General features: G+C 73.0%; 45 protein-coding genes (1 of these 45 running past the window's edge). 30 read left to right on the forward strand and 15 right to left on the reverse strand.

Annotated features, from left to right (window positions below; genetic code table 11):
• The 3 genes from thrS to ACTMTB_RS21655 form a co-directional block, all read left to right on the forward strand.
• Window positions 1-1267, forward strand: partial view of a threonine--tRNA ligase gene (gene thrS, locus ACTMTB_RS21645; protein WP_441148086.1) — the 3' portion only. It extends 740 nt beyond the left edge of the window; the window shows 1267 of its 2007 coding nt (coding positions 741-2007); its start codon lies off the left edge, out of view; the stop codon is at window positions 1265-1267.
• A gap of 224 nt (window positions 1268-1491) precedes the next feature.
• Window positions 1492-2004: an HIT family protein gene (locus ACTMTB_RS21650; protein WP_441148136.1), complete on the forward strand. Its 513-nt coding sequence runs from the start codon at window positions 1492-1494 to the stop codon at window positions 2002-2004.
• 50 nt (window positions 2005-2054) lie between these two features.
• Window positions 2055-2687, forward strand: coding sequence for a CG0192-related protein (locus ACTMTB_RS21655; RefSeq protein ID WP_441148087.1), 633 nt, complete (start codon window positions 2055-2057; stop codon window positions 2685-2687).
• Between the two features lie 227 nt (window positions 2688-2914).
• Here the strand turns inward: ACTMTB_RS21655 and ACTMTB_RS21660 are convergent, their stop codons facing one another.
• Window positions 2915-3424, reverse strand: a complete 510-nt coding sequence (locus ACTMTB_RS21660; protein WP_441148088.1) for a hypothetical protein — start codon at window positions 3422-3424, stop codon at window positions 2915-2917.
• Between the two features lie 67 nt (window positions 3425-3491).
• Here ACTMTB_RS21660 and ACTMTB_RS21665 point away from each other — a divergent pair, with 67 nt between their 5' ends.
• Window positions 3492-4550, forward strand: a complete 1059-nt coding sequence (locus ACTMTB_RS21665; RefSeq protein ID WP_441148089.1) for an aldo/keto reductase — start codon at window positions 3492-3494, stop codon at window positions 4548-4550.
• A 113-nt stretch (window positions 4551-4663) separates the two neighbouring features.
• Here the strand turns inward: ACTMTB_RS21665 and ACTMTB_RS21670 are convergent, their stop codons facing one another.
• Window positions 4664-6826 (reverse strand): elongation factor G-like protein EF-G2, encoded by a 2163-nt coding sequence (locus ACTMTB_RS21670; protein ID WP_441148090.1) that lies wholly within the window; start codon window positions 6824-6826, stop codon window positions 4664-4666.
• Between the two features lie 252 nt (window positions 6827-7078).
• On the opposite strand from ACTMTB_RS21670, the gene pgsA reads away from it, so the two are divergent.
• From pgsA to pdxT, 6 genes are all read left to right on the forward strand, one after another.
• Window positions 7079-7699 (forward strand): phosphatidylinositol phosphate synthase, encoded by a 621-nt coding sequence (gene pgsA / locus ACTMTB_RS21675; protein WP_441148091.1) that lies wholly within the window; start codon window positions 7079-7081, stop codon window positions 7697-7699.
• Window positions 7696-8634 (forward strand): phosphatidylinositol mannoside acyltransferase, encoded by a 939-nt coding sequence (locus tag ACTMTB_RS21680; RefSeq protein ID WP_441148092.1) that lies wholly within the window; start codon window positions 7696-7698, stop codon window positions 8632-8634. Before pgsA ends, ACTMTB_RS21680 begins: the two co-directional genes overlap by 4 nt.
• 16 nt (window positions 8635-8650) lie before the next feature.
• Window positions 8651-9820, forward strand: a complete 1170-nt coding sequence (locus ACTMTB_RS21685; protein ID WP_441148093.1) for a glycosyltransferase family 4 protein — start codon at window positions 8651-8653, stop codon at window positions 9818-9820.
• A gap of 17 nt (window positions 9821-9837) precedes the next feature.
• Window positions 9838-10332, forward strand: coding sequence for a hypothetical protein (locus tag ACTMTB_RS21690; RefSeq protein ID WP_211364372.1), 495 nt, complete (start codon window positions 9838-9840; stop codon window positions 10330-10332).
• A 185-nt stretch (window positions 10333-10517) separates the two neighbouring features.
• Entirely contained in the window at window positions 10518-11435 is a 918-nt protein-coding gene (gene pdxS, locus ACTMTB_RS21695; RefSeq protein WP_441148094.1) for a pyridoxal 5'-phosphate synthase lyase subunit PdxS, read from the forward strand.
• Between the two features lie 88 nt (window positions 11436-11523).
• A complete protein-coding gene (gene pdxT / locus ACTMTB_RS21700; RefSeq protein ID WP_154938222.1) occupies window positions 11524-12132 on the forward strand; it encodes a pyridoxal 5'-phosphate synthase glutaminase subunit PdxT in 609 nt (202 codons plus the stop codon).
• A 57-nt stretch (window positions 12133-12189) separates the two neighbouring features.
• Here the strand turns inward: pdxT and ACTMTB_RS21705 are convergent, their stop codons facing one another.
• Window positions 12190-13041, reverse strand: a complete 852-nt coding sequence (locus ACTMTB_RS21705) for a helix-turn-helix transcriptional regulator (protein WP_441148095.1) — start codon at window positions 13039-13041, stop codon at window positions 12190-12192.
• Window positions 13042-13145: 104 nt separating this feature from the next.
• Between ACTMTB_RS21705 and ACTMTB_RS21710 the strand changes: the two genes are divergently transcribed.
• The 5 genes from ACTMTB_RS21710 (at window position 13146) to ACTMTB_RS21730 (ending at window position 16558) form a co-directional block, all read left to right on the forward strand.
• On the forward strand, window positions 13146-13805 hold the full coding sequence (locus ACTMTB_RS21710) for an NADPH-dependent FMN reductase (protein WP_441148096.1): 660 nt from the start codon (window positions 13146-13148) through the stop codon (window positions 13803-13805).
• A complete protein-coding gene (locus ACTMTB_RS21715) occupies window positions 13802-14104 on the forward strand; it encodes a hypothetical protein (RefSeq protein ID WP_441148097.1) in 303 nt (100 codons plus the stop codon). The genes ACTMTB_RS21710 and ACTMTB_RS21715 overlap by 4 nt, the downstream gene beginning before the upstream one ends.
• Window positions 14105-14336: 232 nt before the next feature.
• A complete protein-coding gene (locus ACTMTB_RS21720) occupies window positions 14337-15089 on the forward strand; it encodes a YebC/PmpR family DNA-binding transcriptional regulator (RefSeq protein WP_154938218.1) in 753 nt (250 codons plus the stop codon).
• Between the two features lie 5 nt (window positions 15090-15094).
• Window positions 15095-15709, forward strand: coding sequence for a DUF402 domain-containing protein (locus tag ACTMTB_RS21725; RefSeq protein ID WP_441148098.1), 615 nt, complete (start codon window positions 15095-15097; stop codon window positions 15707-15709).
• Window positions 15710-15997: 288 nt separating this feature from the next.
• Entirely contained in the window at window positions 15998-16558 is a 561-nt protein-coding gene (locus tag ACTMTB_RS21730) for a GNAT family N-acetyltransferase (protein ID WP_377611391.1), read from the forward strand.
• Window positions 16559-16561: 3 nt separating this feature from the next.
• Here ACTMTB_RS21730 and ACTMTB_RS21735 read toward each other — a convergent pair whose 3' ends face one another.
• Entirely contained in the window at window positions 16562-16828 is a 267-nt protein-coding gene (locus tag ACTMTB_RS21735; protein WP_441148099.1) for a hypothetical protein, read from the reverse strand.
• A 344-nt stretch (window positions 16829-17172) separates the two neighbouring features.
• On the opposite strand from ACTMTB_RS21735, the gene ACTMTB_RS21740 reads away from it, so the two are divergent.
• Complete coding sequence (locus ACTMTB_RS21740) at window positions 17173-17976, forward strand: helix-turn-helix domain-containing protein (RefSeq protein WP_441148100.1); 804 nt, start codon at window positions 17173-17175, stop codon at window positions 17974-17976.
• Window positions 17967-18179 carry a DUF397 domain-containing protein gene (locus ACTMTB_RS21745; RefSeq protein WP_441148101.1) on the forward strand — a complete coding sequence of 71 codons (213 nt, stop codon included), beginning with the start codon at window positions 17967-17969 and terminating at the stop codon, window positions 18177-18179. The genes ACTMTB_RS21740 and ACTMTB_RS21745 overlap by 10 nt, the downstream gene beginning before the upstream one ends.
• 62 nt (window positions 18180-18241) lie before the next feature.
• Here the strand turns inward: ACTMTB_RS21745 and ACTMTB_RS21750 are convergent, their stop codons facing one another.
• The 3 genes from ACTMTB_RS21750 to ACTMTB_RS21760 form a co-directional block, all read right to left on the reverse strand.
• A complete protein-coding gene (locus ACTMTB_RS21750; protein ID WP_441148102.1) occupies window positions 18242-19192 on the reverse strand; it encodes a permease prefix domain 1-containing protein in 951 nt (316 codons plus the stop codon).
• Window positions 19192-19530 (reverse strand): PadR family transcriptional regulator, encoded by a 339-nt coding sequence (locus tag ACTMTB_RS21755; protein ID WP_441148103.1) that lies wholly within the window; start codon window positions 19528-19530, stop codon window positions 19192-19194. Before ACTMTB_RS21755 ends, ACTMTB_RS21750 begins: the two co-directional genes overlap by 1 nt.
• Before the next feature lie 126 nt (window positions 19531-19656).
• The gene (locus tag ACTMTB_RS21760) at window positions 19657-20349 is read right to left on the reverse strand and encodes a hypothetical protein (protein ID WP_441148104.1); all 693 of its coding nucleotides are present in this window, start codon (window positions 20347-20349) and stop codon (window positions 19657-19659) included.
• Between the two features lie 182 nt (window positions 20350-20531).
• Between ACTMTB_RS21760 and ACTMTB_RS21765 the strand changes: the two genes are divergently transcribed.
• A complete protein-coding gene (locus tag ACTMTB_RS21765) occupies window positions 20532-21947 on the forward strand; it encodes a serine/threonine-protein kinase (RefSeq protein WP_441148105.1) in 1416 nt (471 codons plus the stop codon).
• Here ACTMTB_RS21765 and ACTMTB_RS21770 read toward each other — a convergent pair.
• Complete coding sequence (locus ACTMTB_RS21770) at window positions 21944-22507, reverse strand: hypothetical protein (protein WP_441148106.1); 564 nt, start codon at window positions 22505-22507, stop codon at window positions 21944-21946. The two genes, ACTMTB_RS21765 and ACTMTB_RS21770, sit on opposite strands and share 4 nt — an antisense overlap.
• The gene (locus ACTMTB_RS21775) at window positions 22500-23039 is read right to left on the reverse strand and encodes an RNA polymerase sigma factor (protein WP_441148107.1); all 540 of its coding nucleotides are present in this window, start codon (window positions 23037-23039) and stop codon (window positions 22500-22502) included. The genes ACTMTB_RS21770 and ACTMTB_RS21775 overlap by 8 nt, the downstream gene beginning before the upstream one ends.
• A gap of 242 nt (window positions 23040-23281) precedes the next feature.
• Here ACTMTB_RS21775 and dnaE point away from each other — a divergent pair, with 242 nt between their 5' ends.
• Entirely contained in the window at window positions 23282-26815 is a 3534-nt protein-coding gene (gene dnaE / locus ACTMTB_RS21780; RefSeq protein ID WP_441148108.1) for a DNA polymerase III subunit alpha, read from the forward strand.
• A gap of 84 nt (window positions 26816-26899) precedes the next feature.
• Here the strand turns inward: dnaE and ACTMTB_RS21785 are convergent, their stop codons facing one another.
• The gene (locus tag ACTMTB_RS21785) at window positions 26900-27610 is read right to left on the reverse strand and encodes a response regulator (protein ID WP_441148109.1); all 711 of its coding nucleotides are present in this window, start codon (window positions 27608-27610) and stop codon (window positions 26900-26902) included.
• Window positions 27607-29193 carry a sensor histidine kinase gene (locus ACTMTB_RS21790; protein ID WP_441148110.1) on the reverse strand — a complete coding sequence of 529 codons (1587 nt, stop codon included), beginning with the start codon at window positions 29191-29193 and terminating at the stop codon, window positions 27607-27609. Before ACTMTB_RS21790 ends, ACTMTB_RS21785 begins: the two co-directional genes overlap by 4 nt.
• 114 nt (window positions 29194-29307) lie before the next feature.
• Between ACTMTB_RS21790 and ACTMTB_RS21795 the strand changes: the two genes are divergently transcribed.
• On the forward strand, window positions 29308-30699 hold the full coding sequence (locus ACTMTB_RS21795) for a cation:dicarboxylate symporter family transporter (RefSeq protein WP_441148111.1): 1392 nt from the start codon (window positions 29308-29310) through the stop codon (window positions 30697-30699).
• Window positions 30700-30829: 130 nt separating this feature from the next.
• Here the strand turns inward: ACTMTB_RS21795 and ACTMTB_RS21800 are convergent, their stop codons facing one another.
• From ACTMTB_RS21800 to ACTMTB_RS21810, 3 genes are read right to left on the reverse strand one after another with little or no spacing between them, the layout of a single operon-like run.
• Window positions 30830-31273 (reverse strand): SRPBCC family protein, encoded by a 444-nt coding sequence (locus ACTMTB_RS21800; protein ID WP_210777267.1) that lies wholly within the window; start codon window positions 31271-31273, stop codon window positions 30830-30832.
• 48 nt (window positions 31274-31321) lie between these two features.
• Complete coding sequence (locus ACTMTB_RS21805) at window positions 31322-31675, reverse strand: ArsR/SmtB family transcription factor (protein ID WP_441148112.1); 354 nt, start codon at window positions 31673-31675, stop codon at window positions 31322-31324.
• A complete protein-coding gene (locus ACTMTB_RS21810; protein ID WP_441148113.1) occupies window positions 31672-32124 on the reverse strand; it encodes an SRPBCC family protein in 453 nt (150 codons plus the stop codon). Before ACTMTB_RS21810 ends, ACTMTB_RS21805 begins: the two co-directional genes overlap by 4 nt.
• A 412-nt stretch (window positions 32125-32536) precedes the next feature.
• Between ACTMTB_RS21810 and ACTMTB_RS21815 the strand changes: the two genes are divergently transcribed.
• Both ACTMTB_RS21815 and ACTMTB_RS21820 read left to right on the forward strand, forming a co-directional pair.
• Window positions 32537-33979 (forward strand): FAD-dependent oxidoreductase, encoded by a 1443-nt coding sequence (locus tag ACTMTB_RS21815; RefSeq protein ID WP_441148114.1) that lies wholly within the window; start codon window positions 32537-32539, stop codon window positions 33977-33979.
• Window positions 33980-34076: 97 nt separating this feature from the next.
• Window positions 34077-35114: an aminotransferase class V-fold PLP-dependent enzyme gene (locus ACTMTB_RS21820; RefSeq protein WP_441148115.1), complete on the forward strand. Its 1038-nt coding sequence runs from the start codon at window positions 34077-34079 to the stop codon at window positions 35112-35114.
• A gap of 164 nt (window positions 35115-35278) precedes the next feature.
• Here ACTMTB_RS21820 and ACTMTB_RS21825 read toward each other — a convergent pair whose 3' ends face one another.
• Entirely contained in the window at window positions 35279-36451 is a 1173-nt protein-coding gene (locus tag ACTMTB_RS21825; RefSeq protein WP_441148116.1) for an acyl-CoA dehydrogenase family protein, read from the reverse strand.
• A gap of 84 nt (window positions 36452-36535) precedes the next feature.
• Here ACTMTB_RS21825 and ACTMTB_RS21830 point away from each other — a divergent pair, with 84 nt between their 5' ends.
• The 8 genes from ACTMTB_RS21830 (at window position 36536) to ACTMTB_RS21865 (ending at window position 44697) form a co-directional block, all read left to right on the forward strand.
• Window positions 36536-37189, forward strand: a complete 654-nt coding sequence (locus tag ACTMTB_RS21830; RefSeq protein ID WP_441148117.1) for a TetR/AcrR family transcriptional regulator — start codon at window positions 36536-36538, stop codon at window positions 37187-37189.
• Window positions 37190-37233: 44 nt separating this feature from the next.
• The gene (locus tag ACTMTB_RS21835; RefSeq protein WP_441148118.1) at window positions 37234-38676 is read left to right on the forward strand and encodes an aldehyde dehydrogenase family protein; all 1443 of its coding nucleotides are present in this window, start codon (window positions 37234-37236) and stop codon (window positions 38674-38676) included.
• Window positions 38673-39749, forward strand: coding sequence for a zinc-binding dehydrogenase (locus tag ACTMTB_RS21840; protein WP_441148119.1), 1077 nt, complete (start codon window positions 38673-38675; stop codon window positions 39747-39749). Before ACTMTB_RS21835 ends, ACTMTB_RS21840 begins: the two co-directional genes overlap by 4 nt.
• A 314-nt stretch (window positions 39750-40063) precedes the next feature.
• Complete coding sequence (locus tag ACTMTB_RS21845) at window positions 40064-40825, forward strand: ABC transporter ATP-binding protein (protein WP_210777259.1); 762 nt, start codon at window positions 40064-40066, stop codon at window positions 40823-40825.
• Window positions 40812-41504 (forward strand): ABC transporter ATP-binding protein, encoded by a 693-nt coding sequence (locus ACTMTB_RS21850; RefSeq protein WP_441148120.1) that lies wholly within the window; start codon window positions 40812-40814, stop codon window positions 41502-41504. Before ACTMTB_RS21845 ends, ACTMTB_RS21850 begins: the two co-directional genes overlap by 14 nt.
• A 51-nt stretch (window positions 41505-41555) precedes the next feature.
• Window positions 41556-42806, forward strand: coding sequence for an ABC transporter substrate-binding protein (locus ACTMTB_RS21855; protein WP_441148121.1), 1251 nt, complete (start codon window positions 41556-41558; stop codon window positions 42804-42806).
• Entirely contained in the window at window positions 42803-43684 is an 882-nt protein-coding gene (locus tag ACTMTB_RS21860; protein ID WP_154938178.1) for a branched-chain amino acid ABC transporter permease, read from the forward strand. The genes ACTMTB_RS21855 and ACTMTB_RS21860 overlap by 4 nt, the downstream gene beginning before the upstream one ends.
• Entirely contained in the window at window positions 43681-44697 is a 1017-nt protein-coding gene (locus ACTMTB_RS21865) for a branched-chain amino acid ABC transporter permease (RefSeq protein WP_350797972.1), read from the forward strand. The genes ACTMTB_RS21860 and ACTMTB_RS21865 overlap by 4 nt, the downstream gene beginning before the upstream one ends.
• Window positions 44698-44989: the final 292 nt, after the last annotated feature.

Here is a 44989-nt window from a genome sequence, read left to right on the forward strand (position 1 = left end):
CGAGCTGAAGGCGTACCTGAAGCTGCTGGAGGAGGCCGCCCGGCGCGACCACCGCAAGCTCGGCGCGGACCTCGACCTGTTCAGCTTCCCCGACGAGGTCGGCTCGGGTCTGGCGGTCTTCCACCCCAAGGGCGGCATCATCCGCCGGGAGATGGAGAACTACTCGCGCCGCCGGCACGAGGCGGCCGGGTACGAGTTCGTCAACACGCCGCACATCACCAAGGCGCACCTGTTCGAGACCTCCGGGCACCTGCCCTACTACGCCGAGACGATGTTCCCGCCCATGCAGCTGGAGGGCGCGGACTACTACCTCAAGGCGATGAACTGCCCGATGCACAACCTGATCTTCCGGGCGCGCGGGCGGTCCTACCGGGAGCTGCCGCTGCGGCTGTTCGAGTTCGGCACGGTCTACCGGTACGAGAAGTCCGGCGTGGTGCACGGCCTGACCCGGGTACGCGGCCTCACCCAGGACGACTCGCACATCTACTGCACCCGTGAGCAGATGCCCGGTGAGCTGTCCACCCTGCTGTCGTTCGTGCTGGACCTGCTGCGCGACTACGGCCTGGACGACTTCTACCTGGAGTTGTCCACCCGCGACGACTCGCCCAAGTTCATCGGGTCGGACGAGGACTGGGCGGAGGCGACCGAGGCGCTGCGCACCGCCGCCGAGTCCTCCGGGCTGGACCTGGTGCCCGACCCGGGCGGCGCGGCCTTCTACGGCCCGAAGATCTCGGTGCAGGCCAAGGACGCCATCGGCCGGACCTGGCAGATGTCCACCATCCAGGTCGACTTCAACCAGCCGGAGCGCTTCGGCCTGGAGTACCAGGCGGCGGACGGCAGCCGGCAGCGGCCGGTGATGATCCACCGGGCCCTCTTCGGCTCGATCGAGCGCTTCTTCGGCGTGCTCACCGAGCACTACGCGGGCGCGTTCCCGGCCTGGCTGGCCCCGGTGCAGGTGGTCGGCATCCCGATCCGTGAGGACCACACCGACTACCTGCACGGCTTCGTCGCGGCGCTGCGCGCCGAGGGGATCCGCGCCCAGGTGGACGCGGGTGACGACCGGATGCAGAAGAAGATCCGCACCGCCCAGCAGCAGAAGATCCCGTTCATGGTGATCGCCGGCGACGACGACGTGGCCGCCGGCACGGTCTCCTTCCGCTACCGGGACGGCTCGCAGCGCAACGGCGTGCCGATGGCCGAGGCGGTCACCCACGTGCTGGACGTCGTGAGCTCCCGCTCCAACTCCGGCCCGTCCGTCAAGAGCTGACCCGCCGGCCCCACCGCAAGATCCACGCACTTTCCGAGAAAGAGTGGCTGTTCCTCGCCGGATGGCCACCCTTTCTCGGAAAGTGCGCGCGAGGGGGAGCGCGGGCCGGGGTCGGGTGGGGCGGTGGGGACGGGTGGGATCCGGTGCGGTGACCGTAGGATCGGCGTGTGACTGGGGCGGCGCGGCACTCTGACGACGGCACGGACATCACCGGCGACACCGGCCTGACGGACGGGCTGGAGCGGCTCTGGACGCCGCACCGGATGACCTACATCTCCGGCGAGGACCGTCCCGAGGGCGGCTACGACAAGCCCACCGGCTGCCCGTTCTGCCTGGCCCCCGGCCTGCCCGAGGGGGAGAGCCTGGTCGTGGCGCGCGGGGAGCACGTCTTCGCGGTGCTCAACCTCTATCCGTACAACCCGGGGCACCTGCTGGTCTGCCCGTACCGGCACGTCGCCGACTACACCGACCTGGACCCGGCGGAGACCATCGAGCTGGGCGTGTACACCCAGACCGCGATGCGGGTGGTCCGCACGGTCAGCAACGCGCACGGGTTCAACCTCGGCATGAACCAGGGCGGCGTCGCCGGCGCCGGCATCGCCGCCCACCTGCACCAGCACGTGGTGCCGCGCTGGGGCGGTGACGCGAACTTCATGCCGGTGATCGGCCGGACGAAGGTCCTGCCGCAGCTGCTGGCCGACACCCGCGACCTGTTCGCCAAGGCCTGGCCGGCCTGACCCCCGCGCCGAGCCGGCTCGCGCGGCCGGCCGGGCATACGATCTTGTGCATGGCCCTGCTGCACCGCGCCACGCTGCGCCCCACGAAGCTGGAACTGCTCACCGAATGGCTGCCCGGCCAAGGCTGGTACGACGGACCCGCCGGCGTCGAGGTGGTGCGCGTCGCGGGCTACCGGTTCGACGACCCGGCCGGGGAGGTCGGCATCGAGACCCTGCTCGTCCGGGCCGGTGACGGGCCGGTCCACCAGGTCCCGCTCACCTACCGGGGCGCGCCGCTCGACGGCGCCGACGACCGACTGGTCGGCACCACGGCGCACTCGGTGCTCGGCCGGCGCTGGGTCTACGACGCCTGCGGCGACCCGGTCTACGCCGCCGCGCTGGCCGCCGCGATCCTCACCGGATCCGGCCAGGCCCAGGAGTACGTCGAGGTCGACGGCGGGCAGGAGCGGCGGGCGCCGACGATGGCCATCGACAGCAGCGGGGCCGACGACGCCGGGCTGCCCGAGGTGGGTACGCCCCGCCGGGTGGTGGACGCCGACCCGACGCTGATCGTCACCGACACCGTCGAGCTGGCGGTCGTCCGCCGGCTCGACCGCGGCACCTCGCCGGCCGGTGCCGTGCTGACCGGCAGCTGGGAGGGCCAGCCGACCCCGTTGCCGCTCGCCTCCGCGATCCGGCGCTGACGGCCGCCGCGCGTCTCCGCGTTCGGGCGCCGGCGGCCGCCGCGCGTCTCCGCGTTCGGGCGCCGGCGGCCGCCGCTCGTCTCCGCGTTCGGGCGCCGGCGGCCGCCGCGCGTCTCCGCGCTCCGGCGCTGACGGCTGGCTCCTGTCCGCCCCAGCGCTGACGGCCGCCGGCCGCGCGCCGGGCCGTACCGCCATCGGGTGCGCGGCGGATGGCGGGTGTCGCGGGGTCAGCGCCGGTCGGCGGTGCCCTCCCCGGCGTCCGCGGAGATCCGCGCCACCAGCGCCGGCCAGCTCTCAACCCGGTGCACCCCGGCCAGGTGGGCGCGGTACGCGGCGACCTCGTCCTCCCGGGGCCGCATCAGGTACCGGTGCGGCACCGTGTCGAGATAGCCCAGCACCTCCAGCCGGTCGTCGACGAAGTGGGTCAGCCCGAGCTGCGCGGCGATCGGCCCCTTCTCCGGCCGGGTACGGCAGAAGCGCAGCCGCTCCGGGCCGATCCCGGTACGGGCGTGGAAGTCGTGGTGGGCCAGCCAGTCCCGGGTCCGCTGCTCGGTCGGCTCGGCGCACTTCGACACCACGTACACCTCGTCGAAGCGGGGGACCAGCGCGGCCAGTGCCCCGAACACCCCGTCCAGCGGGGGTGTGCGCAGGTAGTTGTCTCCGAAGAACGAGGTGTCCTCGTTCCCGTCGCTCAGCTCGATGATCACACCGCCGACGTCCACGCCCAGCCGTCCCATGGGGTCGATCCTGCACGACAGGTGACGTTCCCGCCCGTCTGTCGGTTTGAGGTGGCAGGATGCGGCGATGGCAGTGACGACGCGGACGTTGGGCCGCAGCGGCATCGAGGTCAGCGCCCTCGGCATGGGGTGCTGGGCGATCGGTGGCCCCTGGGCCGAGGGCGCCCGGCCGCTGGGCTGGGGCAGGGTCGACGACGAGGAGTCGGTCCGGGCCGTACGGCGTGCGCTGGACCTCGGCGTGACCCTCTTCGACACCGCCGACACGTACGGGGCCGGGCACGGCGAGCGGGTCCTCGGCCGGGCGCTCGCCGGTCGGCGGGACGAGGCCGTGATCGCCACCAAGTGGGGCTACACCTTCGACGAGCAGACCCGCCAGGCCACCGGTGAGGACCCGTCCCCGGCGTACCTGCGCCGGGCGGTCACCGACTCACTGCGCCGGCTGGACACCGACCGGATCGACCTCTACCAGCTGCACCTGGGCGACCTGCCGCTGCCCCGGGTGGAGGCGCTGCTCGGCACGCTGGAGGACCTGGTCGGCGAGGGACTCGTCCGCGCGTACGGCTGGAGCACCGACCGGGCCGACCGGGCGGCGGCCTTCGCCGAGGCGGCCCCGCACGCCACCGCCGTGCAGCACACCCTCTCCGTGCTCCGGGACACCCCGGTGATGCTGGCCGTCTGCGACAAGCACGACCTGGCCAGCGTCAACCGGGGCCCGCTCGGGATGGGGCTGCTCACCGGCAAGTACACCGCGGCGTCCACGCTGCCCCGCGACGACGTACGCGGCGTCGCCCCGACCTGGCTGGAGTGGTTCCGCGGCGGGCGCCCGGCGCCGGAGTGGCTGCGCCGGGTCGCGGCGGTACGTGGCGCGCTCACCGCGGACGGGCGCACCCTCAGCCAGGGCGCGCTGGGCTGGATCTGGGCCCGCAGCGCCCGGACGGTGCCGATCCCCGGCTGCCGGACGGTCGCCCAGGTCGAGGAGAACGCCGCCGCGCTGCGCCTCGGCCCGCTCGCCCCGGACCACTTCGCCGAGGTCGAACGTCAGCTCGCCGCCCTGCGCACCGCCGCCCTGCGCGACGCCGACCGCCCCCACTGGCCGATGCCCCCCATCCCCACCGCCCGCCCCTGACCCCTCCGCCGCCCCCACGATCCGCGCTTTCAGAGAAAGCGTGGCTGTCCAGCGGGGAATGGGCACTCCTTCTCTGAAGGTGCGCGGCGCAGGGGCCCGGGGGAGGGAGCGGGTCAGGTGCGGGTGGTGTGTTCCTTGCGGGCCTGGTCGGCCAGGTGGGCGGGCATGGGCTCGTAGCGGGCGAAGTCGCGGGTGAAGGTGCCCGTGCCATGGGTCATCGAGCGGAGTTCGACCGCGTAGCGGAGCAGTTCGGTGGCGGGCACCTCGGCGCGGACCAGGGTGCGCCCGTCGGCGTCCGGGTCGGGCTCGGTGCCGAGCACCCGGCCGCGCCGGCTGGACAGGTCACCCATCACCGCGCCGACGGAGCCGTCGGGCACCCGGATGACCACCTCGTCCACCGGCTCCAGCAGCGCCGGCTGCCCCTTCTCGGCGGCGTCGCGCAGCGCCAGCGCGCCGGCGGTCTGGAAGGCCGCGTCGGAGGAGTCGACGCTGTGCGCCTTGCCGTCGACGAGGGTGACCCGCAGGTCCACCACCGGGTAGCCGGCCACCAGGCCGCGTTCCATCTGCGCCCGCACGCCCTTCTCCACCGACGGGATGTAGTTGTGCGGGACCGCCCCGCCGACCACCCGGTCGACGAACTCGAAGCCTCCGCCGCGCGGCAGCGGCTCCACCTCGATGTCGCAGACGGCGTACTGGCCGTGGCCGCCGGACTGCTTGACGTGCCGGCCGTGGCCCCGGCCACCGACGGTCAGCGTCTCGCGCAGCGCCACCCGTACCGGCTCGGTCTCCAGCTCCACGCCGCCGCTGCGCAGCCGGTCGAGGACCACGTCGGCGTGCGCCTCGCCCATGCACCAGAGCACCAGCTGGTGGGTCTCCGGGTTGCGCTCCAGGCGCAGCGTCGGGTCGCCGGCGACCAGCCGGCCCAGGTTGCGGGCCAGGGCGTCCTCGTCGGCCCGGCTCTTCGCCACGATCGCCACCGGCAGCAGCGGCTCGGGCATCGCCCAGGGGGCGACGAGCAGCGGCTCCTCCTTGGCGGAGATGGTGTCGCCGGTCTCCGCGCTGCCCGACTTGGTGATCGCGCAGAGGTCGCCGGCCACGCAGGTGGTCACCTCGCGCAGCGTCGCGCCCAGCGGGGTGTAGATGTGCCCGACCCGCTCGTCGGCGTCGTGGTCGGGGTGCCCGCGTTCGGCCATGCCGTGCCCGGAGACGTGCACCACCTGGTCGGGGCGGAGCGTGCCGGAGAAGACCCGCACCAGCGAGACCCGGCCGACGTGCCGGTCGACGGTCGTCTTGACCACCTCGGCGACCAGCGGACCGTCCGGGTCGCAGCTCAGCGGCGGCCGGGGCGAGCCGTCCACGCCGGTGACCGCGGGCACCTCGTGCTCCAGCGGGGACGGGAAGGCGGCGACCAGGCCGTCCAGCAGCGCGTCCAGGCCTACGCCGGTCTCCGCGCAGACCGGCACCACCGGGTAGAAGTGGCCCCGGGCGACCGCCTTCTCGAGGTCGGTGATCAGCACCTCGGTGTCGATCTCCTCGCCGCCGAGGTAGCGGTCCATCAGGGTCTCGTCCTCGCTCTCGGCGATGACCCCCTCGATCAGCTCGTTGCGGGACTCCAGGATCGCCGGCAGGTGCTCCGGGTCCGGCTCGCGCACGGCGGCGGGCAGCCCGGCGGAGTAGTCGAAGACCCGGCGGGTGATCAGGCCCATCAGGCCGACCACCGACACGCCGTCGTCGCCGAGCATCGGCAGGTAGAGCGGGAGCACGTTGTCGCCGAACACCCGCTGGCACAGCGCCACCGCCTCGTCGAAGTCGGCGCGCGGGTGGTCCAGCCGGGAGACCGCGACGGCCCGCGGCATGTCCACCGCGGCGCACTCCTCCCACAGGGCGGCGGTGGCCATGTCCATCCCGTCGGCCGCGGAGACCACGAACAGCGCGGCGTCGGCGGCCCGCAGGCCGGCCCGCAGCTCGCCGACGAAGTCGCCGTACCCCGGGGTGTCCAGCAGGTTGACCTTGACGCCCTGGTGCATGAGCGGCGCGCAGGCCAGGCTCACCGAGCGCTGTTGGCGTACCGCCGCCGGGTCGTGGTCGCAGACGGTGGTGCCGTCGGTGACGCTGCCGGCCCGGCCGATCGTGCCGGTGGCCGCGAGCAGCGCCTCGACCAGGGTCGTCTTGCCCGCCCCGGAGTGCCCGACGAGCACCACGTTGCGAACCCTGCTGGGCTCGGTCACCACCGGCGCCGCGCCGGTGACACCCTTCTCCTGGTTCTTCTGCGCCATCGCGGCGCACCTCCCTCAGCGTGGTTGGTGGCGACCGCCGCGCGCGACGGGGAAGCGGGCCCGGGCGGGTGCCGCGGCGATATCCTCCGGTGCTCTCCTGGACGACGGGTATTCAGCCGGGTGGGCCGGTGAGCTGGCTCACCCCCCACACCCGATCTCACACCCGTTACCGACCCGACACAAGCCTGCGCCACGCGGGTCGGACGACCGGCTGTGTCGCCGACCGCTGCCGGCCGATATCGTGGGACCGCCATGGCGAAGATCTTCCAAGTGACGGCCCGCGCGGGGATGACCCGTGTCGTGGAGCCGGTCGCGCGCGGCCTGCTCCGCGCCGGCGTGTCCCCCAACGCGGTCACCGTGACCGGCACCCTCGGCGTGCTCGTCGGCGCCCTCGGCTTCGGCGCCCGGGGTGACCTGGTCGCCGGCGCCCTCATCGTGACGTTCTTCGCGCTCACCGACCTGCTCGACGGGACGATGGCCCGGATGAGCGGCGGTGCCACCCGGTTCGGGGCGTTCCTCGACTCGAGCATGGACCGGATCGCCGACAGCGCCGTCTTCGGCGCGGTGGCGTACTGGCTGGCCACCGAGCACGACTACTCCGGGGTGGCCGCGGCGCTGCTCTGCCTGGCCGCCGGCAGCCTGGTCTCCTACGTCAAGGCCCGCGCCGAGGGGCTCGGCATGACCGCCAACGTGGGCATCGCCGAGCGCACCGAGCGACTGCTGATCGTCGGGGTGGGCGGCCTGCTGACCGGGCTCGGCGTGGACCGCGCCCTGGAGGTCGCGCTCTGGCTGCTCGCCGCCGTCTCGATCTTCACGGTGGGGCAGCGCATGGCGCACGTGTACCGGCAGGCCCAGCTGGTCGGCAAGGAGTGAACCTCACCGAGCTCGGCTACGTCGCCGGCTGGCGCCTGGCCCGCGCGCTGCCCCGGCCCGTGGTGGCCGCGGCCTTCGCCGCGGGCGCGGACCGCGCCCACCGCCGAGGCGGCCCGGGTACGGCCCGACTGCGCGCCAACCTGCGCCGGGTGGTCGGCCCCGACCTGCCCGAGGCGGAGCTGGACGCGCTGGTCCGGCGCGGCATGCGCTCGTACGCCCGGTACTGGATGGAGGCGTTCCGGCTGCCGGCGCTGAGCGGTGCGCAGATCCTCGCCGGGTTCCGGCTGGACCCGGCCGGGGTGGACCTGCTCGCCGCCGACGTGGCCGCCGGCCGGGGCGCGGTGGTCGCCCTGCCGCACGCCGGCAACTGGGACGCCGCGGGCGCCTGGGTCGCCGCCACCGGCTGGCCGATCACCACCGTCGCCGAGCGGCTCAAGCCCGAGGCGGTCTACGAGCGCTTCCTCGCCTTCCGGCAGGGCCTGGGCATGGAGATCCTGCCCACCCACGGCGGCGACCGGCCCGCCTTCGACGTGCTGGTGGACCGGGTCCGCGCCGGTACGGTGGTGCCGCTGCTGGCCGATCGGGACCTCTCCGCCCGGGGGGTGGAGGTCGACTTCTTCGGCGGCCGGACCCGGATGCCGGCCGGCCCCGCGCTGCTGGCGGTCCGCACCGGCGCCCCGCTCTACGTCGCGTCGATGTGGTACGAACCGGACGCCGCGTGCGCTTCGCTCGAGGGTCCGCTGCCGCTGCCGGACCCGGACTCGGCGCCGTTGGACCAGCGGGTCCGGTTGCTGACCCAGCGGATTGCCGACGCTCTGGCGGCGGGCATCGCCCGGCATCCGGAAGACTGGCACATGTTGCAGCGGATGTGGGTGGAGCAGCGGAGCACGGACAGCGGCGCGACACCACCCGCGCCGGTCACCGGCCAGGCCTGACGGGAAGGGCGCCTACGTGCGGATCGGCATCGTGTGCCCGTACTCCTTCGACGTACCCGGTGGGGTGCAGAACCACGTCATGGACCTCGCCGAGGCGCTGATCGGGCTCGGTCACGAGGTGAGCGTGCTCGCCCCGGCCGACGAGGAGTCGGCGCTGCCGCCGTACGTGGTCTCGGCGGGGCGCGCCGTGCCGCTGCCGTACAACGGGTCGGTGGCCCGGATCGCGTTCGGCCCGGTCTCCACCGCCCGGGTGCGCCGCTGGCTCACCCGGGGCGACTTCGACGTGCTGCACGTGCACGAGCCGCTGACGCTGAGCCTGTCGATGCTGGCGGTGCTCTCCGCGAACGGCCCGGTGGTGGCGACCTTCCACACCGCGATGACCCGGTCCCGGGTGCTCGCCGCCGCGCAGGGCGTCCTGCAGATCGTGCTGGAGCGGATCACCGCCCGGATCGCGGTCAGCGCCCTGGCCCGCAAGGTCCAGGTCGAGCACATGGACGGCGGCGCGGTGGAGATCCCCAACGGGGTCGCGGTGGCGAAGTTCGCCGGCGTCGAGCCGCTGCCCGGCTGGCCGGGGGAGTGCGCGCCGGGCACCGGCGGCACGCTCGGCTTCCTCGGCCGCTTCACCGAGGCCCGCAAGGGGTTCCCGATCCTGCGCGACGCCTTCGTCGCGCTGGCGCCGCACCGGCCCGGCCTGCGCCTGCTGGTGGCCGGTCCCGGTGACCCGGACGACCTGTTCGGGCGGTTCCCGGCCGAGCTGCGCGACCGGGTGACCTTCCTCGGCATGGTGCCGGAGGAGGAGAAGGCCCGGATGCTGCGCAGCGTGCACCTCTACGTCGCCCCGAACACCGGCGGGGAGTCGTTCGGGATGATCCTCACCGAGGCGCTGGCCGCCGGCACCACGGTGGTCGCCAGTGACCTCGACGCGTTCCGCCGGGTGCTCGACGGCGGGCGGGCCGGCCGGCTCTTCCCGACCGGGGACGCGGCCGCGCTGCGTACCGCCCTGGCCGACCTGCTCGACGACCCGCAGGGCCGGGCCGCGCTGACCGCCTGCGGCGACGAGGTGGTGGCGCACTACGACTGGCCGGTGATCGCCCGCCGGGTCCTGGAGGTCTACGCCGCGGCCATCGAGGCCACCGACGGCCGGGTCATCGACCAGGAATGGGTGGGGCTGGGCGGGGCGGTGTGAGCACTACGATGCCGCACATGTGGTGGGTGGTGGGCGCGACGGTGGTCGTCGCCCTGGTCGCGGCGTACCTGGTCTGGACGGCCGGCCGGGTCGAGCGGCTGCAGTCCCGGGCGGAGTCCGCGGCCCGGGCCCTCGACGCGCACCTGCTGCGCCGGGCGGCCGCCGCCGCGGTGCTGGCCGAGCGGCGCTACGGCGTCGAGCTGTACGCGGCGGCGCGGATCGCGCTGGACGCCCCGCCGGAGGAGCGGGAGGCCGCCGAGAACGACCTGACCCGGCAGTTGCGCACGGTGCGGCTGGACCCGGCCGACCCGGTCTGCGAGGCGGTGATCGCCGCCAGCCGGCGGCTGGCGCTGGCCCGGCAGGTGCACACCGACCTGGTCCGCGACGCCCGGGCGGCGCGCAGCCGGCCGTTGGTGCGGCTGTGCCGGATGGGGCGCCGACACCCGTGGCCCCGCTACTTCGACGTCGACGACCCGACGCTCGTGGTCGCCGCCGAGGCTCCCGCGAGCTGACGTCGGCTTTCGGCACCGCTGGTGCCGACTGCCGGGTTTGGCGGCGGTCGGCCGCGTGTCCGGTTCCGGGTGACGGCAGCCACAGTGCAGGCCACCAGGGGTCTGATTGGCTGTCGGACCGGCGTTGAACCCGCCGTAGCATCAGCCGTAGCCACCCCCCGAGCAGGTCCGAGGAGCGATAACCCGTGCCCGAAACCACCTCCCAGAACGCCGGCGCCACCTCCCTCGTCGGCACCGCCCGCGTCAAGCGCGGCATGGCCGAGATGCTCAAGGGCGGCGTGATCATGGACGTGGTCACCCCCGAGCAGGCCAAGATCGCCGAGGACGCCGGCGCCGTCGCCGTGATGGCGCTGGAGCGCGTGCCCGCCGACATCCGCGCCCAGGGCGGGGTGTCCCGGATGAGCGACCCGGACATGATCGACGGCATCATCAACGCCGTCTCCATCCCGGTCATGGCCAAGGCCCGGATCGGTCACTTCGTCGAGGCGCAGATCCTGCAGTCCCTCGGCGTCGACTACGTCGACGAGTCCGAGGTGCTCACCCCGGCCGACTACGCCAACCACATCGACAAGTGGGCCTTCACCGTCCCCTTCGTCTGCGGCGCGACCAACCTCGGCGAGGCGCTGCGCCGGATCACCGAGGGCGCGGCCATGATCCGCTCCAAGGGCGAGGCCGGCACCGGTGACGTCTCCAACGCCACCATGCACATGCGCAAGATCCGGCAGGAGATCGCCCGGCTCAGCTCGCTGCCGGCCGACGAGCTGTTCGTCGCCGCCAAGGAGCTCCAGGCCCCGTACGAGCTGGTCAAGGAGGTCGCCGAGACCGGCAAGCTGCCGGTGGTGCTCTTCACCGCCGGTGGTATCGCCACCCCGGCCGACGCCGCGATGATGATGCAGCTGGGCGCCGAGGGCGTCTTCGTCGGCTCCGGCATCTTCAAGTCCGGCAACCCGGCCCAGCGCGCCGCCGCGATCGTCAAGGCCACCACCTTCCACGACGACCCCGACGTGCTGGCCAAGGTCTCCCGCGGCCTCGGCGAGGCGATGGTCGGCATCAACGTCGACGAGATCCCGCAGCCGCACCGGCTGGCCGAGCGCGGTTGGTGAGCAGGTTCCGGCGTACGCCGGGACCGGGAACGCACGGCGGGCCGGCGCGCCGGCCCGCCGTCGCGCAGGAACCAGAAGGAGCGCTCAGATGAGCGACGCACCCGTCATCGGTGTGCTCGCCCTGCAGGGAGACGTCCGCGAGCATGTCGCGGCCCTGGCCGGGGCCGGCGCGGACGCCCGCCCGGTACGCCGTGCACAGGAGCTGGATGCGGTCGACGGGCTGGTCATTCCCGGCGGCGAGTCCACCACGATCAGCAAGCTGGCCGACATCTTCGAGATGCGCGAGCCGATCGACAAGCGGATCGCCGGTGGCATGCCGGTCTACGGGTCCTGCGCCGGCATGATCATGCTGGCCACCGAGGTCCTGGACGGCCGGCCCGACCAGCGCGGCTTCGCCGGCATCGAGATGACCGTGCGGCGCAACGCGTTCGGCCGGCAGGTCGACTCGTTCGAGGCGCCGGTGGAGATCGCCGGGGTCGCCGGCGAGCCGTTCCACGCGGTCTTCATCCGGGCCCCGTGGGTCGAGCGGGTCGGCGACGGCGTCGAGGTGCTCGGCACGGTCACCCAGGGCCCCACGGCCGGGCGGATCGTGGCGGTCCGGCAGGGAAACCTGCTGGCCACCTCGTTCCACCCCGAGCTGACCGGCGACCTGCGCGTGCACGCGTACTTCGTGGAGCTGGTGCGGGCCGCCCGCTGACCGGTCCCGACGGACGGCCGACGGGGTTCCGCCGACCGGAGGTGCCGTCTTCGAACCTCAGCCGGCCACCGACCGCAGGTGCCCCGGCAGGCGGCCCTGCAGCCGGTCCAACCCGGCCGCCGTGGCCGCGTCGGCGGGCAGGTGGACGACGAGACGCTGGTGGTCGCTGTCGGCGAACTCCAGCGTCTCGTACGTCAGTCGCAGCAGCCCCACCTCCGGATGCCGCAGACCCCGTACGCCGGTGACCGGCGCGGTCACCGGCCGCCGCTGCCACCGCTGCGTGAAGGGCGCGCCGACCGTGCGGGCGAGCCGCTCGGCGAAGTCGTCGGTGGCCCGGTCGCCCTGGCGCAGCCGGTGCAGCTCGGCGACCTGGTCGTCGGCCAGCTGCGCCCAGTCCGGGAAGTGGTCGCGGGCGCGCTCATCGGACAGCACGAACCACACCAGGTTGGGGCGGTGGCCGTCGAACAGGCCCAGGGGGCGGGCCAGCCGGTCGAACGGATCGTTCCAGGCCAGCATGTCGCCGAGCCGGTTGAGCACGTACGCGGGGGAGTCCCGCAGCGCGTCGAGCACCGCGCGGACGGTCGGGCGGACCGTGCGGGAGACCGCTGGCCGCTCGCCAGGGCACAGACTGCGACTGTGGTTCGCCGCCGCCAGCTGCCGCAGGTGCTCGCGGTCGGCGTCGTCGAGCAGCAGGGCGTCGGCGAGCGCGGCGAGGATCTCGGGCGACGGCCGGGTGTCGCGGCCCTGTTCCAGGCGGGTCAGGTACTCGATGCTGACCTGGGCAAGCGTTGCCAGTTCGGCCCGGCGCAGCCCGGGCGTGCGCCGTCGGGCGCCGGTGGCGAGGCCGACCTGGGCTGGCTGCACGGCCTCTCGGCGGCTGCGCAGGAACGCGCCCAACTCTCCGTCCATCACCGAGCCAGTCTGACAGCGTCCCGCGGAGCCTGGGTGGCCCTGTCGGGGCCACTCTCGCGGCGGCCTCCCCCCGCCGACGGGTCGGCCGCAGGCTCGTCGGCATGGAGAAAACACAGACGACAGGGCCGGTCCGGATCGGCCTGATCGTGGGAAGCACCCGTCCCGGCCGGCGCGGCGCGGCGGTCGCCGGGTGGGTCGGGGAGGTGGCGGCGCGGCACGACGCGGTGCGCGCCGGCACCGCCGTCGTCGAGGTGCTGGACCTGGCGGAGCAGGCCCTGCCGCTGCTCGACGAGCCGGTGCCGGCGATGTTCGGCGACTACCGCAATCCGCACACGCGTCGCTGGTCCGTCGCGGTTGCGGCCTGCGACGCGTTCGTGTTCGTGACGCCGGAGTACAACCACTCGGTCCCCGCCGCGGTGAAGAACGCTGTCGACTACCTGTTCGTCGAGTGGAACGGCAAGCCGGCCGGGGTGCTCAGCTACGGCGTGCAGGGCGGCAACCGGGCCGGCGAGCACCTGCGGCAGATCCTGGCCGAGGTTCGGGCGGTGGTCGTGCCCGCGGTGGCCTCCCTGACCGTCTTCACCGACTTCGACTTCTCCGGGTCGGATCCGGGCGACCCGACGGCACCGGGGCGGATCGCGCCGGCCGCCGGGCGGGCGGCTGACGTGTCGGCGATGCTGACGGAGATCGTCATGCGGGCGCGCGAGCCGCGCTCGGGCGACCCGGTGGCGGCGGACGGAAGCCCGGAGCGGGTCCGGTGAGCATGGAAACCATCCTCATCCGCTACCGGGTCCGTGCCGAGCACCTGTCGGAGCACCTGCTCCTGCTCCGGGCCGTCCACGAGGAGGTGGCCCGGGTCCGGCCGGCCGGGCTGCGGTACGTGACGCTTCAGCTGGACGACGAGCGGAGTTTCGTGGACATCGCCATGGCACCCGAGCTGCCGGGGCCGTTGCCGGGGCTGGAGTCGTTCCGCCGCTACCGGCCCGGGCTGGAGAACCGGTGCGAGGAGCGGTCCACATCCGGGTTCACCGTGCTGGGTTCGTACGGCTTCGGACCCTGACCAGGCCAGCCGTTTCGTCCCGTCCGTCCCGTTCCGGGCGGGCGGGGCGGCCGGCGGCGCGCGGCGCGGTGACAGCGGGCCGCCGGGCGTCGGTAGGATTGCCGAGATTCGGCAGGGCCATCTGCCCGCCACGGCTTCCACCAGGGCTGACCGGCACCTCCGCGTGCGCCGGCGGGAGCGGGGGCGCGTGCGGTGCGGTCGATGCGACGGCGGGTAGCAACGGAGGTAACAGATGTCCGGCCACTCAAAGTGGGCGACGACCAAGCACAAGAAGGCGGTCATCGACGCCAAGCGCGGCAAGATGTTCGCCAAGCTGATCAAGAACGTCGAGGTCGCGGCGCGCACCGGCGGCGGCGACCCGGCCGGTAACCCGACGCTCTACGACGCCATCCAGAAGGCCAAGAAGAACTCGGTACCGAACGACAACATCGACCGCGCGGTCAAGCGGGGCTCCGGCCTGGAGGCCGGCGGCGCCGACTGGCAGACGATCATGTACGAGGGCTACGGCCCGAACGGCGTGGCGATGCTCATCGAGTGCCTGACCGACAACCGCAACCGGGCCGCCACCGAGGTCCGCACCGCCCTGACCCGCAACGGCGGCTCGCTCGCCGACGCCGGCTCGGTGTCGTACATGTTCTCCCGCAAGGGCGTGGTGATCGTCCCCAAGGCCGGCACCACCGAGGACGACATCATGATGGCCGTGCTCGACGCGGGCGCGGAGGAGGTCAACGACCTCGGCGAGGCGTACGAGGTGGTCTCCGAGCCGACCGACCTGATTCCGGTCCGCACCGCCCTGCAGGACGCCGGGATCGAGTACGAGTCGGCCGAGTCCTCGCTGATCCCCAGCGTCAACGTGCCGCTGGACGCCGACGGCGCGCGCAAGGTCTTCAAGCTGATCGACGTGCTGGAGGACTGCGACGACGTGCAGAACGTCTACGCCAACTTCGACGTCTCCGACGACGTCATGGCCGCGGTCGACGCCTGACCCCGGTGACCGGACGGCGATTCCCGCCGGGCGACGTGGTCGTCCGGCGGGAGGTGCTGCGCGGCGAGGTCTGGTTCGGCTGCCCGACCATCTGCGTCGAGGACTCCGCCGACCTGCTCGCGCTCTACCTGCCGCCGGGGGCCGAGTTCGGCTTCCCGGAGGGCGGCACCTTCCCGTGTGGACGGCACCCCTGGCAGACGGCCGGCCACACGGCCTGGTCCGGGCACGGCAAGCTGATGCTCCAGCGCCCGGGTGAGGCGCACTCGGTGGACGTCTTCTGGTCCGGCGAGGACCGCGCCTTCGCCGGTTGGTACTTCAACCTCCAGGACCCGTTCCGGCGTACCCCGATCGGGGTGGACACCCTCGACCACGAGCTGGACCTGTGGTGGCCGGCGGGCGCCGACCGGTACGTCTGGAAGGACGTGGAGATGTTCGCCCAGCGCCTCACCGAGGGGCGCTACCCGGGCATGGCCGACGTCATCCGCGGGGAGGGGGACCGGATCGCCGCCCTGCTCGACGCGGGCCGGCGCTGGTGGGACGAGGGCTGGGCCGACTGGCGCCCGGACCCGTCCTGGGCGGCGCCGCGCCTGCCGGCCGGCTGGGACACCGTCCCCTGCTGATCTCGGTCGGAGTCGCTTTCCGGGCGTCGTCGGCTGACCGCCGGATGTCCTCGGCGGGCCCTTTCGAGCTGATGTCGTGAACGACTCACCCTGGTACCCGGCCGGCAACCGGTGGGTCCGGCGTCGACCGGACGGCGTGCCCACGGCCGTACCGCGACCGTCACCGGGCCCGCGCGGGTGAACCCTTCACGCCGTCGCCTCCGCAGCTGCGGAGAGAGCGCCCGGTCGGGAACGCACCGTCACGAAACTGGGCTGACCGCGGCGCACACGCCGCCGTAGCCTGCCGGAATGCTCGTTCCCGACCTTCCCGTCCGCACCGCACGCCTCGACCTGCGCCTGTTCACCGCCGACGACTTCGACGCCCTGCACGCCTACCAGTCCCGTCCCGACGTCACCCGCTACCTCTACTTCGGTCCCAACGACGAGGCCGCCAGCCGGGAGGCGCTGGCCCGCAAGCGGGCGCGCGTCGCGCTGCGCGAGCCGGGCGACGTGTTGAACCTGGCCATGGTGCGGCGGGAGACCGGTGAGGTGGTCGGGGACGTGCTGCTGACCTGGACGAGCGCCGAGCACCGGCAGGGCGAGATCGGGTACGTGCTGCATCCGGACCACGCTGGTCGCGGGTATGCCACCGAGGCGTCCCGGGAGATGCTGCGGCTCGGCTTCGACCGGCTGGGCCTGCATCGGATCGTCGGCCGGCTGGACGCCCGCAACACCGCCTCGGCCCGGGTGCTGGAGCGGCTCGGCATGCGCCGTGAGGCGCACCTGCGGGAGAACGAGTTCGTCAAGGGCGAGTGGTGCGACGAGCTGGTCTACGCGCTGCTGGCCCGGGACTGGCGGGCCGCCCGCTGACCGTCAGCGCGACGCTCGCCACGGGCGGGTCCAGCCGACGAAGCGGGCGAAGAGTTCCGCCGGGTCGGCCGGTCGGGGGTGCAGCCGCAGCCAGTCGCCGGCCGCGTCGTGCAGCAGCCCGCAGAGGTGGACCGAGAGCGCGACCGGGTCGTCGGCGTACTCGATCCGCAGGCCCAGCTTCGCGGCCGGGCACGGCCAGGGCGCCGCGCAGACCCGGCACCGCCACGCGGGCCGGGCGGCGACGTGCCGGCGTAGGTCCGCGACGGACACCGGCCTCATCCCGACCGACGCCGGCCGGTGGACCGGCGGACGACGCAGCGGTACGCCACCGGCCTCGGCGGCGGCTCCGCCACGGGTACCGGGGCATGCCGGTCCGGGCAGCGCCAGCGCAGGCCGCAGACGCAGTACCGGCCCCAGCGGGACCAGTCGCGGCGGTGTCGCGGTGCCAGGGGTACGGGCTTCATCCGGGCCTCCTCCGTCGTGCCTGTTCACACTCTGCTGTGGACACGACTACGGTCGGAAGGGATCCGGGCCCCACCCGTCGCCTGTGCCGACATCGTCCCGACGGGGTGGTGGGGCCTGGCGGCGGTGGACCGGTGTGTGGCGGAGGTGTGATGACCGGTCAGGTTTCGACCCTGGAGTTCCTCGGCGACGAACTGCGGCGGGTCCGCAAGGAGCGCGGGCTGAGCCAGGAGGAGTTGGCGCAGCGGATCAACTACTCGTCCTCGCTGATCGGCATGGTGGAGATCGGGCACCGCACGCCCTCGCAGGACTTCGTCGGGCGGGTCGACGCGGCGTTGCAGGCCGGCGGGTTCTTCGCGCGGCTGCTGGCGCTGGTGCGCGCGGACGCCGCGCCGCCCTGGTTCCGTGAGTGGATCTCGGTGGAGGCCGAGGCGACGCTGATCCGCTGGTTCGAGCCGTCGCTCATCCCGGGCCTGTTGCAGACCGAGGAGTACGCCCGCGCGGTGCTCTCCGGCGGCGGCATGCTGCGGGAGGTCGAGATCGAGCAGCGGCTCACCTCCCGGCTGGCCCGCCAGGCGGTGCTGGCCAGGGACGCCCCGCCCGAGGTCGTCTTCGTCGTCGACGAGGCGGCGCTGCGCCGACGGATCGGTGGTCCGGCGGTGATGGCGGAGCAGTTCGCGCACCTGCTGCGGGTCACCGAACTGCCGCACGTCGACCTGCTCGTCGTGCCCGTCGACGCCGGCATGCACGCCGGGCTGGCCGGCGCATTCATCCTGGCCCGGACCCCGGAGGGCGGCGAGGTGGCCCACCTGGACACCCCGCTGCGCGCGCACCTGAGCGACCGCTCAGACGACGTTGATAGCCTTCAACGTAGGTGGGAGAGTCTGCGGGGCGAGGCGCTGCCCCGCCGGGCGTCCCAGCAGCTGATTCGGGAGGTGGCGGAGTCGTGGACCTGACCGGTGCCGTCTGGCGCAAGTCCACCCGCAGCGACAACGGTGGTGCAACCTGCGTCGAGGTGGCGACGAACCTGCCCGGCGTGGTCGGCGTACGGGACAGCAAGGACCGGCAGGGTCCGGTGCTGGCCTTCGGCCCCGCGGCGTGGACCGGCTTCCTCGCCGCGGCCACCGCCGGCACCCTGCGACCCGGCGGCGACCGGTAGCCCCGCGGACGTGCCGCGGCCCGGCACCCCCGTGCGTGCCGGGCCGCGACGGTCGCTGCGGCTCAGTGCCGGTTGCGGTACGCCTTGACCACGCTGTCGACGATGTCCCAGAGCACGACCAGGATCGTGCCGACCACCGCCACGGTCGCCACCGTGTCCAGGTTGTCGCCTCGCCCGAGCCACTCGAAGCGTGCCACGAACTCGGGGTTGAGCAGCCGGTCGGTCAGCAGCAGCCAGGCCACCGGCACCGCGAACGCCAGGTCCAGCACCGCGTTGACCGTGACCAGCGGCCAGGTCCAGCCCCCGGCCCGGTACTTGGCGATCTCCAGGGCCACGGTGGCGACCAGCACGGCGATCAGGAACGGCAGCCAGAAGCTCCACAGCGCCGGGTCGAGGATCGGCAGGTTGCCGCCGTCCTCGGCGGGGACGAACGAGTGGAAGTGCTGCATCGGGAGGTACGCGATGACCAGCACGAGCCAGCCGATCGCGGCGACGACGTCGGGCAGCGTGATCTGCCGGTCGGTCCGGTCCTCGGGGAGTTGGTCGACGCTCCACGCCGGCAGGTCCAGCGAGGCGTTGGTCCGCTCGAGCACCGCGAAGACCAGCGTGACCCAGAAGGCGATCTGGACCACCACCTGGAGGGCTGCGGCGATACCGGCGCCGACCGCGCCGCCCGGATTCTCCCCGTCGGTCGCCTCCACCAGGCCGACCACGACGCCGACCAGAGCCGGTACGAAGGAGAGCAGCAGCTTCAGCAGCCGCTGCCAGACCAGATAGTAGGCGGGGCCGATGAGCTGCAACCGGCGGTCGGCGTAGCGGGCGGCGAGCTGCTCCGGGTTTCCGAGCTCGGTGAGCACCTCCCGCTCGGCCATGGCGGCGTCCTGCCCGCCTCCCGTCCGGTCGTCGATCATGTCCTCGATGGAGGCGCGCAGCTCGGTGGCGATCTCCGCCCGGCGTGGTGCGGGCACGGCCCGCAGGGTGGCGGCGACGTAACGGTCGGTCAGGGAACTCATCAATCCACTCCTTCGATCAGCCCGGCGACGGAGGTCTGCACGGCGGCGAGGTCGTCGAGGAGTCGGCGCAGCACGGCCTCGCCCTCCTCGCTGGTGCGGTAGAACTTGCGCGGGCGACTCTCCTCGGTGTTCCACTCGCTGGTCAGCAGGCCCTGCTCCTCCAGTCGGCGCAGCAGGGGGTAGAGCGTGTTGGCGTCGACCGGGAAGCCGTGCGCGGCCAGCCGTTGCAGCAGCGCGTAGCCGTAGTCGGGGTGCCGCAGGGCGACCAGGCTCGCCACCACCACCGTGCCGCGGCGCAACTCCTGGAGATGGGTCCGCAGGATCTCCTCGCTAACCATGCGTCACACCATACTGTGTGCCACACAGTGTTGTCGAGCCCAATACTGTCGTGCCGGAGGGGAACGATGTGTCGCTCCGCCGACAAGGGGCGCCGGCGGGATGCCGGCGCCCCTCGGTGCGGTCGTTCAGCAGGACTGGCCCTGCCGGAAGCCGCGCTCGACGAAGTCCGCGCGCCCGGCCTCGAACCAGCCGACGCCGGGGCGGATCGGGTGTCCGGTGAACAGCTCCACCCGGCTGCCGAACCGGACCAGGTACGCCGTAGCGTCGCCGGCGTCGTTGCTGATCAGCTCACCGCGCCGGCCGTAGATCTCCTCCAGTTCGGCGAAGGACATGCCGACGCTCGCTCCGGCCGGCGAGCGGGGCGGCGCGGTGGCGGTGCCGACCGCGACCAGCCGCCCGTCCCGGAAGGCGAGCATGATCTTCCCGGCCCAGTCGCCGGTGACGCCGGCGTGGACCACGCCGGCGCAGCCGGCGGCCGTCCAGTCGATCAGGCCGTCGGCCGAGAGGCGGGTCAGGCTCGCGCCGATCCGGAACGGTCCGGCGCCCCGGACGCTGAGCAGGTCGACCGGACCAGCGACCTGGACGATCGTGGCCTGGGCGGGACGACGCCGCTCGGCGAGGTCGGCGGACGCGACGGCGACGGCGGCCGGGGCCCCGGCGGCGGTGCCGGAGCGGGTCGGAGCGGCGGCGGCGGTGCCGGGGCGCACGGCGGTCGGAGCGTCGGCGGCGGGCCGCGCGGCGGCCGGGCCGGCCAGCGCGGGTACGACGGCGCAGAGGGCCAGCGCGCCGGTGAGGACGGTGGACGACAGACGGTTCATGGCGGAACTCCTTCGTGGGTGGTGCTGTCCTGTCGTCTTGTTCGTCTCCCCGCTCGCCACATCGGTTCGTCGGGTTTCCGACCGGGCCGCACTGGGTCGGGCGGACCCCCGTCCCGGGCGGTCTCCGCCACCCGTCCACACCGGTTACCGTCGCAGCGGGGACTGCCGACGAGGGTGGGGCGATGAGCACTCCGGCGTGGATCGGCTCCTACCGGATCGAGCGACTGCTCGGCGCGGGCTCGTTCGCGACCGTCTGGCTGGGCCACGACCCCGTCCTGGACTCCCGGGTGGCGATCAAGGTGCTGGCCGAGAACTGGAGTCACGACCTGCGGGTGCGGGAACGGTTCCTGGACGAGGCGCGGCTGCTGCGGCGGCTCGACCACCCCCGGCTGGTCCGGGTGCACGGCGTCGGCGAACTGCCCGACGGCCGCCCGTACGCGGTGCTGGCCTGGGCGGACGGCGGCAGCCTGCGGGACCGGCTGGGCACGGGGCCGCTGCCGGCGGCGGACGCGCTGGCCCTGCTCGGCGAGATCGCCGCCGGGGTCGCGGTCCTGCACCGGCACCGGGTGGTGCACCGCGACCTGACCCCGGGCAACATCCTCTTCGCCTCCGGTCCGACCGGCGAGCGGGTACTCATCGCCGACCTGGGACTGGCCAAGGCCCTGGCCGCCGCGTCCGGGCTGACCGCCCGGGCCGGGACGCCCGGCTACATGGCCCCCGAGCAGGACGACCCACTGGCCGTGGTGGACACCCGCAGCGACGTGTTCGGGCTGGGTCGGCTCGGGCTGCGGCTGCTCGGCGACCCCGACGGCGCTCCCGGCCCGACACGCCGGTGGCGGCAGGGCGTCCCGGCCGCCGTGCCGTCGGTGCTGCGCCGGGCCACCGCGCTCCGCCCCGCCGACCGCTACCCGGACGCCGACGCCTTCCGGGCCGCACTGCGCCGCGCCGCCTCCCCGGCCGACCGGGGGAGGGGCGCGGGACACCGGACCTACCCGCCATTGGCCGGGAGCGCCGCGCCGGCCGCCCGCCGGGGGCGGGGGCCGGCCCGCCGGTTCGGCCTGGCCGGCGCGGGCGCCCTGACGCTCGTCGCGCTGGGCGCCCTGGCCGGTGACGGCGGCCGGCCCCACCCCGACGGCATCCGGAGGACCAGCGGGCCGCTCAGCGTCGCGCTGCCGGCGGGATGGCGGGCCACCGGCACCGGCTGGGCCGGACAGTACGGCGACGACGGCAGGCTCGAACCGGCGCTGATCGTCGCGGCCGACCCGGGCCGCTGGGCCGCCGACCCGGACGTGCCGGGCGCCTTCGTCGGCCTCTCCGCCAGCGCCGCCCGGCGTACCACGCCGGAGGGGTTCGTCGCCGAGCGCCCGCACGCGGACTGCGTGGCCGCGCCGGTGCGGCGTACCCGGCAGGCCGGCGTCGACTGGGTGGTGGCCCGGTACGCCTGCCCGGCCGGCCGGCCGGTGCTCGTCGAGGCGGCCGGCCTCGCCGCCGGCCGGGACGCCCTGCTCTACGTGCAGGTCGCGCCACCCCCCGGCGGCGGGACCGACTTCGTGGACGCGCTGCTGGCCGGGGTGCGGGTGCGCGCCTCGGGCGACTAGACCACCACCACCGCGACCGGGTGCGCCTCGCCGCCCTGCGGGATGGTCACCCGGACCGTGCCGGCGCGCAGGAACCGGATGTCCACCACCCCGGCCTCGTAGCTGCGGGAGACCAGGTCCTCCCGGTCCACGGTCACCTCGCCCGGGCCGATGCCCTGGATGCGCAGCACCCCACCGGCGGCCAGACACAGCGACTTCAGCAGGGCCACCTCGGTCTCGGCGAGGACCAGGTCGTAGCGGACCGGGCCGAGGCAGGCGCTCGACCGCGGGCTCGGCGACGGTGAGCGGGTACCCCTGCCGCGGGTCGGCGCGGGTCCGACCGGGGCGGGCGGTCGCGGCGTGGCGGCGAGGGTGGCCGGGCCGGGGAGTGCGGACGGGGCCGGCGCGGCGGAGGTCGACGGGGTGACCGCCGGGGTCGGCGGCCGCACCGGCAGCGGCGCGACCGGGGTCTGCCCGCAGGCCGCCGCCGCCGCGAGCACGGCCAGCGTGGCCACCGGACCCGACGAGCGGCGGGCGGCCGCGAGCAGGGCGACGGTCCGGCGGTGCCCGGTCTCAGTCACCGGACATCCGCTGTCGGACCTGCCTCCGGGCCAGGTGGACGCGGGACTTCGCGGTGCCCTCCGGCAGGTCGAGCAGGGCGGCGATCTCGCGGTAGTTCAGCCCGAGCACGTCGCGCAGCGTCACCGCCTCGGCGAGTTCGGGGCGCACCGCGTCCAGCGCGTCGAGCAGGTCCAGCCGGGTGCCGGCGACCACGCTGGTGCGCCTCGGGTCGGGCGGATCGGGCAGCGGCACGCCGCCGGACTCGACCAGCCAGCGCCGGCGCAGCGCCCGGTACGTCGACCGGGCCCGGTTGGCGGTGAGCCGGTAGAGCCAGGTGTGGAACGACGACCGGCCCTCGAAGCGGCCGATGCCCCGGGCGAGCGCGAGCAGGGCGTCCTGGCACGCCTCCTCGGCATCCTCCCGGTGCGGCAGCAGCCGGGCGCAGAGCCGCAGCACCTCGGGACGCACGGCCGCCAGCAGCGCGTCGACCGCGCCCGGTTCGCCGCGTGCGGCCGCCCTGGCCAGGTCGTCGATGTCGTCCGCGAGAAGCATCACACCGTCCCCGATCCGCCGGTGCGCCGTGCCGTCCAGGCTACGGCGGCGCCGGCCTTCGCGGGATCCCCGAGTCGGGCAGGCGACCCGGCCGCGACCCCCTCGGGCGGGCTCCCCGGGAGATCCACACCACCCGGCGGCGGTCTGTCCGCGCGGCTGCTGGAGCCGTCCGTGGGCCCGGGGATAGGGTGGGCCGACCGACTTCCGACCACCCATGAGACCGACCCGGGGGGGCGCCACGCATGGGCGATTCGTTCGCGCATCTGCACGTACACACCGAGTACTCGATGCTCGACGGGGCGGCCCGGCTCAAGGACCTCTTCGCCGAGGCGAACCGGCTCGGGATGCCGGCGGTGGCGATCACCGACCACGGCAACATGCACGGCGCGAACGACTTCTACAAGCAGGCGATGGCCGCCGGCATCACGCCGATCCTCGGCGTCGAGGCGTACGTCGCGCCGGAGTCGCGCTTCCACAAGGCGCGGGTCAAGTGGGGCCGGCCGGAGCAGAAGAGCGACGACGTCTCGGGTAACGGCGCCATCACCCACAAGACCATGTGGGCGAAGAACGCCACCGGCCTGAAGAACCTCTTCACCCTCAACTCGCGCGCCTCCATGGAGGGCCACTACGTCAAGTGGCCCCGGATGGACATGGAGCTGATCGCCGAGCACGCCGAGGGCATCATGGCCACCACCGGCTGCCCCTCCGGCGCGGTGCAGACCCGGCTGCGGCTGGGCCAGTTCGACGAGGCGCTCAAGGTCGCCGCCAGCTACCAGGACATCTTCGGCAAGGAGAACTACTTCCTGGAGATCATGGACCACGGCCTCTCGATCGAGCGCCGGGTCCGCGACGGGCTCACCGAGATCGCCCGCAAGCTGGACATCCCGCCGGTGGTCACCAACGACTCGCACTACACCCACGAGGCCCAGGCCACCGCGCACGACGTGCTGCTCTGCGTACAGACCGGCAGCAACATCGACGACCCGAACCGGTTCCGGTTCGAGGGCGGCGGCTACTTCATCAAGTCCGCCGAGCAGATGCGTGCGGTCGACTCCTCGGAGCTGTGGCAGCAGGGCTGCCGCAACACCCTGCTGGTCGCCGAGAAGGTCGACCCGACCGGCATGTTCGAGTTCCACAACCTGATGCCGCGCTTCCCGGTGCCCGAGGGGGAGACCGAGGAGTCCTGGTTCCGCAAGGAGACCTTCGCCGGCCTGGCCCGCCGCTACCCCAACGGGATCCCGGAGGGGCACGTCGCGCAGGCCGAGTACGAGCTGGGCGTCATCAACCAGATGGGCTTCCCCTCGTACTTCCTCGTCGTCGCCGACTTCATCCAGTGGGCCAAGAGCCAGGGCATCGCGGTGGGCCCGGGCCGTGGTTCGGCCGCCGGCTCGCTGGTCGCGTACGCCCTGGGCATCACCGACCTGGACCCGATCCCGCACGGCCTGATCTTCGAGCGGTTCCTCAATCCCGAGCGCGTCTCCATGCCCGATGTCGACATCGACTTCGACGAGCGCCGGCGCGGTGAGGTGATCAAGTACGTCACCGACAAGTGGGGCGAGGACAAGGTCGCCCAGATTGCGACCTTCGGCACGATCAAGGCGAAGGCCGCGATCAAGGACTCGGCCCGGGTGCTCGGCTTCCCGTATGCGGTCGGCGACCGGATCACCAAGGCGATGCCGCCGGCGGTGATGGGCAAGGACATCCCGCTCTCCGGCATCTTCGACCCGAAGCACCCGCGCTACGCCGAGGCCGGCGAGATCCGCGGCCTCTACGAGTCCGACCCGGACGTCCGTAAGGTGATCGACACCGCGAAGGGCATCGAGGGGCTGATCCGGCAGACCGGCGTGCACGCCGCCGGCGTCATCATGTCGGCCGAGCCGATCATCGACCACATCCCGCTGATGCGCCGGGACGCCGACGGGGCGATCATCACCCAGTTCGACTACCCGACCTGCGAGTCGCTCGGGCTGTTGAAGATGGACTTCCTCGGCCTGCGCAACCTGACGATCATCGACGACGCGGTCAAGAACATCCAGCTCAACCACGGCCGGGAACTCGACCTGCTGGCCCTGTCGCTGGACGACAAGGCCGCCTACGAGCTGCTGGCCCGGGGCGACACCCTCGGCGTGTTCCAGCTCGACGGCGGGCCGATGCGCTCCCTGCTGCGGCTGATGAAGCCGGACAACTTCGAGGACATCTCCGCCGTGCTGGCGCTGTACCGGCCCGGCCCGATGGGCGTCGACTCGCACACCAACTACGCGCTGCGCAAGAACGGCCTGCAGGAGATCACCCCGATCCACCCGGAGCTGGAGGAGCCGCTGCGGGAGATCCTGGCGCCCACCCACGGCCTGATCGTCTACCAGGAGCAGGTGCAGCGCGCCGCGCAGATCCTCGCCGGCTACACCCTGGGCCAGGCCGACCTGCTGCGCCGGGCGATGGGCAAGAAGAAGAAGGAGATCCTCGACAAGGAGTTCATCCCGTTCCGGGACGGCTGCCGCGAGCGCGGCTACTCCGACGAGGCGATCCAGGCGGTGTGGGACGTGCTGGTCCCGTTCGCCGGCTACGCCTTCAACAAGGCGCACTCCGCCGCGTACGGGCTGGTGTCGTACTGGACGGCGTACCTGAAGGCGCACTACCCGGCCGAGTACATGGCGGCGCTGCTCACCTCGGTCGGTGACGACAAGGACAAGATGGCGCTCTACCTGTCGGAGTGCCGCCGGATGCGGATCCAGGTCCTGCCGCCGGACGTGAACACCTCGGCCGGGCCGTTCACCCCGGTCGGCAAGGACATCCGCTTCGGCCTCGCCGCCGTCCGCAACGTCGGCGCGAACGTGGTGGCCGCGATCATGCGGTGCCGGGAGGAGAAGGGCGAGTACGCCGACTTCTACGACTTCCTGGCCAAGGTCGACGCGGTGGCCTGCAACAAGAAGACCATCGAATCCCTGATCAAGGCCGGGGCCTTCGACTCGCTCGGGCACACCCGCAAGGGCCTGCTCGCCGTGCACGCCGACGCCATCGACGCGTACGCCGACGTCAAGCGCAAGGAGGCGGTCGGCCAGTACGACCTCTTCGGCGCCGGCTTCGGCGACGCCGACACCGGCGGCAGCACCACGGTCATGCCGACCATCAGCGACAGCGAGTGGGACAAGCGGGACAAGCTCGCCTTCGAGCGGGAGATGCTCGGCCTCTACGTCTCCGACCACCCGCTCTTCGGCCTGGAGCACGTCCTCGGCGCTGCGGCGGACACCACCATCGCCGCCCTCTCCGAGGAGGGCACCGTCCCGGACGGCGCCGTGGTCACCCTGGCCGGCATCCTCTCCGGCGTGCAGCGCCGGGTCACCAAGCAGGGCCGGGCCTGGGCCTCGGCCACCCTGGAGGACCTCGCCGGCGGCGTGGAGACGCTGTTCTTCCCGAACACCTACGAGGTGATCGGGCAGTACATCGCCGAGGACGCCATCGTGGTGGTCAAGGGTCGGGTGGACCGCCGCGACGACACGCCGCGGATCATGGCGATGGACATGTCCATGCCGGACGTCAGCAGCAACCCGGCCAACAAGCCGGTCACCCTCACCATCCCGGTGCACCGCTGCACGCCGCCGCTGGTGGAACGGCTCAAGGAGACCCTGGTGCTGCACCCCGGCGATACCGAGGTGCACGTCAAGCTGCTCAACGGCGGCAAGACCACCACGCTGCGGCTGGGCCCGTTCCGGGTGGCGGCGACCACCGCGCTGATGGGCGACCTGAAGAGCGTGCTCGGCCCGGCCAACGTGAGCTGACCCGGCCGGGGGACGTCACGCCAGGGTGGCGGGCAGCCGCTCGCCACCGCAGAGCACCGCCACCGGCAGCCGGCCGGGTGTCGGTCAGGTCGGCCGGTACTCGACCTCGGGGCGCCCTGGGGTGCCGTAGCGGGGGCTGCGGACTGCCCGGTCGATGGTCACCAGGTACTCCAGATAGCGGCGGGCCGTCACCCGGGAGATGCCGGTGCGCTGGCTCACCTCGGTCGCGGACAGCCCGGCCTCGGCGTCGGCGGGCGTGGCTCGCGGCCGGTCGGCCAGGGCGGAGAGCACCCGGTGCAGGGTGTGCACGTCCAGCCCCTTGGGCAGGGTGTGCGGGGCGGCACCGCGCAGGGTGGCGAACATCCGGTCCACCTCGTGCTGGGCGGCCACCTCGCCGTCGGCGAGCGCCTGCCGGCGGTAGTCGGCGTAGCGCTCCAGCTTGTCGCGAAAGGCGGCGAAGGTGAACGGCTTGAGCAGGTAGTGGGTCACCCCGAGGGACACCGCGGTACGGACCACCGCCAGGTCCCGGGCCGAGGTCACCGCGAGCACGTCGACGCCGCTGCCCGCCGCTCGCAACGCCCGGCAGACGTCCAGGCCGTGCACGTCGGGCAGGCGGAAATCCAACAGCACCAGGTCGACGTCCGCGCCGCCGCGCCGGCGCAGCGCCGCCATCGCCTCCCGACCGGTGTGCGCCACCCCGGCCACCACGAAACCCGGCACCCGCTCGGTGTACGCGGTGTGCGCCTCGGCCAGCAGCGGCTCGTCCTCGACCACCAGCACCCGGATGTCGTTCATCGGGCCTCGCCGCCCCCGACCGGCAGCCGGACGGTGAACAGGCTCCCGCCGTCGTTCGAGCGGTCAACCTCGTAGCTGCCCCCGTGCCGGCGGACCACCTGCTCGACCAGCGCCAGGCCGAGGCCGCGGCCCGCGCTCTTGGTGGACCAGCCGCGCCGGAACGCGTCGTTCACCCGCTCCGGGTCCAGTCCCGGGCCGTTGTCACCGACCCGGACCACCAGTTCGCCGTCGACCGCGCCGACGAAGACCTGGACCCGTCGCGGCGGCGGATTGCCGGCGACCGCCTCCAGCGCGTTGTCCACCAGGTTGCCCACCACGGTGAGCAGGTCAGCGCTGGGCAGCGGGCTGCCGTCGAGCCGGCACTCCGGGTCGATCACCAGGTCCACGCCGCGCTCACCGGCCTGGGCCGACTTGCCGAGCAGCAGGGCGGCCAGCGCCGGCTCGGTCACCGCGCCGACCACCCGGTCGGTGAGCTGCTGCGCCGCGGCCAGGTCCCGGGTGGCCAGGCGAACCGCCTCGTCGGTACGGCCCAGCTCCACCAGAGTCAGCACGGTGTGCAGCCGGTTGGCCGACTCGTGGGTCTGCGCCTGCAACGCCTCGGTCAACGCACGTACCGAGTCGAGTTCGCTGGCGAGCGTGCGCAGCTCGGTCTGGTCGCGCAGGGTGAGCACCGTGCCGAGCGCGATGCCCTCGAAGCGGGCGGTCCGCTGGTTGGCGACGAGCACCCGGTCACCGGCCAGGACGGGCTCGTCGCGAGCGTCCCGGGCCGACGTCAGCAGCTCGGCCACCGCGGGCGGCAGGTCGATCCCGGCCACCGGTCGGTCGGTCAGCGGCGCGTCCGCGTCCAGCCCGAGCAGCCGGCGGCCCTCGTCGTTGACCAACGCCACCCGGCGGTCGGTGGTCAGTACCAGCAGGCCCTCCCGCACCGAGTGCAGCACCGCGTCGTAGTACTCGTACATCCGGGTCATCTGGGCCGGCCCGAGGCCGTGCGTCTGCCGACGCAGTCGACGGCTGAGCAGCCAGGAGCCGGTGGCCGCGAGGGCGAGCGCCGGTGCGGCGACGCTGAGCAGCACCGGCCACTGGCCGAGCAGCTTGCGATCGATCGCCTCGGTGGTGATGCCGACCGAGACCAGGCCGACGATCCGCTCGTCGTCGTACACCGGCACCACCGCGCGCACCGACTCGCCGAGCGTGCCCACGTTGGTGGTGGTGAACGGCCGGCCGGCCAGAGCCGGCGCGATGTCGCCGACGAACGGCTGGCCGATCCGCTTCGGGTGCGGGTGCGAGTAACGGGTGCGGTCGGGTGCCATCACCACCACGAAGTCGGTGCCGGTCGCCACCCGGGTGGCCTCCGCGTACGGCTGGAGGGCGGCGCTGGGGTCGGCGCTGCGCAGCGCCGCGCGGACGTCGGGGGAGCGGGCGACGGTCTGCGCCACCGCGAGCACCTCCTCCTGTGCCGCCTGCCGGGAATCGCTGCGGGCCAGCCAGACGGCCCCGGCGGCGCCGGCCAGGACGAGCAGGGTCACCACCACGGCCTGGAGAGCGAACAGCTGCCCCGCGATGCTCCACTGCCGCCGGGCCATGTTTCCCCTCCTCGTCCGCGCCGTCGTCACCGGCACGCGTCGCGCGTGCTCCGACGGGATGAACAGAATGACCGCAAGGCTGCCTTGTGGTGAGACGCGCTTCACATTGTCGAGATGGACACCACCACATCCACCACCACACCGTCACCCCCGGTCCGTCGGGACCGTACCCGTTACCTCTACCTGGCCGTCATCGTGGCCGTGCTGGCCGGCGTCGTGGTCGGCCTCGCCGCCCCCGAGGTCGGCAAGGAACTCAAGCCGCTCGGAACCGGCTTCGTCAACCTGATCAAGATGATGATCAGCCCGGTCATCTTCTGCACCATCGTGCTCGGCGTCGGCTCGGTCCGGCAGGCGGCGAAGGTCGGCAGGGTCGGCGGCCTCGCCCTCGGCTACTTCCTGGTCATGTCGACCGTCGCGCTCGCCATCGGCCTGGTGGTCGGCAACCTCATCCACCCCGGCTCCGGGCTCGACCTGGGGCAGGACCTCGCCGGCTCCGGCAAGGCCGCCGCCGGCGACGAGGCCGGCGGGACCGTCGACTTCCTGCTCGGAGTCATCCCGACCACGCTCTTCTCCGCGTTGACCGAGGGGGAGGTGCTCCAGACGCTGCTCGTGGCGCTGCTGGTCGGCTTCGCCGTGCAGAGCCTGGGCCGGCGCGGCGAGCCGGTGCTGACCGCCGTGGGCCTGCTCCAGCGGGTGGTCTTCAAAGTGCTCGCCATGATCATGTGGCTGGCTCCGATCGGCGCGTTCGGCGCCATCGCCGCCGTGGTCGGCGCCACCGGGATGGACGCGTTGAAGAGTCTGGCGCAGATCATGCTCGGCTTCTACGCGACCTGTCTGATCTTCGTGCTGGTGGTGCTGGGTGCGCTGCTGTGGTTCGTGGCCCGGATCTCGATCTTTTCGCTGCTGCGCTACCTGGGCCGGGAGTTCCTGCTGATCCTGTCGACGTCGTCCTCGGAGTCGGCGCTGCCGCGGTTGATCGCGAAGATGGAGCACGTCGGGGTGAGCAAGCCGGTGGTCGGCATCACGGTGCCGACCGGGTACTCGTTCAACCTGGACGGCACGGCAATCTACCTGACCATGGCGTCACTGTTCATCGCCGACGCGCTGGGCAAGCCGCTGTCGATCGGCGAGCAGGTGTCGCTGCTGCTGTTCATGGTCATCGCGTCGAAGGGCGCTGCCGGGGTGACGGGTGCCGGGCTGGCCACGCTTGCCGGTGGGCTCCAGTCGCACCGTCCGGACCTGGTCGACGGGGTCGGGCTGATCGTGGGGATCGACCGGTTCATGTCGGAGGCGCGGGCGCTGACCAACTTCGCCGGCAACGCGGTCGCGACCGTGCTGGTCGGGACCTGGACGGGGGAGTTCGATCGGGACAAGGCCGATCGGGTGCTGCGCGGCGACGACCCGTTCGACGAGGCGGCCATGCTCGATGAGGACGCCGACGAGGGCGAGCCCGCCACCCGGCGGCCGGCCGACGAGTCGACCGCCATGGCCGGCGTACCGGCCTGACGCCGCGGTCGCGGAACCACCAGGGGTCGCGCCGGCCGGGCGCCCGCGCCACCTCCACCGGCAGCGATGCTGCCGGTGGAGGTGGCGTCGTGGCTTCGCGGTGCGAGACCCGTCAGGACCGAGCGGACCCTCAGTCCCAGCTGTCGATCTTGACGTCGTGGGGGTGCGGAGCGCCCTTTCCGGTCTCGATCAGCGACTTCAGGCTCAGCAGGTAGACCGCCCACTTGGTGCTGCAGTGGTGCATGAAATCCACCGGCTCCTTCCAGCCGCGGTGGCTGAAGAGCACGACGGCGTAGTCGTCGACCTGAGCGAGGCGCCAGTCGACCTGCGTGCCGATCCACTCGTCGGGTCCGTCGACCACCTCCCACAGCACGCGCCTGCCGGGGTCGAGCTCGAGGACCTTCATGTCGAATCCGCCGGCGGCGAACCGGAACTGGAGCACGCCGCCGGGGCCGTCGCCGACGCCCCCGGTGTTGGTCGTCCACCAGCCGGCAAGTCCCTCGACGGTGGTCAGGGCCGTGTAGACCTCGGCCGTGGACGACGTGATTCCGACTTTGTGCAGGATGTCCACCATCTTCGATCTTCTTTCTGGTGTCGGTTCTCCGGATTGACCCTCATGACGTCATTGCTGGGTGGCGCGCTGGTCCTTCGTGCGCTGGACAGCCTCGGCGATCCGCTTGATGCGCCGGAGCCGGGCGTCCCACGCCGCTCCGACCGAGGACAGTTGCGCGACCGCCCGCGCGAGCTGCGCCTCGTCCACCCGGTACCTTCGCTCGCGCCCGGCCGGGGTGGAGTGCACCAGGCCCACCCGGTCGAGCACGCCGAGATGTTTCGCGATGGCCTGCCGTGTCACGGGCAGCCGCTCGCTGAGGCTGGTGGCCGTGCCGTCGCCATCGGCCAGGAGCAGGTCGAGCATCCGCCGACGGGTCGGATCCCCCACCGCGGACCACAGGTCGTCGTCGACGGCGGCGGTCACCTGGTCGACACCAGCCGGGCCAGGTACTCCCCGAGCCGGGGGACGAAGGTGTCCCAGCCGACGACGTGGTCGCGGTACTGCTCCTCCAGCTTCGCGGCCTCCCAGCCCATCTCCCGGAACCCGGTCTCGGTGAGCCGGAGCCTGGTGCCCGTGCCCGACGGGGTGAGTTCGAAGGTGACCAGCAGCGAGTTGGCCGGGTCGTCGACCTGGCCCTCGGGATGACACCAGCGGAACGAGAACAGTCGAGGCGGCTCGGCGTTCACCACGACCATCGGGACGACCTGTGCCCGGTCGCCCCAGACGAGCTCACCGACCGCGCCGGGAGTCGCCTCGAAGTCGGCGTCGTCGGTCCACCACTGCGACATGTGCTCGGGGCTGCTGACGACCTCGAAGACCACCTCCGGCGAGGCGTCGACGTGGATCTCTCGTTCGATGCTGCCGTACTCCATGCTCCGCCACTCCTTGATATGCAACCCTTGGTTGCACGTCACGCTAGCCGACCAGCCGTCGCCACGCAACCATTGGTTGCTTCTGCTCGAGGAGCAACTGCCCCAGAGCCGGTGGACCGCACACGGTCAGCGCGGGAGGCAACCCGGCATGGCCCGGGTTTCGCGATGGCAAGCTATGACGCGGCGGGGACGAGCAGCAGCAGGCTGAGGCCGATCAATGGAGCCGCGATCTTCCAGCGCGTCCAGGCGCTCATCCTTACCGGCCTTCCTGATCGCGGCGGCGGGCCCGGGCGACCGGGTCGACCCAAGGACCGAGGCGAGCCGCGGCACGTCGGTTGACCAATGACGGCGGGGGCTCCGGTGGCTACGGTCGTGGATGCCGAGGTTTCCCGACCACTCGAGGAGTGATCGTATGCCCCCCTCTCCGTCCCGGCTCTTCGCGGAGATCGCGACCGCCGAGCGGCCGGCTCAGACCACGCTGGTCATGCGTCGTGCCGTGGTGCTGGGCGGCAGCATCGCCGGACTGATGGCGGCTCGGGTGTTGAGTGACCACGCCGAGGAGGTGCTGATCATCGAACGCGATCCGTCCAATGTGGATGACGGGCCCCGGCCGGGCGTGCCGCAGGGCAGCCAGGTGCACGCGCTGCTGCCCGCCGGTCAGATCCAGTTGGAACGGTGGTTTCCCGGCATCGTCGACGAGGCGCACGCGCTAGGTGCCCCGCCGCCGCCCAGCGACGAGGGCGCGGCGAAGATCTTCGTGAATGGTGTGCTGGGGCTGCCGCCGGCACCGTCCGGCACCGGTCCGACGCTGATCACCACGCGACCGTTCCTCGAGGCGCTGGTCCGGCGGCGGACCCTCGCCGTGGACAACATCCGGATGGTGTACGGCCGTGCGGATGGCCTGGTCTTCGCCGACCGGCGCGCCACCGGCGCCCGGTACGTGCCCGAGGGCGGTGGTGAGCCGGTGGTCGAACCGGCGGACCTGGTGGTCGACGCGATGGGACGGTCCAGCCGGCTGAGCGACTGGCTGGCCGACAACGGGTGGCCCCGCCCGCCGATGCAGCGGATGCCGATCAGACTGAACTACGCGACCGCGCTCTTCAAGCAGGACGAGAAGGTCAGCGACGCCTGGGTGGTGGTCTACCACACCATGGCCGGCAAGGGTCGTACCGCTCGGATCGGTGGGATCAACTCGGTCGAGGGGGACCGCTGGATCATGTTGGTGGCCGGCTACGACGAGGACCGGCCCAGCCGCGAGGTCGCCGACTTCACCGCCCGCTGCCGGGAGCACTATCCGCAGATGTTCGGTGACATCGCGGAGTACGGTGAGATGCTCGGCGGCGTGGTCACGTACCACCAGGCGGACAGCCGACGCCGGGACTTCCACAAGCTCGACCGGATGCCCGCCGGACTGGTTGCCGCAGGGGACGCGATCGCCTCCTTCAACCCGGTGTACGGCCAGGGCATGACCTCCGCGATGCTGCACGCCTCCTGCCTGTCGGCGTACCTCCGGTCAAGCCCGAACCTGCACGAGGAACCGGCGCGGGCATACTTCGAGCGGGTCCGGGTGATCGTCGATGCCGCCTGGCAGACCTCCACCACCGCCGACATCGAGCTTCCGCACGTCGACGGGCCGTACCCGCCGGGGTACCGGGTCACCAAGTGGTTCGGTGACCTGCTCTTCCGGACCTCGCTGACCGATCCGGTACTCAGCGCCCGGCTGGGCCGGGTCACCACCATGCTCGACCATCCGGCGACGCTGAGCCAGCCCGGCACCCTGCTCCGGGCGCTCCGGCTCGGCCTGTTCCGGCGCCGTGCCGCCACCGGGTCGACCAACAACCTCCGGCAGTCCTAGCGGTCGCCAGACCGGCCAGTGCGTGCCGACGGGCCGCAGGCCGCCGGTCGCCGATTGGCCGTGCCCATCCGACCCCACCCCGCCTAGCGTCGGTGCCGTGGACATCGAGCAGGCGCAGCAGTTGTGGAAGCCGGAGCCCGGCTGGTTGAACACCGCCTCCTACGGGCTCCCGCCCGAGCCGGCCTGGACGGCATTGCAGGAGGCGCTGGCCGCGTGGCGGATCGGGAGCAGCTCCTGGGAGGGCTGGGGGCAGTCGGTGGACCGGTCCCGGGCCGCGTTCGCCGGCCTGGTCGGCGTACCGGCCGGGGACGTGGCGGTCGGCGCGGCGGTGTCCCAGCTCCTCGCACCGGTCGCGGCGGCCCTTCCGGCGGGCGCGAACGTGGTGGTCCCCGAGGTCGAGTTCACCTCGAACCTGTTTCCCTGGCTGGTTCAGCAGGAGCGCGGCGTCACGGTCCGCACCGTGCCGCTGACGGGGCTGGTCGACGCGATCGACGCCGACACCGATCTGGTCGCGTTCAGCCTGGTGCAGTCCGCCGACGGCGCCGTGGCGGCGTACGACGAGATCGTGGCCGCGGCCCGGGCGCACGGTGCGCTGGTCGCGGTGGACGCGACCCAGGCGTGTGGTTGGCTGCCGTTCGACGGGAGCCGGGCCGACGTGGTGGCGGTGGCCGGGTACAAGTGGCTGATGGGCCCGCGCGGCTGCGCGTACGCCTACCTGGCGCCCGAGCTGCGCGAGCGGCTGCGTCCGGACGCCGCCGGCTGGTACGCGGGCGCCGACCCGCACGCCTCCTACTACGGCCCGCCGCTGCGGCTGGCCGACGACGCCCGCCGGTTCGACATCTCGCCCGCCTGGTTCAGCTGGGTCGGCGCGGCGCCCGCACTGGAGGTGGTCGCCGAGATCGGCGTGCCGGCGATCCGGGCGCACGACGTGGCGCTGGCCAACCGGTTCCTGGCCGGGCTGGGTCGGCCGCCGGGGGAGAGCGCCATCGTCGCCGTCGACGTGCCCGACGCCGAGCAGCGGCTGGAGCGGGCCGGGATCCGGGCGGCGGTGCGCGCCGGGCGGGTCCGCGCCTCCTTCCACGTGTACTCCACCGAGGCCGATGTGGACGCCGCCCTGACGGCGCTGACCGGCTGAGCCCGCTCAGGTCACGTGGCGGGCGAGCGTGCGGGTGGGCGGCTGTCACCGCCGCCCACCCGAGCGGTCCGGCTCACCGGGCCGCCAACTCCTCGACCCTCGTCACGGTTTCGACCTGGCCGATCAGGCGCCGGGGCAGGGGAAAATGAGGAGCCGGCGCGGACTCAGGCCAGGTGACCGCCGATCTTCGTGTACCCGCGCAGCAGGTCCCGCGAGATGATCAGCCGCTGCATCTCGTCGGTGCCCTCGAAGATCCGGTAGAGCCGCACCTGCCGGTACCAGCGCTCGACCGGCAGTTCGCGGGTGTAGCCCATGCCGCCGTGGATCTGGAGCACCCGGTCCACCACCCGGTTGACCATGCCGGCGCCGTAGAGCTTGCCCATTGAGGACGCGTGCCGCGGGTCCATGCCCTGGTCGACCGTCCAGGCGGAGCGCAGCACCAGCCAGCGGGCCGCCTCCAGCTCGGTCTCCGAGTCGGCGATCATCCACTGGATGGCCTGGTTGGTGCCGATCTTCGCGCCGAACGTCTCCCGGGTGTTGGCGTAGTCGATGGCCATCTGCAACGCCCGCTCGGCGATGCCGATCGCGTGCGAGGGGATGGTGTAGCGGCCCTTGCCGATCCACTCCATGCCCAGCGTGAAGCCCTGGCCGATCTCGCCGAGGATGTTGCGGTGCGGCACCCGTACGCCGTCGAAGATCAGCGACGCCGGCCCGCCCTCGCCCATCGTCTGGATGAACTCCGAGCGCCAGCCCATCGCCCGGTCGACCAGGAACGCGGTTGCCCCGCCGGTGCGGGCGCCCTTCTCGCGGTCGGTCACCGCGACCACGATGGCGAAGTCGGCGTCGTTGCCGTTGGTGATGAAGGTCTTCTCGCCGTCGAGGATCCAGTCGTCGCCGTCGCGGCGGGCCGCCAGCCGGATGTTCGCCGCGTCCGACCCGGCGCCCGGCTCGGTGATGGCGAAGCAGGAGATCCGCTCGCCCTCGATGGTGGGCAGCAGGAACTCGCGCTTCTGCTCCTCGGTGGCGTGGAAGAGGATGTTGTCGGCCTCGCCGCCGAAGCGGAACGGCACGAAGGTACGCCCCAGCTCCGTCCAGATCAGCGACTGCATGACGGCGGGCAGGTCCATCCCGCCGTACTCCTCGGGGGTGGCCAGCCCCCAGAAGCCGAACTTCTTCGCCTTCTGCTGGAGTTCGCGCAGCTCGTCGCGGGTCACGCCGGGCTGGTGCGCGCGCTCGCGGCGCAGCACCTCCTGTTCCAGCGGCATCACCTCGCGGGTGATGAACGACCGGACGGTGTCGCGGACCGCCCGCTCCTCGTCGGTCAGTGAGAAGTCCATGCTGATCCCTTCCGCCGTCGTGGCTGCGTCCCGCTTAAACTAGCGGTGTAAGTTTTCTGTCGTCCAGACCCCCGAGGAGTCGACGTGCCCCGACCCCCGCAGCCGGTGCTCACCCGGGACCGGATCGTCGCCGCGGCCCTGGCCCTGATCGACGCCGACGGGCTGGCCGCCTTCTCCACCCGGCGGCTCGCCGCCGCGCTCGGCGTGCGGGGTCCCTCGCTCTACAACCACTTCGCCAACCGGGAGGCCATCCTCGACGCGGTCGCCGAAAGCGTCACCGTCGCCGTGGATATCGGCTTCTTCGGCCGTCACGACTGGCGCGAGGCGCTGCGCCGCTGGGCCTGGTCGTACCGGGCGGCGCTGACCGCGCACCCGAACGTCGTGCCCTACCTGGCCCAGGGCCCCGGGCGGCGGCCGGCCGCGCTGGCCATGGCCGACGCCGTCTACGGGGCACTGGTCAAGGCCGGCTGGCCGCCGGCCCGGGCCACCCACGTCGGCGCGGCGATGCGGTACTTCGTCGCCGGGTCGGCGCTCGGCTCGTTCGCCCGCGGCTTCGTCGAGGACCCGGAGCTGTACGCCGCGCACTACCCGCACCTGGGCCAGGCGCACCGGCTCGCCGAGCACCAGCGCAGCGTGGACGAGGGCGCCTTCGCCCTCGGCCTCGACGCGCTGCTGCACGGCCTCGCCGCCGAACACCGGCGCCTACTCGCGCTGGAACCACCCGGGGCGAACGGGTAGCGTCAAAACTCCCAGCGCTAGTTTCCTCACCCCCGAAGGACGACATGGATCTCGCCGCCGCGCCCCCCGCGCTCCTGGTCCGCCGTCACCTCTACCTCGGCGGCGCCTGGGCCGACCCGTCCGGGAACGAGCCGATCGACGTGGAGAACCCGGCCACCGGGGAGACCGTCGGGCAGGTGCCGGCCGGCACCCCGGCCGACGTCGACCGGGCCGTCGCCGCCGCCCGGGCCGCCTTTCCCGGCTGGGCGGCCGCCGCGCCGGCCGAGCGCGCCGCCCACCTCGACCGGCTGCTCGCCGCGCTGACCGCCCGCGCCGAGGACATCGCCCGGACCGTCGCGCTCGAACTCGGCACCCCGCTCAAGCTGGCCGCCCGGGTGCAGACCGGCCTGCCGCTGACCGTGCTGCGCGACTGCGTCGAGCTGGCCGCCCGGCCGCCCGCCGAGGAGACGATCGGCAACTCGCTCGTCGTCCGCGAACCGGTCGGCGTCATCGGCGCGATCACCCCGTGGAACTACCCGCTGCACCAGGTCGTCGCCAAGCTGGCACCCGCCCTGGCCGCCGGCTGCACGATGGTGCTCAAGCCCAGCGAGCTGACCCCGCTGACGGCGTACCTGCTCTTCGACGCGGTCGCCGAGGCCGGGCTGCCCGCCGGTGTGGTCAACCTGGTGCCCGGCACCGGGCCGGTGGTCGGCGAGGCCCTGGCCGCCCACCCGGACGTGGACATGGTCTCGTTCACCGGGTCCACCGCCACCGGTCGTCGGATCGCCCACCTCGCCGCCGACCGGATCGCCCGGGTGGCCCTGGAGCTGGGCGGCAAGTCGGCCAACCTGATCCTCGCCGACGCCGACCTGCCCACCGCCGTCAAGGTCGGGGTGGGCAACGCGCTGCTCAACTCCGGGCAGACCTGCACCGCGTGGACCCGGATGCTGGTCCACCGCGACCGGTACGACGAGGCACTCGACCTGGTCGTCCGGGCCGCCGCGGCGTACCGGCCGGGGGATCCGTTCGACCCGGACACCCGGCTCGGCCCGCTGGTCTCCGCCGCCCAGGCCGAGCGGGTACGCGGCCACGTCGACCGCGCCCTCGCCGACGGGGCGCGCCTCGTCTGCGGCGGCCCGGACGCCCCGCTGCCGCCCCGGGGGCACTTCGTCGCCCCGACCGTGCTGGCCGACGTGCACCCCGACAGCGCGCTCGCCCAGGAGGAGGTCTTCGGCCCGGTGCTCGCCGTCATCCCGTTCGGCGACGACGACGAGGCCGTCGCCATCGCCAACAACTCCCGCTACGGCCTGGCCGGCGCGGTCTGGTCCGCCGACGCCGACCGGGCGCTGGCGGTGGCCCGGCGGCTGCGTACCGGCCAGGTGGACGTCAACGGCGGCGCGTTCAACCCGCGGGCGCCGTTCGGCGGCTACAAGCAGTCCGGCCTGGGCCGGGAGCTGGGCCCGTACGGCATCGACGAGTTCCGCGAGATCAAGGCGATCCAGCGGTGAGGGCGCTGGTCGCCCGCGCGCCCGGCGCGCCGCTGCGCGTCGAGGAGATCCGCCTGCCCGCGCCCGGCCCCGGCGAGCTGCGGGTCCGCGTCCGCGCCGCCGGCGTCTGCCACTCCGACCTGTCCATGGTCAACGGCACCCTCGCGCCCGCGTACCCGCTGGTGCTGGGGCACGAGGCGGCCGGCGTGGTGGTCGAGGCCGGCCCCGGCGCCGCCGTACCGGTCGGCACGCAGGTGGTGCTCAACTGGGCGCCCGCCTGCCGGCGGTGCTGGCACTGCCGGCACGGCGAGCCGTGGCTCTGCGCCGCCAACACCGCCCCGGCCGTGCCGCGCGGCGAGACCGCCGACGGTGAGGCGTTGCAAGTCACGCTCGGGCTCGGCGCGTTCGCCGAGGAGGTGGTGGTGCCCGAGGCCGCCGTCGTCGCCGTCCCCGACGACCTGCCGCCGGAGCGGGCCGCGCTGCTCGGCTGCGCCGTGCTCACCGGCACCGGGGCGGTCCGCAACACCGCCCGCGTCGTCGCCGACGAGTCGGTCGCGGTGATCGGCCTCGGCGGGGTCGGCCTGTCGGTGCTCACCGCCGCCCGGGCCGCCGGCGCCGTCCCGATCATCGCGATCGACGTGGCCGAGGCCAAGCGGGGCCTGGCCCTCGCCGCCGGGGCGACGCACTTCCTCGCGCCCGACGACCGGCTGTCGAAGGAGATCCGGGCGCTCACCGAGGGGCGCGGCGTCGACCACGCCTTCGAGTGCGTGGGGCGGGCGGCCACCATCCGGACCGCCTGGCGGCTCACCCGGCGCGGGGGAGCGGTCACCGTGGTGGGCATGGGCGGCAAGGACGACCTGGTCAGCCTCTCCGCGCTGGACATCTTCCACTCCGCCCGGACGCTGCGCTCCTCGGTGTACGGCTCGTCCGATCCGGACCGGGAGGTGCCGGGCCTGGCCCGCGAGGTCGGCGACGGCACGCTCGACCTGACTCCGCTGATCAGCGGGCTGGTCACCCTCGACGAGGCGCCGGAGGCGTTCGACCGGCTCGCCCGGGGCGAGGGCGCCCGCTGGGTGGTCACCTTCCCCGACTGACCGACCGGCCGCCGTCGGAGTCGTGGCCCGGTGACCCCGGGGGCGTGGCCGGACACGCCCGCCGCGCCCCCGCGGGTCAGGTGGCCGGGCCACATGGGAGCGGTCTCCCAGACCATTCGCTCACGCCTGTCGATCCCCTGCGGACGGCTCCCGACCGGTGCTCATGTTGGCCGGCCCCGCGCCGACCGGCCGGAAAGTGTGGCGGACCGACATGGCTGCACTCCGGCCGTTCCCCGTAGGTTTCCTCCACGCGACGGCCCTGTGACCCCGGTCACCGACCCGGTCGTCGCCAGTGACCTGCGGAGGATGAGGCGATGGCCGGGCAAGCGCTCCTGTCGGCGCGCGGGCTGACCCGTGACTTCCGGGGCTTCCGTGCGGTCGACCACGTCGACCTCGACATCGCCCCGGAGAGCGTGCACGCGCTCGTCGGCCCCAACGGTGCCGGCAAGACCACCCTGTTCAACCTGCTCACCGGCTTCCTGCCGCCGACCGAGGGTCGGATCGAGCTGGACGGCCGGGACGTCACCGGCCTGCCCCCGGAGCAGGTGGCCCGGCTCGGGGTGGCCCGCTCGTTCCAGATCACCAGCCTGTTCCCGCAGCTGTCCGCCCGCGAGCACGTCGAGCTGGCGTTGCAGAGCTCGAGCGGGCTCGGCTGGCGGTTCTGGCGGTCGGCCAAGCTGATGGGCCGCTACCGGGAGCGGGCCGACGAACTGCTGGACATGGTCGGGCTCGGCGCGCTGGCCGAGGCCCCGGCCGAGGCGCTGGCGTACGGGCGCAAGCGCGCCCTGGAGCTGGCCATCGCCCTCGCCCTGGATCCGAAGGTGCTGCTGCTCGACGAGCCGACCGCCGGGATGGGGCTGGAGGACGTCGACCGCACGGTGGAGCTGATCGCCCGGGTTCGGGCCGGCCGCACCGTGGTGATGGTCGAGCACAACATGAGCGTCGTCGGCCGCCTCGCCGACACCGTCACCGTGCTGCAGGCCGGCACGGTGCTGGTCGAGGGCCCGTACGAGCAGGTCCGCGCCGACGAGCGGGTCATCACCGCCTACCTGGGAGCCGCTGATGCTGCGCATTGAGAACCTCTCCGCCTTCTACGGCGAGGCGCAGGTGCTGCGGGAGGTGAGCCTGGAGGTCGCCGCCGGCGAGGTGGTCACCCTGGTCGGGCGCAACGGCGCCGGCAAGTCCACCCTGCTGCGCTGCGTGATGGGGCTGCACCCCGGCCAGCGCGGCACCGTCGAGCTGGACGGGCGGGACATCAGCCGGTTGCCGGCGTACAAGCGGGCCCGGCTCGGCCTCGGCTGGGTGCCCGACGACCGGGGCGCGTACGCGACCCTCAGCGTCACCGAGAACCTGACGCTGCCGCCGCGGGTCGGCCCCGACCCGTGGCCGCTGGAGCGGGTGTACGAGGCGTTCCCCGCCCTGTACTCCCGGCGCGACTCGGCGGCGACCATGCTCTCCGGTGGCGAGCAGCAGATGCTCGCCCTGGCCCGGGTGCTGCGGATGGGCGCGCGGCTGCTGCTCTGCGACGAGCCCACCGAGGGCCTGTCGCCGCTGCTCGTGCAGCAGGTCGGCGACCTGCTGCGGGAGGCCAAGAAGCACGGGGTGACCGTGCTGCTGGTCGAGCAGAACCTGCACTTCGCCACCGGCGTCGCCGACCGGCACTACCTGCTGGCCGAGGGACGCGTCGTGGAGGCGATGGCGAACTCCGAGGTGCGCTCGCGGGAGCGCGAGCTGCTGGCGTACCTCGGTATCTGAATTTTCGACGGCTGACCCGCGCGGTGCCCGCGCGGTACGAAGGGGATTGACATGCGTAGGAGCGTGGGTGTGGCCGCCGCCTCGGCGGCGGTGGTGCTGGCCGCGGGTTGCGGCGGCGGTGGCCCCCAGTCCGGGGGCGACCAGAAGCTGACCGGCGACAAGATCGTGCTGGGCGTGCTCAACGACCAGTCCGGGGCCTACTCGGAGCTGTCCGGGAAGAACTCGGTCAAGGCCGTGGAGATGGCCATCGCCGACTTCAAGGCCAAGCACGGCGACAAGGCGGTGACCACCGACATCACCGTGGAGACCGCCGACCACCAGAACAAGCCGGACGTGGCCAACGCCAAGGCCCAGGAGATGTACGACCGCAAGGGCGTCGACCTGATCCTCGACGTGCCCACCTCGTCGGCCGCGCTGAAGGTCGCCGACGTGGCGAAGGAGAAGAAGAAGCTCTACTTCAACATCGGCGCGGCGACCACCGACCTGACCGGCAAGAGCTGCAACAAGTACACGTTCCACTACGCGTACGACACCTACATGCTGGCCAACGGCACCGGCAAGACCACCACCGAGCAGGTCGGCAAGAACTGGTACATCCTCTACCCGAACTACGCCTTCGGGCAGGACATGGAGAAGAGCTTCTCCACCGCCATCACCGCCGCCGGCGGCACGGTCGTCGGCAAGGACGGCGCGCCGTTCCCGAACACCACCGGCGACTACTCGACCTTCCTGCTCAAGGCGCCGACGCTGAACCCCAAGCCGCAGGTGCTCGGCACCATGCAGGCCGGCGCCGAGCTGGTCAACGTGGTCAAGCAGTACAACGAGTTCAAGCTGCGGGACAAGGGCGTCGGCCTGGCGGTCGGCCTGATGTTCATCACCGACATTCACTCGCTCACCCCGGCCGCGCTGGCCGGCACCACCTACACCGACGCCTGGTACTGGAACTTCGACCAGCAGAACCGGGAGTTCGCCGACCGGTTCCAGAAGGAGACCAGCACCCGGCCGTCCTTCGCGCACGCCGCCAACTACTCCGCGGCGATGCAGTACCTGGAGGCCGTGCAGGCCGCCGGCACCGATGACGCGGACACCGTGGTCAAGGGGCTGGAGGGCAAGGAGGTCAACGACGTCTTCCTGCGCAACGGCAAGATCCGCGCCGAGGACCACCGGGTGATCCACGACGCGTACCTCGCCCAGGTGAAGCCGCAGGCCGAGGTCGCCGAGCCCTGGGACTACGTGAAGGTGCTCAAGACCATCCCCGCCGCCGAGGCGTTCCGCGCCCCGTCCCCGGACTGCAAGCTGTGACCGGTTTTCTCCAGAACACGTTCAACGGGTTGGTGAGCGGGGCGTTCTACGCCCTGCTCGCCCTCGGGCTCGCGGTCATCTTCGGCATGCTCCGGGTGGTGAACTTCGCCCACGGCGCGTTCTACATGCTCGGCGCCTTCGGCGCGTACGTGCTGCTGGCCGAGGCGGGCGTGCCGTTCTGGGCGGCCCTGGTGATCATGCCGGTGGCGCTCGCCGTGGTGGGCATGATCCTGGAACGGGCCGTCATCCACCGGCTCACCCGACTCGACCCGCTCTACAACTTCCTGCTCACCTTCGGCCTGACGCTGATCCTGCAGGACCTGGTGAAGACCCGCTACGGCGTGCAGTCCAGCCCGTACGCCACCCCGGACGAGCTCAGCGGCTCGGTCGACTTCGGACTCTTCGACTTCCCGACGTACCGGGTCTTCATCCTCGGCTTCGCGGTGCTGCTCTGCGTCGCGGTGTGGTGGGTGCTCACCCGTACCCGGATCGGCATGGTGGTCCGGGCGTCGACCGAGCGGCCCGAGCTGACCCGGGCGTTCGGCATCGACGTCGGGCGGTGGGTGACCCCGGTCTTCGGCTTCGGCATCGGCCTGGCCGGGCTCGCCGGCGTGCTCGCCGCCCCGATGCGGGCGGTGAACCCGCTGATGGGCGCCGACCTGATCATCGTGGTCTTCGCGGTGGTGGTGATCGGCGGCCTCGGCTCGATCTTCGGCTCGGTCGCCGCCGGCTTCGGCATCGGTCTGGTGCAGGCGTGGGGCGAGGCGTACCTGTCCGAGTTCCCCATCGTGTCCCAGACGATCGTCTTCGTCGTGATGGCCGCCGTGCTGCTCTGGCGGCCGGCCGGGCTGTTCGGCCGTGAGGAGGCACCGGCATGACCAGCACCGTCGACACCCCGGCCGAGGCGAGCCGGCCGGCCCCGCCGTCCGGGCTCCTCGCCGTCGCCCGCGCGCCCGGCTGGGTCCGGTACGCGCTGCTCGCCGCCGGGCTGGCCGCCGCGATCTGGCTGCCCAACGGGCTCTACCCGGCGGTGGCGGTGGACATCCTCTGCTGGGCGCTGTTCGCCGTGTCGGTGGACCTGCTGCTCGGCTTCACCGGGCTGATGTCCTTCGGGCACGCGGCGTTCTGGGGCACCTCGGCGTACCTCACCGGCCTGGTCGCCATCCACGCCGGCCTGCCGTTCCCGGTCGCCGTGCTGGCCGGGGCGCTCGGCGCGGCGGCGCTCGCGCTGCCCATCGGCTACCTCGCGGTGAAGCGGACCGGCATCTACTTCGCCATGGTCACGTTGGCCTTCGCCCAGATGGTCTACTACGTGGCCAACGAGTGGCGTTCGGTCACCAAGGGCGAGAACGGCCTGCAGGGCGTGCCCCGGTCGCTGTTCGGCCTCGACCTGACCGACGACTACTACTTCTACTACGCGATCCTGCCGATCGTGCTGCTCGGCCTGGCCGCCGCCTGGCGGATCACGCACTCGCCGTTCGGCCGGGTACTGGTCGGCATCCGCGACAACCCGGCCCGGGCCCGTGCGCTCGGCTACCCGGTGCACCGCTACAAGCTGACCGCGTTCGTGCTCTCCGGCTTCATCGCCGGTCTCGGTGGCGGGCTCTTCGCCGTCGGGCACCGGTTCGTCTCCCTCGACGTGCTGCACTGGACCACCTCCGGCAAGGCGGTCATCGTCGTCGTGCTCGGTGGCATCGGCACGCTGTGGGGCGGGGTGCTCGGCGCGGCCGTGGTGGTGCGGTTGGAGGACTGGCTGTCGTTCTCCGGATTCGAGGCGATCGGCCTGGTGACCGGCAGCATCTTCGTCCTCGTCGTGCTGCTGTTCCGCCGCGGGTTGTGGGGCACCGTCTCCGCCCTGGCGCTGCGCTGGATGGCCGCCCGCCGCAGATGAAGTCCCGCGATGGCGGATGAAGTCCCGCGACGGCGCATCCGAACCGCGCGTCCCAGAACCCCTGACGCCTCACCACCTTCGCCGCCGCCTGCGGGCCGGCGGGCTGCCCTAGACATGCCGCTGGCCGGCACCCCGCTCGGGGTGCCGGCCAGCGTGTCGTTCAGATGCGATCAGCAGTCGTTGAAGTGTGCGCTCAGTTCCAGTGCTTGGCGACCAGGTCGGCGGCCTGCTTCTCCCACTGGGCGTAGTGGTCCGGGTAGGCCGAGACCTGCACGGTCTGCGCGGCCTTGGT

Origin of the sequence: Micromonospora sp. L32 (assembly GCF_052068055.1) — a bacterium.
Classification (GTDB): domain Bacteria; phylum Actinomycetota; class Actinomycetes; order Mycobacteriales; family Micromonosporaceae; genus Micromonospora; species Micromonospora purpureochromogenes.

Bases quoted from the DNA above. Each gene is read 5' to 3' on its own strand.
- ACTMTB_RS21655 (WP_441148087.1), top strand. From the start codon at position 2,055: ATGGCCCTGCTGCACCGCGCCACGCTGCGCCCCACGAAGCTGGAACTG.
- ACTMTB_RS21660 (WP_441148088.1), bottom strand. From the start codon at position 3,424: ATGGGACGGCTGGGCGTGGACGTCGGCGGTGTGATCATCGAGCTGAGC.
- ACTMTB_RS21665 (WP_441148089.1), top strand. From the start codon at position 3,492: ATGGCAGTGACGACGCGGACGTTGGGCCGCAGCGGCATCGAGGTCAGC.
- ACTMTB_RS21670 (WP_441148090.1), bottom strand. From the start codon at position 6,826: ATGGCGCAGAAGAACCAGGAGAAGGGTGTCACCGGCGCGGCGCCGGTG.
- pgsA (WP_441148091.1), top strand. From the start codon at position 7,079: ATGGCGAAGATCTTCCAAGTGACGGCCCGCGCGGGGATGACCCGTGTC.
- ACTMTB_RS21690 (WP_211364372.1), top strand. From the start codon at position 9,838: ATGTGGTGGGTGGTGGGCGCGACGGTGGTCGTCGCCCTGGTCGCGGCG.
- pdxT (WP_154938222.1), top strand. From the start codon at position 11,524: ATGAGCGACGCACCCGTCATCGGTGTGCTCGCCCTGCAGGGAGACGTC.
- ACTMTB_RS21705 (WP_441148095.1), bottom strand. From the start codon at position 13,041: ATGGACGGAGAGTTGGGCGCGTTCCTGCGCAGCCGCCGAGAGGCCGTG.
- ACTMTB_RS21710 (WP_441148096.1), top strand. From the start codon at position 13,146: ATGGAGAAAACACAGACGACAGGGCCGGTCCGGATCGGCCTGATCGTG.
- ACTMTB_RS21720 (WP_154938218.1), top strand. From the start codon at position 14,337: ATGTCCGGCCACTCAAAGTGGGCGACGACCAAGCACAAGAAGGCGGTC.
- ACTMTB_RS21730 (WP_377611391.1), top strand. From the start codon at position 15,998: ATGCTCGTTCCCGACCTTCCCGTCCGCACCGCACGCCTCGACCTGCGC.
- ACTMTB_RS21740 (WP_441148100.1), top strand. From the start codon at position 17,173: ATGACCGGTCAGGTTTCGACCCTGGAGTTCCTCGGCGACGAACTGCGG.
- ACTMTB_RS21750 (WP_441148102.1), bottom strand. From the start codon at position 19,192: ATGAGTTCCCTGACCGACCGTTACGTCGCCGCCACCCTGCGGGCCGTG.
- ACTMTB_RS21755 (WP_441148103.1), bottom strand. From the start codon at position 19,530: ATGGTTAGCGAGGAGATCCTGCGGACCCATCTCCAGGAGTTGCGCCGC.
- ACTMTB_RS21760 (WP_441148104.1), bottom strand. From the start codon at position 20,349: ATGAACCGTCTGTCGTCCACCGTCCTCACCGGCGCGCTGGCCCTCTGC.
- ACTMTB_RS21765 (WP_441148105.1), top strand. From the start codon at position 20,532: ATGAGCACTCCGGCGTGGATCGGCTCCTACCGGATCGAGCGACTGCTC.
- ACTMTB_RS21775 (WP_441148107.1), bottom strand. From the start codon at position 23,039: ATGCTTCTCGCGGACGACATCGACGACCTGGCCAGGGCGGCCGCACGC.
- dnaE (WP_441148108.1), top strand. From the start codon at position 23,282: ATGGGCGATTCGTTCGCGCATCTGCACGTACACACCGAGTACTCGATG.
- ACTMTB_RS21785 (WP_441148109.1), bottom strand. From the start codon at position 27,610: ATGAACGACATCCGGGTGCTGGTGGTCGAGGACGAGCCGCTGCTGGCC.
- ACTMTB_RS21790 (WP_441148110.1), bottom strand. From the start codon at position 29,193: ATGGCCCGGCGGCAGTGGAGCATCGCGGGGCAGCTGTTCGCTCTCCAG.
- ACTMTB_RS21795 (WP_441148111.1), top strand. From the start codon at position 29,308: ATGGACACCACCACATCCACCACCACACCGTCACCCCCGGTCCGTCGG.
- ACTMTB_RS21800 (WP_210777267.1), bottom strand. From the start codon at position 31,273: ATGGTGGACATCCTGCACAAAGTCGGAATCACGTCGTCCACGGCCGAG.
- ACTMTB_RS21810 (WP_441148113.1), bottom strand. From the start codon at position 32,124: ATGGAGTACGGCAGCATCGAACGAGAGATCCACGTCGACGCCTCGCCG.
- ACTMTB_RS21815 (WP_441148114.1), top strand. From the start codon at position 32,537: ATGCCCCCCTCTCCGTCCCGGCTCTTCGCGGAGATCGCGACCGCCGAG.
- ACTMTB_RS21825 (WP_441148116.1), bottom strand. From the start codon at position 36,451: ATGGACTTCTCACTGACCGACGAGGAGCGGGCGGTCCGCGACACCGTC.
- ACTMTB_RS21835 (WP_441148118.1), top strand. From the start codon at position 37,234: ATGGATCTCGCCGCCGCGCCCCCCGCGCTCCTGGTCCGCCGTCACCTC.
- ACTMTB_RS21845 (WP_210777259.1), top strand. From the start codon at position 40,064: ATGGCCGGGCAAGCGCTCCTGTCGGCGCGCGGGCTGACCCGTGACTTC.
- ACTMTB_RS21850 (WP_441148120.1), top strand. From the start codon at position 40,812: ATGCTGCGCATTGAGAACCTCTCCGCCTTCTACGGCGAGGCGCAGGTG.
- ACTMTB_RS21855 (WP_441148121.1), top strand. From the start codon at position 41,556: ATGCGTAGGAGCGTGGGTGTGGCCGCCGCCTCGGCGGCGGTGGTGCTG.
- ACTMTB_RS21865 (WP_350797972.1), top strand. From the start codon at position 43,681: ATGACCAGCACCGTCGACACCCCGGCCGAGGCGAGCCGGCCGGCCCCG.